Here is a 55,126-nt window from a genome sequence, read left to right as displayed (position 1 = left end):
TCCTGGCCGTGCTGGCCGGGGCGGCGCTGTTCACCTGGCCGCTGGCCGGGCACGCGGCGGCGTCCCCGGCGCCGGCCGTGTCGGTGGTCGTCGACGCGGTGCACCTGGGCAGCATGGCGGTCTGGCTGGGCGGGCTGGTGATGCTCGCGGTCTTCCTGCTGCGCCGCGCCGACGAGCGGGAGTTGGGGGCGATCCTGCCGATCTGGTCCCGCTGGGCGGCGCTGGCGGTGGCGGCGCTGCTGCTCGCCGGCCTCGTGCAGGGGCTGATCGAGGTGGGCGGCGTCCAGCCCCTGCTCGACACCACGTACGGCCGGCTGCTGCTCGCCAAGATCGGGCTGTTCGCGCTGGTGATCGTGGTGGCCGCGTACTCCCGGCAGTTGGTGGGGCGGCCGACCGCCGCGCAGCGTCCGGTGTCGGTGCGGCGGGCCGTCTGGGTCGAGCTGGCGATCACCGCGGTGGTGCTCGGCGTGTCGGCCACCCTGGTGCAGACCACCCCGGCCCGGGTCGCCGCCACCACCGAGGGGTCCGGCGGACCCGCCAGCTACTTCTCCACCACGCTGACCAGCCCGATCTACTCCCTGCAGGTGGAGCTGGACCCGGCCGAGCGGGGCAACAACTCGATGCACCTGTACGCGTACACGCCGGACAACCGGCCGCTGCCGGTGGCCGAGTGGAAGGCGACCGCGGCGTTGCCGTCGGCGGGGATCGAGCCGATCGACATCCCGCTGCTGCCGCTGACCGACAACCACGTGACCGGGGAGATCAGCTTCCCGGCGGCCGGCGAGTGGCAGCTTCGCCTGACCGTCCGCATCACCGACATCGACCAGGCCACGGTGACCGCCACCGTGCCGATCAGGTAACGAGAAAGGCTCTCCCCACATGATCCGTCTCCGGCGTCCCGCCACCGCCGCCGCCCTCGCGCTCGCCGCCGTCACCACCGTGGTGCTCGGCTTCGCCGGGCCCGCCTCGGCGCACGTCACCGTCAACCCGAAGGAGGCGACCCAGGGCTCCTACGGCCGCTTCGCCTTCCGGGTGCCCAACGAGAGCGACACCGCGTCCACCACGAAGGTCGAGGTGGTGCTGCCGGAGAACGCCCCGGTCGGCTCGGTCTCCACCATGCCCGTGCCCGGGTGGACGGTGGCCGTGGAGAAGCGCAAGGTCGACCCGCCGATCGAGGTGCACGGCAGCCAGCTCACCGAGGCCGTGTCGAAGCTGACCTGGACGGCCACCGGCGACGCGGGGGTCAAGCCCGGCCAGTTCCAGGAGTTCCCGGTTTCGATGGGCCCGCTGCCGCAGGTCGACCGGATGGTCTTCAAGACGTTGCAGACGTACTCCGACGGCAACGTCCAGCGGTGGATCGACGAGCCGACGCCGGGCGGCGAGGAGCCGGAGAAGCCGGCGCCGGTGCTCACCCTGACCCCGGCCGCAGCCACGTCGGCCGCGTCGGCCACGCCGGCGGCGTCGCCGGCCGGGCAGGCCCAGGCCGCCGCCGACGAGGACTCCGACGGGCCGGCGACCGGTCTGGCCATCGCCGGTCTGGTGGCCGGGCTGGCCGGCCTGCTCCTCGGTGGACTGGCCTTCGCCCGTACCCGTCGGGGGCCGGCGACCAAGGCCTGACCCGCTCCGCCCGCCGGCCCGTCGGACCCCTCCGGCGGGCCGGCGGCTGTCCGTCCCCGCCGATATCCGCAGATCACGGCGGTCCCGTCGGTAAGGTCTGCCGGGTACCCGGTCACCGAAGGAGACGGAACGAATGCGGTTCGTGCGGACGCTCGTCGGAATGCTGCTGTTGGTGGTCGGGATTCCGGCCATCCTGGTCGGTGGTGGCCTCAGCCTGGTCGCCCGGCACGCGACCACCGACGGCAGCTTCGGCGCCCGCTTCGAGCCGGTGCGCACCGCGGGCCGGGCCATCGTGGTGCAGGACGTCGACGCGCTGCTGCGCGCCGAGGCGCCGTTCACCCGGATCGGGCAGGCGAGGCTGCGGCTCACGGCCCGGACCCCGGACGGGCCGGCCTTCGTCGGCCTGGCGCCCGCCGACGAGGTCCGCCGCTGGCTCGCCCCCGTCCCGCACGCCACCGTCGGGCGGATCGCGCTGGCCCGCGGGCCGCTGCCGGTCCGGCTGACCGACGCCGGCGCCGCGTCCACCGTCGGGCCCGCCGGCGTCGTCCCGGCCGTGCCGCTCGACGCGCCCTCCTGGGTACGCGAGGGGATCGGCGCGATCGAGTGGAACCCCGGGCAGTTGGCCGGCCGCCGGCTGAGCCTGGTGGTGATGCGCCCCGACGGCGGGGCGGACCTCGCCCTGGACCTGCGGGCCGAGGTGCGGTCCGACTGGTTCCGTCCGGTGGCCTGGGGGTCGCTGGCCGGCGGGTTCCTGCTGATCGTGCTGGCGGTGCTGGTGCTGCTGCGCCCGGTGCGCCCGCGCGAGGTGGTCTTCGTGGTCGAGCCGGACCAGGTTCCGGTGCTCGCCGGTCGGCTCGGGGTCAGCTCGCTCAGCGGGCTCGGCGCCACGCCGGAGCCCGAGCGGCAACTGGTGTCGGTCGGGGCGCCCGAACGGTTCCGCGCCGCCATCGGGGCGGTGCCGGCCCGGCGTCCGGCCACCCTCGCCGACCTGCCGCCCTGGCCGCCGGAGCGTCCGGAGGAGACGGCCGACCGGGTCCCCGGAGCCTCCCGGCCCGCCAACGCGGACTGACCTCGGCAGCGGACGGCCCTCCGCGCTGCCGACGCGGAGGGCCGTCCTCACCGGGGGATCGGTGCTACCCGACAGACGTCTGAGGTAGGTGTAGCCAGATTAGCGGCGAAAGTCGCCCGGCGGAACATCTGTCCATTTGGTGCAACTTATCCGTGGGTCGGCTCCGCCCGTTGTCCGTGGGCCGGCTCTGCCCGGCGGCGCACCGGGAGCGCCACCAGCAGCAGCAGGGCCAGCAGCACGTAGGCGTTGCGCAGCAGGAACTCCGCCGGGGTGTCGGTGCGCGCCGGGGCCACGCCCCAGTCGTAGAAGGACACCACCCCGTAGATGATCACGATCGACGTGCCGACCGCGAGCGCGAGCAGCCGGCGGCGGCGCCGGACCCCCGCCACGGTGCCCCGGCCGGCGTCGAGGGCCGCGTCCACCAGCACCACCACGGCGGGGATGAACCAGTAGATGTGGTGGGTCCAGGTGATCGGGCTGACCAGGCCGCCGACCAGCCCGGTGAGGGTCAGCCCGGTGAGCTCGTCCCCGGCCCGGGCGGCGCGGGCCGCCCGCCAGAGGCCGAACCCGGCGACCACCATGACCAGCGCCAACCAGAGCAACTGGTTCGGCTTCGCCGGCGCGTCGATCCGGCTGAGCAGCCCGAACAGCGACTGGTTGCCGGTGTAGTCGGTGCGGCCGACCCGGTTGGTCGCCCACAGCTCGTGGGTCCAGAAGCGCCAGGAGTCCAGGGGCGCGAGCGCCGCGGCCAGCAGCGTCGCCACCGCCGCGGTGACGCCGGCCGCCACCGCCGCCCGCCACCGCCGGGTCACCAGCAGGTAGCCGATGAAGATGCCCGGGAAGAGCTTCAGCGCCGTCGCCAGCCCGACGCCCACCCCGGCCCACCGCCGCCCCCCGGGTACGGCGAAGAGCAGGTCGGCCAGGATCAGCACCACCAGCAGCATGTTGATCTGCCCGAAGGTGATCGTCTCCCGGGTGCTCTCCACCGCGAACACCAGCAGCACCGCCACAGTGAGGGTGAACGCCCGGGGCAGGCCGTGCCGCTCGATCACCGGCCGGACCAACCAGCGGGTGGTCACGATCACGCCGATCCCGGTCAGGACGGTGAAGACGGCGATGGTCAGGCCGAGCGGGAGCACCGCGAACGGCCACAGCAGCAGGGCGCTGAACGGCGGGTAGGTGAAGTAGAGCTCACCCTGGACCCGGTCCGGCTGCACGTAGTCGTAGAGCGGGTGCCCGGACGACCACCAGTCCATCGCCCGCATGTAGATCTTCAGGTCGAAGAAGTCGTGCACCATGCCGGGCAGGTAGAGCGCCGGCAGCACGGCCGCCAGCGCCAGCACCGTGACGACCCGACGGGCCGTACGGCCCCCCTGGTCGTCGGAGGTGACGGCGGGTGGCGCGACGGGTTCGGCTGGCACGGGGAAACCCTAGCGGTCCGCTGCGCCGGCAGTGCCGAGGCGCGACACCTGGGCTGAGGCTACGCTGTCCCGGTGGCTGACCTTCTCGTCTGGATTGACTGTGAGATGACCGGGTTGGATCTCGGCCGGGACGCGCTGATCGAGGTCGCCGCGCTCGTCACCGATCCCGACCTCAACGTGCTGGGCGAGGGGGTCGACGTGGTCATCCACGCCGACGAGGCGGCCCTGGAGGCGATGCCGGAGATCGTCCGCACGATGCACGGCAAGTCCGGGCTGACCGAGGAGGTGCGGCGCTCCACCGTCACCCTCGCCGAGGCCGAGGACATGGTGCTGCAGTACGTCACCAGCCACGTCAAGGACCCGCGCAACGCCCCGCTGTGCGGCAACTCGATCGCCACCGACCGGGGCTTCATCGCCCGGGACATGCCGCGCCTCGACGCCCACCTGCACTACCGCATGATCGACGTCTCCTCGATCAAGGAACTGACCCGGCGCTGGTACCCGCGGGTGTACTTCGGCCAGCCGCAGAAGGGGCTCGCCCACCGGGCGCTGGCCGACATCCGGGAGAGCATCCGCGAGCTGGAGTACTACCGCCGGACAGTCTTCGTACCCCTGCCGGGGCCGGACGTGGAGACGGCCAAGGGAATCGCCGCGCAGCTCTGACCAGGGCCGGGCGGACGGTGCGCAACCCGCTGGACGGGGCCGGCGTGGGTGTGGCTATTATTAGTCCGCACCCGCCCGGGCGACCGGCGCGGAAGGCATGGTGGCTGTAGCTCAGTTGGCAGAGCACCGGGTTGTGGTCCCGGTTGTCGTGGGTTCAATTCCCATCAGTCACCCCAGACACGAAGGCCCCCTCCTCGCGGAGGGGGCCTTCGTCGTTTCCGGTCCCGGTCAGGGGGTGGGATCGACGCTGGGCGTCTCGTCGCCGGGGGTGGCCTCCGGGCTCTGCGCGGCGTCCGGCTCCTCGTACGGCACAGCGCTGCCCTTGACGTAGTCGTCCCAGCTCATGTTCCAGTCGGTCCAGCCGTTGCCGTTCTGGAGCTTGCGTTCGGTGCCCTTGACGGTGATCGGGTCGCCGATGCGGGTGTTGGCGAAGAGCCAGGCGCCGTCGGCCATCGAGACGTTCACACAGCCGTGCGAGACGTTGACGCTGCCCTGCTGCCCCTCCGACCAGGGCGCGGCGTGGATGAACTCGCCGCCCCAGGTGAGCCGCTGGGCGTAGTCGATCTTCGTCCGGTACCCCTCCTCGGGGCCCAGCTCTTCCATGGTGTCGAAGACGGTCTTGCGGAGCTTCTCGATCACCACCATGGTCCCGCTGGACGAGGGGGTGCTCTTCTTGCCGAGGCTGACCAGGATCGTCTTGACGACCTTGCCGTCCTTGGTGACGGTCATCCGCTTGGTCTTGTTGTCCACCCGCATGACCAGCGCCGGGCCGATCTTGATGTCGACGGTCAGGTCGGACCGGCCGTACCAGCCGTCGCCCATCGGCAGCCCGCCGGCCTGCACCCGGTACGACACCGTGGTGCCCGACTTCCAGAACTCCTTCGGACGGAAGCGGACCTCGGTGGGGCTGGACCAGTGCCAGATCCCCTCCTGCGCCGGGGTGGAGGTGACGGTCATCCGGCGCTGGACGTCGTCGCGGTAGTCCTCGGGGACGGCCCGGCCGAACCGGACGATCAGCGGCATGCCCACGCCGACGACCTGGTTGTCACCGAGGAAGCTGGTGATCCGCACCTGCTTGTCGGGCTTGGCCATCACGGTGAAGGCGCTGGTCGCGCTGGCCGGCTTGCCGTCGTCACCGGTAGCCGTGACGGTGGCGGTGTACTTCTCGCCGTACTCCAGGGCGCCCGCGGGAAGCCAGCTCTTGCCGTCGGCGGCGAGTTCGCCCTCGACGGCCTTGCCGCTGGCGTCCTTGAGCTCGACGGTGGTTTCCTGCGCGTCCTTGGTGGTGAAGGTGATGCCGGTGGCGGCCGGGACGTCGGTCGCGTCGGCCCTGGGCTCGGTGATGGTGGCCGCGGCCCTAGGGGGGCTCTCACCGCTGCCCTGCCAGCTCGACGACTTGTCGTCGCCGGAGTCCGTGCAGGCGGAGGTGAGCGCCAGCGTCGCGGCGAGGAGCCCCGCCGCGAGTGCGCGGCGCCGCCCGGCGTGCCGGGTCAGCCGGTGGTGGGTAGCTCGCATGATTCCCTCACAGTTGTGGTCCCCGATGCCCATCCTCTCCCACTGACGCGGGGGAGCGCCGGCCGGTTGCCGGTCGTGAACAGAAACACGCCCACGGGGGTGTGCGAAATTCGATAAAATGCCGGACTTCCGCGGATCCTGCTCGGTTTCGCGCGGTGACGGCTCCTCCGGCGGTGGACCCCGCGTCGCGCCGGGTCGGTGACCCGGGCGCGCCGCGCCCGTGCTCCGGTCGGGCCGGCGGTCACGCCGACCCGACCGGGCGGGTTCTACAGCAGCGGGCCGGAACCGCCATCCGGCACGGGCAGGGCGCTGCCCTTGACGAACTCCGACCAGCTCAGGCTCCAGGCCGTCCAGCCGTTGCCGGGCGCGACCTTGCGTTCGGTGCCCTTGATGGTGATCGGGTCGCCGATCTTCGTCTGGTCGAAGAGCCACCTGCCCATCGCCATCGAGACGTTGACGCAGCCGTGCGAGACGTTCTGCCGACCCTGCACCCCCTCCGACCAGGGCGCCGCATGGATGTACTCGCCGCCCCAGGTCAGCCGCTGGGCGAAGTCGATCTCGGTGCGGTACCGGTCGTCCGGATCGGGCTCGTCCATGGTGTCGAAGACGGTCTTCTCCTTCTTCTCCATCACCACCAGGGTGCCGCTGGAGGAGGGGGTGCTCTTCTTGCCCAGGCTGACCGGCAGGGTACGGATCACCTGGCCGTCCTGGAGCACCGTCATCTTCTTGCTGGCGTTGTCGACCTTCATCACGAAGGATCGGCCGATCTTGGCGGTCGCCGACCGGTCGACATTGCCGTAGCGGCCGTTGCTCAGCGGCATGCCGGCCAGCGCGATCCGGACGTCGAGCGTGGTGCCCGGCTTCCAGTACTCCGGAGCCCGGTAGTAGGCCTGGGTGCCGTTGTAGACCCAGTGCCAGGCACCCGGCTGCGGCGGGTCGGTCTTGACGAACATCCGCTTCTGCACCGCGGCCCGGTCCTTCTTCGGGATACCCGGGTGGAACTCGACGACCACCGGCATGGCCACGCCGTACGTCCGGTCGTCGAAGAGGTAGAGGCCGGAGCTGATCATCGACTTCGGCTTGGCCATGGTGGTGAAAGTGCTGGCGCCCTGCCGGGTCTCGCCGCCGGAGCCGGTGCCCGTCACCGTGGCGGTGTACCGGGTGCCGTACTTCAGCGGCGCCGACGGCACCCAGGAGGAGCCGTCCAACCGCATCTTGCCGGCGACCTGCTTGCCGTCGGCCGAGGCGAGGGTGACCGAGGACACCGTGCCGCCGCCCGGCAACTCGGCGCTGATCTCGGTGCTCACCGGCTTGTTCTTCGCTCCGTCGGCCGGGCTCACCGCCAGGCTCGCGGCCGGCGCCGAGGTCTCGTCCGCCGGCGGCGCCGTGGGGGCGCCCGTACCCGGAGTCGTGCCGCCGCCGACGAACTCGGCGGCCTTCTTCTGGTCGTCACCGCACCCGGTCAGTGCCAACGACGCCACCAGGGCCAGGGCGCCCACCATCGCCCCGGCCCGCGTGAACCTGCCCATTCCCACCTCAGTTCTCGCGTGCCTGGCGACATGGTGCCGCATCACCGCCGCCACCCTGGTCCCACCGAGCGGTCGGCGGAGGGTTTTCGTGGCTTTTGCCCGTTAAGCTCGGCCGAACAGGGGAGCCGGGTATCGGATTGGAAAGCCGCTCAGGGGCCGTGCTAATGTTCTCTCCGTTGCCAGCGAGCGCCGCTAGCTCAACTGGCAGAGCAGCGGACTCTTAATCCGCGGGTTCGGGGTTCGAGTCCCTGGCGGCGCACCAGCAATAAGGGCTCTGGCCTGGTGGTTCTCCACCTGGCCGGAGCCTTTTTCGTGTCCGTGGTGATGGCTGGGTGCTCGATGGGTGCTCGGGGGCGGTGGGACTGTTCCGGCTGTCGGTGGACGTGGTGCCGTGACCGTGGACACGCGATCGGGTCCGACGGGCGGCGGCGAGCGGTTCTCGCCTGGCTTGGTGTTCGGCCGGCCGACGGTACGAGGGCCAGTGGTGTTGCTGTCAGTGACGGTCGCTCCGACGCGGCGGGCCGTCTTCGCCGAGCCGGCGAGGGCTCATGTCAGGCGCTTTGGCGATCGGTACCGCGGCGGCGAGCCGATTCCTGAAGATCAACTAACGGCGGACCGAATTATCCGTATCGCCACTTCTGCCCTCGGCTCTTCGGCTGATTCCCTGAACAGTGATCTCCGGAATCGGCCCCCGAAACCCCGATTCGAGTACGCGGGTGCTCGCACGTCCCGCCGGCGCTTCGCCTAACAGCCCGCCGAGAGCATGTGTCTCCGGTCGCGGTCGTCCCGGCGAAGCCGAGCATGAGCGGCGGACGTCGAGGCTGGGTGGACTGCTGACCGGCTACCGGCGTGCCGACCGACTGGTGCCGGTCGGAGCGGTCCTGATGATCGTGCAGGACGCCGAGCGCGAAGAGCAACTGCTGGCCGACCTGGTCCGCGGCAGCCGGATCACCGGGGGCGATCTCAGCGAGAGCACCTGGGAGGCCGGCAGCCTCTACGCCTGCGAGATCACCCGCACCGACTTCTCCGGCGCCACCCTGACCGGACCTCGCGTGCTGGTGTCCGCCCCGGGCGGCCGTAGGGGACGGGCGGAGGGCCATGGACAACCTCCTCGGGGTACGAGAGATCCCGTTCTTCACCAGGAGTCACATGATCAAATCAATGTTCATCGCTACGTTGATCCATCCCGACCAGATCCTCGCGCCGACAATGATTTTCCATGCATAGACCTCTGGCGAAACTTCCCTCCAGGCGGGACAGTGAACGGCAACGATGCCTCACCCTGGGGAGCTGCCATGGCCACGACACCGCTGCGCGCCGTCGCCCTCGCGGGCGCCACCGCGCTCGCCCTCCTCGGCACCATCGCCCCCGCCGGGGCCACCAGGCCGGCCACCGGAGCCAGCACGGTCACCCACGACGAGCAGGTCACCTGGCAGGGCTGGTCCGGCACCACCCTGTCGGCCGGCGCCACTGCCGGCACAACCGTCACCGCCGCCGGGCTCACCCTCGGCACCCCGGTCGGCACCACCGTCTACAAGGACCCGCACACCAGCATCAGGCGGACCTGGGCGTACGGCACCTGGACCTCGCCGCTGACCGAGGTCGGCTTCGGCGCTACCGAGCTGGTCGCCTCCTGGAACGCCGACACCCCGGCCGGCACCTGGCTCCAGGTCGAACTCCAGGGCACCTACACCACCGGCACCCGCACCCCGTGGTACGTGCTGGGGCGCTGGGCCTCCGGCGACGCCGACATCAAACGGACCAGCGCCGACAGGCAGGGCGACAAGACCTCCAGCATCTGGACCGACACCTTCGCCATCGACAACGCGAGCGCCGGGGTGCTGCTGCGGGCGTACCAGCTCCGGCTGACCCTCTACCGTGACCCGGCGCAGACCGCCTCCCCGGTGGTCCGCTCGGTCGGCGCGATGAGCTCGAACGTGCCGGACCGGTACACCGTCACCCCCAGCGCCGGCCACATCGCCTGGGGCACCGAGCTGGCGGTCCCGCGCTACTCGCAGAACGTCCACGCCGGCCAGTACACGCAGTACGGCGGCGGCGGTGAGGCCTGGTGCTCGCCGACCTCCACGGAAATGGTGGTCGAGTACTGGGGCCGGAAGCCCTCTGCCGCCGACACGTCCTGGGTGGACCCCAGCTACGCGGACCCGACGGTCGACCACGCCGCCCGGATGACCTACGACTACCAGTACAAGGGCACCGGCAACTGGCCGTTCAACACCGCGTACGCGGCCAGCTTCCCCGGGCTGGAGGCGAAGGTGACCCGGCTGCACTCCCTCGACGAGATCGAGCACTTCATCGCCGCCGGCATCCCTGTGGTGACCAGTCAGTCCTTCCTCGCCAGCGAGCTGACCGGGGCGGGCTACGGCACCGCCGGGCACCTGATGGTCGTGGTCGGCTTCACCGCCACCGGTGACGTGATCGCCAACGACCCGGCCTCGCCCAGCAACGACGCGGTACGGCACGTCTACTCCCGGACGCAGTTCGAGCAGATCTGGCTGCGGACCAAGCGGACCACGGCCAGCGGCGGCACCGGCAGTGGCTCCGGCGGCATCGTCTACCTCATCAAGCCGACCGGGGTGGCCTGGCCGCAGGTGACGGACTCCACCAACTGGTAGCGACGGCCGGCACCGTCGCCGTCGGGCACCGGCACCGACCCTCCATCGATCGCCCCCTTCCGAAGCTCCTGCCGCGCCGGACAGCGGCCGGCAGGGATGTCCCACCCGCCTCACTCCGCGGAGTTCGGCGACGACGTGAATTCCATCTGCGGAGTCGGCAGCGAGTTCGTCGCCGAAGACCTGCTCGAGGAGGCGCTCGCCGCCCAGCCGGACGTCGACTCCGTCCACCACTACGACCGGGAGGTCTTCCACGTCCGGATGGCCCGGGTGCACCGGGCCGACGAGATGGCCGCCCGCTGGCTCGACGCGATCGGGTTGAGGGGGCAAGGTGGATGTCATGTCCGACGACCTTCCAGGCGCCACGCTCAACCCGTTCCGGGTGCCGTCCGGGCCGCTGGGGCGGCTAGCGGGTTGGGTGATGGGTCGCGACGACTCCGCCCACCGACAGGTGCTCGGGCTGCTCGCGGCGAAAACGGGCGCCTGCGTCTGCGAGATCGGATTCGGCCCGGGCCAGTTGCTCAAGTTGCTCGTCGCGCGCGACTCGGCTGTTCAGGTGTGCGGGGTGGACCCGTCCCCGGTCATGCTGGCGCAGGCCCACCGCCGATTGAGTCGCCTTGGCGCTGCCGAGCGGGCTGACCTGCGGTTGGGCGTCGCGGGTGCGCTGCCGTTTCCCGACCGGCACGCCGATCACGTAGTCGCGGTCAACACGGCCGCGATGTGGCCCGACCTGCAGGCGGCGCTGGTCGACACCCGGCGGGTCCTGCGCCCCGGCGGCACCCTGCTGATCGCCTGGCACTCCGCCCGCTCACCCCGGCGGATCCAGCGGACCCTTGCCCAACCGGAGGCGTGGTGGGGCGAGACGGCGACAGCGTTGCGGCAGGTGTTCGGCAACGTCGAACGCCATGATCTCACCTACACAACCGCCTGCACCGCTACCGCTTCCTGAATCCGGTCGAAGTAGGTGTCGGCTCACCCGTGCCGTCAGGGTTGCCCCTGGGCCGGCGCGTGGCGCCGAGGTCGCGCACCTTGGTGAGCAGGCCGTGGAGCTGCGCCTGGTCGGACCCGGCTGCCGGTCAGGCGCCGAGGACGCCCGGGCCGGACCGCGAGCGCTGGTTAGGCTGATCCACATGCTCGCCGGATCCTTGCCCCGTCGTGACCGATCGGCCGCCGTCCTCGCGGGCGTGCTCGCGGGGGAGGGGCCTGGCGCGTGGTGATCGGGCCGGTCGTGCCCCTCCAGCGGGGTGCTCCGGCCGACGGCTCGGAGTCGCGCGGCGTCGCTGGCTGGTGTGCCCGGGTCGCCGAGTCACGCCCCTTCGAGATCCTCATCATCGTAGTGATCGGGGCCAACGCGGTGGTGCTCGGCATCGAGACGTATTCCCACCTGGGTGCGGCCGGGCCGGTGCTGCGCTGGCTGGAGTGGAGCTTCCGGGCGGCGTTCGTGGTGGAGATCGCGGTCCGGGTGCTCGCGTACGGCCGTCGGCCGCAGGGCTTCTTCCGGCACGGCTGGAACGTCTTCGACCTGGTGGTGACCGTGGCGATCTTCCTGCCCGGCCTGCACGGCGACTCGGCCCTGCTGCGCGTGGTGCGGGTCGCTCGGGTGCTGCGGCTGGTGCGGTTCTCCCCGGGGTTGCGCACGATCGTGACCGCGCTGCTGCGCAGCCTGCCGGGCGTCGGTGGTTTCCTCGCGTTGGCGGCGGTGACCCTGTACGTCTACGGCATGGCGGGCTGGTTGATCTTCGGCGAGACCTACCCGGAGCAGTACGGTGACATCGGCCGGTCGCTGCTGACGCTGTTCGTGCTGCTGTCGCTGGAGACGCTCCCGGATCTGATCGAGCAGGGCCTGGCACTGTCGCCGTGGACCCTCGTCTACTACGTCAGCTACGTGCTGATCACGGTGAACCTGCTGCTCAACATCCTGATCGCGGTCATCGTGAACTCGATGGAGGAGGCGCGGCGGCTGGAGATGACCGAGCGGCTCGCGCCGGACTACGACGAGGACGGGGACGGCGTACCCGACGAGGTGGACCGCATCGCGATCAGCCAGCGGTTGGACGACCTGCGGGCCGTGGTGGCCGAGTTGGAGCGGGAGTTGCGGATCGACCGGGACGAGGGGCCCGCCCGCGGGCCGCACCGGCGTCGGGTCTCCGAGCCGGGCTGACGTGGCGCGGCCGCGGTGCCCGTGGGCACCGCGGCCGCGCCGGGTGGTGGGTCAGCTGGTGGGCAGGACGGCGCTGCCCTTGCGGAAGTTCTTGGCCGTTCCGTTGGGGGTGTAGTTGTTCTCGACGTTGCCGGCGGCGTCGACGGAGAACCACTGGACGGTGGTGCCGGCCGGTACGGTCAGCGTCTCTCCGCCCTCCCGGATGCCGGCGGAGGCGTAGAGGGTGGACGAGTAGGTGGGTGTGGTGCCGCCGAGGGTGTAGAAGACGGCGGCGGGCTCGGTGGCCTCGAAGGTCACGTTCACCATGCCGGGGGTGGAGCTGGGCTTCACCGCGAGGGTGCTCTCCGGCCGCTGGCGGTCGTTGGCGAAGTCGTGGGCCACCCGCATGAGCTCGACCAGGCCGTTGGAGAACTCCATCGTCTCGGCGTGCGCCTCGTCCCAGGTGGGCTGGAAGGAGGTGCCGACCTCGAAGTTCCAGGCGTAGATGCCGTACTTGTACCAGAGCATGTCACCGGAGTTGCCGGCCGCCGAGTAGAGCACGTCGGAGATCGGTCCGGTGCGGGCCGGGGTGACGGCCATGTTGCGGTGCCGCTTGATCGCGGTGAGGATCCGCGACGAGGCGCCCCAGAAGAACGACTCCTCGGCCAGCGTCGGCCGCGGCGCGGAGACCCGGCCGGCGTCGGTGTACGCCCCGGGCGACCACATGAAGTAGTTGCCGGAGGAGTGCAGGTTCATCGAGAACTTGATGTTCGACCGGGAGGCCAGCCAGTCGAGGTTCTTGTTCTCCGGCTCGGACAGTTCGCTCGGCCCGGCGTAGGTGCCGCTGGTGCAGCTGTCCGAGGCGCCCGAGTAGCCGTCGAAGAGGCTGTACTCGGTGTAGTTGCGGTTGTTGTCCACGCCCCACGAGTTGCGCGACAGCGCGTCGGCCGACCCGGTCAGCGCGCAGTGGTTGGTCATGTTCTTGCGCTGCGAGTTGAAGTCGTAGAAGGAGTAGTGGCCGCCGTCCGGGTTGATCGACGGGGCGATCCAGATGTCGAGGTTGTTGAGCAGCTGCTTGGTGCGGCCGTCGTGGGCGTAGTTGCGCAGCAGCCGTTCGGCGGTCTCGATGGTGACCAGCGGCGGCACCCACTCGCGGGCGTGCTCCTGGGCGTAGGCGAGGACGCCGGGCTTCGACCCGTCGCGCGTCTTGCCGATCCGGATGGCGTACACCGGATGGGGGTCGCGGGAGACGCTGGCCGGCGCCCGCAGGCCGTCGGTGAGGGCGGTGCGTGCGGCGGGCGCGACCACCCCGGTGCCGGTGCTGCCGCGGTAGGTGTAGGCCTGGACCAGCGACCCGGCTTCGGCGTTGAGCGCGGCGACGACCTGGGCGGCGGTGCTGGTGACCGTGCCGGCCGCGTTCGTGGCCAGGTCGACGCGGATCTCCGTCCCGGTCACGGTGACCGCCAGCGGCCGGTTGGCCGCGCCCGGGTCGGCCAGCGTGACGGCGATGTCGTTGCCGCCCTCGTGCCCCCAGGCGTGCGAGTCGACCGCGACGCGGCTGGCGTTGGCGGTGCCGAGCACGGTCTGCGCCTTGCGCCGGTAGCCGTTGGTCTTGTACGGCAGCTCGACGATCTCGGCGAGGCCCGGGTACGCGGCGGCGAGCTGCCGGATCCGGGCGTACAGCTCGGTGGGGGTGAGGTAGCTGGCGACGAAGTCCTTCTGGTAGCCGGCACCCTCGGGGTCGTCGGCGGGGATCGGCAGCCACTCCTTGACGGTGGCGGTGGCGACGTCGCCGGTGGGGCTGGTGATCTGGATCCGGTCGGGCCGGGTGGTCACCGTGGAGGCGCCCCGGTGGTAGAGGTAGACGCCGGCGTCGACGAAGCGGCTGATGGTCTGGGTGCCGCCGGAGCCGATCGCGGTGCCGGGGCCGCTGTCGCGCGCGACGGTGAGCGCGCTGGTCGAGGTCTGCCCCTGCGCCCACTTGGCCTCGACGGAGAGGATCTGGCTGGTGCCGGAGGTGTAGTAGTCGGCCCGGATGATCTTCACGTCGCTGGCGTCGGGGTCGGCGGCGAGGGTGGCGGTGAAGGCGCGGTTCTCGGCGGCGTGTTGGGTGATCGTCGCCTCGCGTTCGGCGACCCGGTTCGCGGAGTCCTCCGGGCGGAACAGGACCTCGCCCAGCCGGTACCCCATGGCCTTGAGGCTGGCGGCCTCGTTCGGGGTGACCACGGCGTGCGCGACGATCCCGGTCTCGGTACGGGAGACCTCGTGGTCCAGGTCGACGCCGGTGGCGACGAGCCGGTCCAGTTCGGCGGTGTCGGCGAGCAGTACCTCCACCACGCTGGTCTCCTCGCCGGCGAGCCGGCCGAGGTCGGCGGCCTGGCCGGCGGGCCCGGCGGGCGCGGCGGCCTGCGGGGTGACGGCGGAGGCGGGACTGACCAGCAGGACGGTGGCGGCGGCGGCGGCGACGGCGGCGGGCACTCGCCGTCGCCAGCGCCGGTTGGGCAGGTGAGGCATTCGCATGGTGGCCCTTTCTCGGCGGTGCGGGAATTGCGGGAAAGGTGCGGGCGGCCCGGACAGGCGAGGGCACCGGAACGGTCGGCTCGGCGGTGTTCCCCGTGGACGGTGACGGAGGTATGATCGGCGGCCCGCGAATATTCCGAAATGGATTTCCGGTACGGCCCGGGCGACCGGGTTGGCCCATCCTGAACTGGGCTCATCCGCTCTGTCAATGATCGACAGGGATGCGGAAACAGGTGACCGAGCGGTTGCGACAGGCGTAGGAGCGGGCCGCGTGCATCTCCCACAGGTGTCCGAAGACCGGCCCCGGTCCGGTTCGTAAGTTCCTTCCAACTGCCGCACCAGTGACGCACGTTCTTCCCGGTCAACGCCGGGGCGTGGCGTCTCAGGGCCGGTGCGGGGAGGAGGAGCCGCAGATGCACGGATCGAGGATGGGCTGGCGAACGGCGGTGGTGGCCGCGGTGACCCTGGTTGCCAGCGTGCCGGCGACCGGCGCGCTGGCGCAGCCCACGAGCAGCGGGGCACCGACCTCGGTGGTCGTGGCGGACGGGGTGACGCAGCCGGTGTTCGGCTACGGCGACGCCGTCCGACAGCGGGTCTTCGTGACCTCCGACGTCGACACCGACGGCGACGGGGAACTCGACAAGGTCGCCATGGACATCATCCGTCCGGCGGCCAGCGACCAGGGGTTGCGGGTGCCGGTGCTGATGGACGCCAGCCCGTACTATTCCACGGTTTGTCGGGGCAACGAGAGCGAGTGCAAGGCGGACCTCGACGGCGACGGCCTGAACGACAAATGGCCGCTTTTCTACGACAACTATTTCGTCCCCCGCGGGTACGCGGTGATTCTGCTCGACATGATCGGTACGAACAATTCGACCGGTTGCCCGGTGACCGGTGGTCGGGCGGACAACACCAGCGCCCCGACCGCGATCGACTGGCTCAACGGCCGTCGGAAGGGCTTCGACGCCGCCGGCCGGGAGGTGGCCGCCGACTGGCACAACGGCCGCACCGGCATGATCGGCAAGTCGTACGACGGCACGCTGGCCAACGCGGCGGCGGCGAGCGGGGTGGACGGGCTGAGCACGATCGTGCCGATCTCGGCGATCTCCAGCTGGTACGACTACTCCCGCAGCAACGGCCTGGTCACCCGGGCGAACAACTACTCGGGCAGCCTGGCGAACACGGTCACCAACCCCGCCCGGCGGGCGTACTGCGCGCCGGTGCGGGCGCAGCTCGGGCAGGGCGGTGACGACACCACCGGCGACTACAACGACTTCTGGGCCGAGCGGGACTACCTGCCGGACGCCGACAAGGTCAAGGCGAGTGTCTTCGTGGTGCACGGCATCAATGACGACAACGTTCGGGCCGACCACTTCAGCAAGTGGTGGGCGGCGCTGGCCGAGCGGGGCGTGCCGCAGAAGCTGTGGCTGACCGGCACCGGGCACATCGACCCGTTCGACTTCCGCCGGGCGGAGTGGGTCGACACGCTGCACCGCTGGCTGGACCACTGGCTGCAGGGCGTCGACAACGGGATCATGAACGAGCCGATGGCCGACATCGAGCGGCTGCCGGACGTGTGGGAGACCGCGCAGACGTGGCCGCTGCCCGGCACCCAGCCGACCCAGGTGTTCCTGCAGCCGGCCGGCGCGGACGCGACCGCCGGTGGGCTCTCGGTGCGCCCGTACGCCGGCAAGGCCGCGGCGACGTTCCAGGACACCCCGACGATGACCCAGGCCAACGCGATCCGGCACCCGTCGGATCCGCTGGCGAACACCGCGAACCGGCTGGTGTTCCTGTCGAAGCCGCTGCAGGCGCCGCTGCACATCTCCGGCACGCCGATCGTGAAGATCAACGCCTCGGTGAACGGTGAGGACACCAGCTTCGCCGGCCTGCTGGTCGACTACGGCACCCGTGAGCGGTTCAGCACCGCCGGCGACGGCGTCCGGACCCTGACCACCGAGGACTGCTGGGGCGAGGAGGCCAACTGGGGCGGGCACGCCGAGGAGGCCTGCTACCGGCAGGTCGCGAAGAACGTCGCCAGCAACCCGCAGGAGCTGGTCACCAAGGGCATCATCGACGGGCTCAACCTCGATTCGCCGCGCGTGTCGACGCCGCTGGTGCCCGGCGCGAAGAACGAGGTCGACGTGACGCTGCTGCCCGAGGACTACGTGTTCGACACCGGCCACCAGATCGGGGTGGTGCTGCTCGGCTCGTACTCCGGCTACAGCAGCCGGGCGAAGCAGAACCGGGCCGACATCACGGTCAACTTCGACCGCAGCCGGATCCAGCTGCCGGTCGTCGGCGGCCGTACCGCGGCCCTGGCCGCGGGGCTGTAAGGCAAGGCACGGGGTGGGGCGCCCGGGATCGGGCGCCCCACCCGCGTGTCCGGGTGGCCGGTCAGCGTCCCGGCCGGTAGCGGCCGGTCAGCCGGCCCAGCTTCAACGCCAGGTGCAGGCAGAGCCGCTCGTTGCCGTCCTTCAGGTCGGTCTCGGCGAGTTGCTCAACCCGTTGCAGTCGGTAGTAGAGGGTGGTGCGGTGCAATCGGAGCCGGCTGGCGGTGGCGTGGGCGTTGCCGGCCAGGTCGAGGTAGGTTTCCAGGGTTTCCAGCAGCACCTGGTTGGTCTCGTCGCGCAGCAGCCGCTCCAGGCCGGGGTGCACCCCGGCCACGCCCAGCTGCTGGGCGTCCATCCGGGAGAGCACCCGGTAGATGCCCAGGTCGGCCCAGGCGACCACCGCACCGAGGGCGGGCAGTTGGGCGCCGACCCGGGCGGCCTGGAGGGCCTCCTCGTACGAGTCGACGGTGTCGTACAGCCGGGGCCGGGGTTCACCGACGCCGACCACGCTCCGGGCCACCGAAGCCAGGCCCTGGCTGGCACTGCGCAACGTCTCGCCGAGGTGGCGGGCGGCGGCGTCGGCGGAGACCCGACCACTGCCGCGCCCGCAGCACAGCAGCAACACGCCGTGGTCATGGCGGACCAGGTGCAGCGCCTCGCGTGTCCCCACCCAGCGGCGGCTGGCGACGAGGGTGTGCTCCAGCGCGATCCGGGCCGGTTCGTCGACCGGCTGCCCGCCGGTGCCGACCAGCTTGGCGACCAGGGCGGTGACCTCGCCGTCGTCGGCGATGACCCCGTCGCTGAGCAGCGACCGGACGGCCTCGCAGCGGGTCTCCGGGGCGTCCGCCAGGAGGGTACGGGCCGCCTCCGCCTCCCGCTGCGAACTCAGCTCGCCGAGCAGGTTCTCCCGGTAGAGAGCCAGGGACAGATCAGGCATGGCCTCGGTGACGGTCGCGATGTCGACGTCGGTCATCCCGCCGCTCGCGTCGATGAACCAGACGAAGCCCAGCAGCAGGTCCTGGTGCCGGATCGGCACGCAGACCCGGGGGAGCAGGTCCAGCTCGGGGCAGGCCGGGGTACGCACCGGCGCCCGCGCCTCCATGATGCCGACGTCGCGGAACCAGGCGATGACCTCGGGCGTGGTGTGCCGGCGCAGGATCGAGCTGCGGCGTACGTCGTCGATCAGCCCGGTGTGTTCGCTGTAGACGACGACGCGCTGCCGCCGGTCCTCGATCAACGCCGGCCGGCCGACCCGGGCCGCCACCGTGTCGACGATGCGCTGCAACTCTGTGTGCACGTGAACTCCCCCGGTCATCCCGATGCCCCCACGGCATCCTTGGAGATCGGGTCCGGCTCGCGGGTACGGCAGGACCGTTGGCCTACCTTCCGATGATGTTGGCCGGGGCGCAACCGGCCGGCCGGGTGGACCTGCCCTCCTGCAGGTGTCGAAAACCGCCGGTGGACGTGCCGACATCTGCACGGTGACCGGCGTCGGGGCCGCTCCTAGATTCGGACCGGGGAGTGATCACGCACGGACGGCAGCCCGCCGACTGCGCTTCCCCACCCCCTCCCCCCACGATGAGAGGTGACTCGATGCACCTTCTGCCCACCAGGCGTGCGGTGCGGCGCTCGGTGCTGGTCGCCGCGTTCGCCACCACACTGGTCGCGTCCACGGCAGCCGGCCCGGCCGTCGCCGCCCCCGACGGAACGAGCGGCGGTAGCGCACCCTTCCAGGTGCTCGACCCGCAGCGCTGGCAGAATCCGGACACGATGACCTGGGACGACTACCGTCCGGTGCCGAACCGTAACTGGGGCGACCCGACCGTCAAGGGTTCGGTCCGCAACTTCAAGATTGCTCTGGTCACACTGGACTACGCGGACCAGCCGTTCGAGATCACCAAGCCGGCCGGGTCGTCGGTCTTCGGCAACCCGCAGGCCAGCGCGGCGAACATCCCCCGGGAGAACGTCGCCGGGTTCTACACCGACTTCCTCAACAAGCCCGTGGACCTCAACCGGGGCCACACCCTGCACGAGTACTGGATGCAGGACTCCAACGGCCGCTACGGCGTCGATCTGACCGGGTTCGGCCCGTACCAGATGCCGTCGAAGTCCTACCAGTACGGCATCGACAACGGCTTCAACCCCGGCGCCTGCCCGACCGGGGAGACCTGCGCCCGCAACATCCGCACCGACGGGCTGGGCGCCTGGCGGGCCGCGGTGGGCGAGGAGGTGGCCAACTCGTACGAACTGGTGTTCATCCTCTCCGCCGGCCAGGACGAGTCGTCGACCTGGCAGGAGTTCGGCCAGATGATGTTCCAGAACAAGGAGGACGTGCCGGACGCCTGGGGTCCGCCGGACCCCAACCTGCCCAACTACGCCCGCACCCGCTACGTCGAATGGACCTCGTGGAAGGCGGCGGCGACGATCTGGCCGAACGCCGGCGGCGGCTCCTCCACCCAGGCGGAGAGCTCCGGCATGGGCGTGTACGCCCACGAGCTCAGCCACCTGCTGAGCATCGGCGACAACTACAACAACCCCTACGGGGTGCCGCTGCGCCGGGCGTACACCGGCATCTGGAGCATGATGTCGCGCGGCTCGTTCAACGGTCCGGGCGGCCCGCACACCCGCTGGCAGATCCCGCCGGTCAACGGCGGTTCGATGGGCTCCCTGCACACCGTGCGGGACAAGCTGAAAATCGGTCTGCTCGGCGAGGAGCACGTGCTGCGGCTGTCCCGGGAGGCGCTGGGCTCCTCCGGCCTGGTGGTCGCCGACGTCACCGCCCGCGCGGTGGACGCCGGCCCCGGCGGCCTGACCGGCATCAACATCGCGATGAACCAGGACCGCGCGCCGGCGTGCAGCACCAGCACCGACCCGCTCTGCGACGGTGGCCGGTTCAACAACTACACCGTCGAGGTGGTGGACCGGCTGGGCGCCGACTCGTTCACCCCGGACAACGGCGTGCTGATCAGCAAGACCAAGAACACCGACAGCGCGCCCTTCCAGTGGGTGGTCGACGCCAACCCGCAGGACATCGACATGGTCGACTTCTACCGGCCGGACGGCACCCCGCAGAAGATCACCATGGGTGACTACCGGCAGCTGTCCGACGCGCTGTTCCACGCCGGCGCCAACTCCGGCAGCGAGTACGAGTACGTCGACGAGGCCAACCGGCTGCACTTCTACGTGCTCAACCTCCGCCGCGACGGCGACCAGGTGCTGTCGTACACGGTGGCGGTGCGCTCCCTGGACGGCGCCGGCCCCAGCAAGCGCGGGGTCGCCCTGTCGAAGGGTTCGCTGATCACCCGCGGCCAGCCCGCCAACGGGGGTGCGACCTGCACCTTCGACCTGACCAACACCGGCGAGTACGCCGCCGCCGAGCAGCAGCACCCGGAGGACGTCACCGACAACCTGAAGTCCGACGTCTACCGCCTCTCCGCCACCGTCGGCGGCGACGGCTGGCGGGTGGAGCTGCCCAACGAGCTGGCCATGGCCCAGTTCGGGAAGTCGACCACCGTCGACGTGTCGGTCGGCGCCACCGCCGACGCGACCGCGACGACCCTGGTGCAGCTCACCGCCACGTCGGAGAGCGACCCGACCAAGACCGTGACCAGCCAGTGCCGGGTCGAGCGGCCCCGCGTACCGCTCGGCTGAGCACGTACACCACACGGCCCGGGGCGGTGCGACGTCACCGCCCCGGGCTTCGGTCGACCCTGGGAGGACGCATGCGGCGGATGCTGGCGGCGCTGTGCATACCGTCGTTGCTGGCCGGTGCGCTGACCGGCTGCGGCGACGCGGAGGAGGCCCGATCGGCGATGACCGTGCGGGTGCTCGTGCGCGACATCAACATCCGGCCGGTGGGCGTCGACTGCGCCGGCACCGGCCCGTACACCCACTTCCACAACCGGGCGCCGTTCCGGGTGGTGGACCCGGACGGCCGCACCCTGGCCGAGGGCGCGTTGACCGGCGGCCGGTCGGTGCCCGCGTTCGAGGAGGACCTGGAGGTGCAGAAGGTGCCGACATACTGCGAGTTCCGCATGCCGGTCGAGGTGGCCCGGCGGGACGCGTACCGGCTCGTCGTCGACGATCGGGCGCCGATCGCGCTCACCCCCAACACCAGCGAGGGGCCCGCGCTGGTCGCGGTGGTGCCGTCGTGAGGACCGGCGTACGGCTGGCCGCCCTGGCCGTGGCCACCGTGCTGACCGTCACCGCCTGCTCCACGCCGGAGGAGGCGTCGCGGCCCGAGCCGGTCGCCGGTGGGGCCGCGGCGCTGCCCGGTCCGGTGCCGGCCGGCCTGACGCTGCGACCAGCCCCGTCCAATGCGCCCGCCGCGCCCGGCGCGAACGGCAGACTCACCGACGGCAGCCCGGTCGACCTCGCCGCGCTGTGGGCGGACCGGCCGGTGGTGCTCGTGTTCTTCAGCTCCTGGTGCAGCCCCTGCGAGCAGCGCCAGGACGCGCTGAGTCAGCTTGCCCGCGACCACCACGACCGGGTGGTCTTCGTCGGGGTCGCCGGCGAGGACAAGCCCGAGGACGTGCAGCGCTACCTGCGGGCGCACCGGGTGGAGCATCCGGTGGTGCTCGACGACGACGGCCGGATCGCCCTGTCGTACGCCGTCCGGGAGCCACCGGCGGTGGTGCTGGTCGCCAAGGGCGGGAGGCTGCTGCGCGGGTGGACCGGCGGGGTGGACGCGGTGACCCTCGACGCCAAGCTCAAGGAGCTGGTGCTGGCTCCGTGACCGGGCCTTCGGGGTCGGGGGCGCCAACCGCGGTAAGCGCTGCAGTCCTTCGGGTGCGTCGGTGCTGGGCACCTAATCGGTTGGCACCACACCGCCTAACCGCATTACCGTGCCAGCCGTGCCCATCCATGATGACGAGATCCGAGCCACCGTCGGGCAGGTGCGCCGCCTGGTGGCGGCCCAGTGCCCGCAGTGGGCCGGCCTTCCCGTGACACCCCTACCTGACGAGTTGGAGGGCACCGACCACGTACTCTTTCGGATCGGCAACGAACTCGTCGCCCGTATGCCCAAGATTGCCTGGGCGGTCGACCAGGCCGATTCTGATTCGCGGTGGCTGCCCTTGCTGGCGTCCCACCTGCCTGTGCGGATTCCAGTTCCGCTTCATGTGGGCGAGCCGGGCGCGGGGTACCCGTGGCGATGGACCGTGGTGCCGTGGGTCGTGGGGAGCACGCCTCCCAGGCTTGGCTGCGACGACGTACTCCTGGCCCGCGATGTGGCAGCCTTCGTTCGTGCCCTGCACCGGGTGGATCCGGCAGGAGGTCCGCTCAAGCCACCGGGTTCCCGCGGGTCCGCCCTGCTCCACGCCGATGAAGGCGTCCGCCGTGTGCTGCCCCGGCTCGCCGAGCATGACGACGGCTTCGATGTGACCGCGGCCGAGGCGGCCTGGGACGCCTGCCTGGCTGCTCCTGACTGGGACCGGGACCCCGTATGGATCCACGGTGATCTGCAGCCGGGCAACCTGATCACCGACGGCGGCCGACTGGCCGCGGTCATCGACTTCGGCGCACTCGGTGTCGGCGATCCGGCGCCGGACGTGGCTCCGGCGCTATGGACCTTCACCGGCGCGGCCCGGGAAACCTACCGGGAGGCAATCGAGTACGACGACGCCACCTGGCGGCGCGCCTGCGGCTGGGCCCTCGCACCGTCGCTGACCGGCATCGACTACTACCGGCATACCTTCCCGCGAATGGCCGAGCACGGCCGCCGAATGGTCCGCGCAGTGATCGCCGAACTGGCGTGAGTGGCACTGCCAGCCGAGCCACGCGCCGTCGACAGCGGACCCGCGCACGCACTTCGAGACCTGGGAAGCCGGGCACCCAACTCAACATCCCTGCACCACGATCGAGACGTGCGGATCTGCCGCGACCCGTGCGTACGAGAGGAACCGGTGGGAGAGCAGGCTGAGCAGCATGAACCTCATGGAGTTCGACGCGTTGGTCGAGCCGCTGCGTCAGAAATCGGCGGCCAGCGTGACTCGACGCCGGTGGGCCGCCGCTCGAAACTGCCGATGAGCGTGCATCGCCGTGGCGGCCGTGAGCGTTGCCTTGTTAATCGCTTGTCGGTTGCCCTGCGCGTCGCCGATGATGGCGGCCATGACCGCGACCCGACGGGCCGATATGTTCGTCGATCTTAACGATGACCTGCGTGAGACCGTACCAACGGTGGTCGAGGAGCGCACGACACCGGTCGAAGCGCCCGCCGTCAACGCCTGTGAATAGCCACCGGACGGGGAAGCGACCATGGATATCACCCATCGCCATGAGCTTGCTCGCAGGGCGCTCGATGGCTATGTGAGTGGCCCTGCGGCTCCGATCCGGGCAACGGCCCGCGCCCTCGCGAAGGTCGACAACGCCGTGGCTGTAGTGCTTGTCGAGGGCATCAGCGACCAGATCGCCCTGGAAACGGCTGCGGTGGGCCGTGGCCGGGATCTCGAGGCTGAGCGGGTCGTGATCGTGCCGATCGGCGGGGCGCATGCGATCGGCCGCTTCCTGACCATGTTGGGTCCGCTGCGCACCGGGGTGCGACTTGCCGGTCTGTGCGATCTGCATGAGGCGGAGATATTCCGGCGGGGACTGATCACCACCGACGTCGGCTCACCCCGGACGAACACCGACTTGGAGGACCTCGGGTTCTACGTCTGCATTGACGATCTGGAGGATGAACTGATCCGCGCCGTCGGCACGGTAGGAGTCGAAGCACTCTTCGACTCGCAGGGCGACCTCGGGTCGTTCCGCTCGTTGCAGAGCCAGCCTGCCTGGCGCGGCCGGGAGCCCGAAGCGCAGATGCGTCGGTTCCTGGGCAGCGGCTCGCGCCGCAAGCTGCGCTACGCGCGGCTGCTCGTCGAGGCGGCAGTCGGCCGGGATGTCTTGCCGCGGCCGCTCGACGCGCTGCTCACCGCCGTTTGCCCGACCGAGCCGCGCAACCAGCGGGCGTTCGCCCCGGCAGCTCACGATGCCGGCGCTGTCGAGTAGTTCCGCGCGGATGCACAGCAGCCGGCAGCCGCTCCGGGCGGCCAGGTCGAACACCGCGCAGGCTCGACCATGGCCGGCCAGCCGCCGGTAAGCAGCGACGCGACGCGCGGGCCGACCCCTGCGGAATAACGCCGCGTGAGTGTCGGCCGGTGCACCTTGGTACGCGCTCATGCCGAGAACAGTGCACTCGATCATGTTGATGAGCGTGCGCCGCAGCTCTACCACTGTGTCCGTGCCTCCGCTTGGCTGGTCGAGGCCGGTGTTGTTTGTCTTGCGGGCTGAGCTTCGGTCGTGCGGCGGACTACGCGGATGTCGAGGATGCGCCGCAGGTGAGGCAATGACCCGGTCCGGGCGGACGGCGGCCCGCGGACAGCCGGCCCCGTGCCACAAGGGCCAGCGGCAGCAGCATCGGTCCGATCATGGCCACCAGCACGGACGCGACGACCATGGATGACCACGCCGGAATCATGGCCCGGCCGGGGCCGGAATCGTCAAGCACCGCGCCGAGCGGGTTCACCGCGAGCATCCCGATCGGCGTGAGCAGGATCAGCATCGCCCATGTGCCGCGGTAGTCGCGCCGGGCGGCTAGGCCGAGCGCGATCAGCAGCGCGCCGACCAGCAGCGTCACCGCAGCGGCGGGCAGGGCCGTTGCGGCGAGATCGTAGTAGCCGCTGATGAAATCCAAGGTGGGCGCGGTGCGGATGGCGATCGGCAGGATCGCCGCCGCAGCGGCGACCGGCATGAGCCGCACCCACCAGAGGCGCTGGCCCGCCGCACCGAGCGCGACGACACCGAGCACAATCTGGGGCAGCAGCACCGACAGCGGCGGGCGGGGCAATCCGGTCAGCGCCGCGACCGGCACGATGAAGGCAGTCACCAGTACGGCCAGGCCGGCCGCCCAACGAAACCATCGGCCGCTCGCCGCGACATATACCACGGCGGCGAGCAACCAGGCCGCCCACGCCGCGACGGCGAGCGACAGAAACGGCCCGACGTGCGAAGACCAGGACGGTGTGGGGGCAAGCGCCTCGAGAATCGCCCACCCGGTCGCGCACGTGGTCGCCGTCGTCAGTGCGAGCAGGCCGGCGAGCCGGAAGCCGGGACCGAGGCCCCGTGCGGTCCGCAGGTGCTGGCGCAGCCCACCGGCCGCGATGTCCGCGATGTCGGCCGGCGAGGGTCTCCTACTGTCGGGCGCGGCCAGGGACAGGTAGGTGTCCACCAGCTCCGAGCCACGCGTGCGCCGATAGTCGGCCGGATAGGACAGCGCCGTCCAGCGTGCGTAGCGCCGTTCGAGATCGGTCATCGCAGGGCGTCCTCGGTCATGCCCTTCCGGGCGGTCCGGCTGGCTTTCCGGCAAGCTCATGCGAATCCTCGGCTCGGGCGGGGCGCGGCCTTGGCGGCGCGCAGCCGGGTGGTTGCCGCCTTGACGTTGCGGCGCATGCGTTCGGTCTCGGCGGCCAGCAGCTCGCCGCCCGGCTCGGTGAGCCGGTAGTAGCGGCGCAGCCGGCCATCGACGATCTCCTCGTGGTCGACAGCCACCAGGCCCGCGTCGACCAGCCGGTCCAGCGCGCCGTAGAGCGTGCCGGGCCGCAGCGAGATGCGGCCGTCGGACAGCCGGGCCACCTCGGCGATCAGGCCGTAGCCGTGCATCGGCTCGCCGGCGAGGGCTGTGAGGATCAGGAAAGTGGGTTCACGCAATGGGGTTTCCACGCGGCACAATATATCGGCTACGAAGGTATAAGGGAACATCGCCACCGGCTGCGACCGAACAATCCTCGATCTGCGATCTGGCACACGCTTCTGCCGCTGACAGCGCGAGCGTCACACGGCGCCGCTGTCGGTGGGGGCCAAGGTTGTCTGCGCCTAGACGTGGCGGCCGTAGGTGACGGCTTCCCGGACGAGCCGAGGCGCCTTCTCGGCAAGCTGCGGATCTGGCCGTGCTCCCAGCGCGTCGTTGATGGTGGAGAACGCCAGCCGAAACGCGATCCAGGTCGTCGCCTCGAAGATCTCCTGGTCATTGAGACCCGCGTCGCGTAAGCGCTCCACGTGGGCCTCGGTCGTGGCGTTCGGATCCTGGACGACCTGACGAGACCAACCGGCCAGTGCGGCCTCCCGCTCAGACAGGTCACTATCAACGCCTTGGAGCACTCTTGCTGCGGTCGCCTCGTCACTGAGTTCGGCCAGCCTGGAACCCCACGCCAGCGCACAGTAAGCGTCGCTGCGGGCAGCGGCGGTGGCGGCGACCATCACAGCCACTTCCCTTGGCGACAGGCCTGAATCGGCCAGGAGATCAGCACGCAGGGCCTGGAAGGACGCCAGCACATCAGGGCGCCAGGACCAGACACGAGTGAGGTTGTTGACGTAGCCGTCGGAGGTGAGATCGCCCTCGTACGCGGCAGTCACTGCCGGGCTTTGCGGCGGATCGGCGAGGAACGCAACCGGACGGTTCATAGGGCCAGTGTGCTGCACCCAGCGACCACCCAAAGACCGATCAACGACAGCTCGGAAGTCACATTCTTCTCCCGCGAGTCATGGAGCTCTGCCCAACGCGCCCAGACGGCTCTGGTCACGGCGTGCGATCGGCACACCAGGATGGTCGCCCTCCCCGCCGGCATCCTCAACTGCCGCCGACCGGGCGTTACGGTACGTGACGGGACGTGGCGCTCGATGCGCGGTCTTGCCGATGAGAGCGCATCCGGTATCGCCGAGCTCTGCGTCGACGTGGTCTGCCCCGAAGACGTTGCGGGGGTCGGAACGAGGTTCCCTAGTCGGCCACGCATGCGTGCTTCTACGCGCCGGGTGCGGCCTGGATGGTGACCGGCTGTCGGAGGATGGTGCGCTGCTTGTCGGGTGCGACCCTGCGGAAGTCGCTGAGATAGATCTCGTGGTGAGTGCCGACCATGCGAAACCCTTGGTCGGGGATGACCTCGTGATGCAGTTGCGAGAGCATGTCTGCTTCGTCGTCGAAGGAACCGACGTGCAGCGTCTGCACGCACCGCCCCTCGGACAGCGCCTCCAGACGGATGTCATCCAGACGCGCCGGCTGGTTCTTCGCCCGGGCTTGCTCGACAGCGGTGATGAACATGGCCTGGTTGATCCAATCCGGGACCATGAGCATCAGCGTCCAGTCCCACCGCGACTTGTCCCGTACCACTGTGAAGGAGGCCATGTCCTCGGCCCACCACAGGCCTTCCAGAGGCGGGACGACGTAGTCGCGCACGAGGTCTCGCTTGCTGGCGAACTTCAGTTTGTACGCCACGGGATAGAGCGCTTCGACCGCCTCGGTGAAGGCGGGCGAGGTGTTGGGGTCGCCGTGGCCGTCGATCATGAGATATTGCATGTCGGGCACGTCCACAACCCGGAACCGGCCCCGTTGTGCCTGGTAGGCGTCGAGGGTTTTCTTGAAGTCAGTTTTGTTCGTCATCGGGCACCTGGACTCGGGCGGCGAGCCACTGCCTTTCCGCCTCGAAGAGGCTCAGTGAGTATGAGAACACCTCACGCGCCGCCGGCGGGAGGGGAGCCTGTGCCTGTCGCGCCGCCTGGATTGCGGCGATCCGGGCTTCGATCTGCGCCAGTCGGGTGCGCAGCGCCTGCGTGTATTCCCGCTCCGAGAGCAGGGGCAGGTTGGCGAGGCCGACCAGCAGCGGGTGCGAGATCGGCCGTGGCTCGGCGACGAGGGCCAGCGCGTTGCGTGCCGCAACCTCGCGGCCTTTGGTTGTGGCGTGGAAGACGCGGCGGGACTTCGCGGCAGCAGGCGCCTCCGGGACGTGGAGCAGGCCGCGCTTTTCCAGCTTGGTGAGCAGGTAGTAGATCGAGGAGAACCCGATGTCGGTCCACTGCCGTATGCCGCGTTGCTCGATCACCTGCTCCAGGTCGTAGCCGTGCTGTGGGCGTTCGGTGATCAAGCCCAATACGGTCAGCTCGGCGGGAGTCAGCTCCACGGTCTTATTCTAGCACTAGAATGATCGGCTGTCATCGATGACGAGATGCTCGCCGTCTGGTCGGTCAATGCGCAGATGCGGCGCTCGGCGTCCACACATGGCGGCCGCGGAGGCCTCTGATCGGGTGCACGCTCATGCCGCCGAGCGGGCGTCCGGGTCCGCACCTGCGAGACCGCCAAGTCAGCCGACCGCTCGTGCCGATGTCCGCTACAGAGGTTGAAAGGCTGAGGTTTGGTGTGGAGTGTGCTCGGCGTATCGTGCTGACGTGACTGGGTTGAGCCTCACGGTGGGACGGCGCTTTCCCGCGGCGTCCGCCCTGCGTACAACATGATCAACTCTTTGGATGCTGGCGCAATGGACGTCTACGGTGCGGTGCGGACGAGGCAGTCGATCCGCAAGTTCACCGATCGGCCCGTGGCGCGAAAGCATCTGCAGCGCGTGCTGGCAGCGGCTGCTAACGCTCCGTCGGGCAGCAACCTGCAGCCATGGCATGTCTACGTCGTGTCTGGCGAACCGTTGGCAGAGCTGAAGAGGCGAGTGGCCGAGCGGGTGGCTGCCGGTGATCCCGGCGACGATCGCGAGTTCGCGATCTACCCGCCCGAGTTGCGCTCGCCCTATCTCGAACGAATGGCGGCTCTGGGGGAAGGTCGCTACGGTTCGCTCGGCATTGCGCGCGATGATGTCGCGACGCGGGCCCGGGTTCGAGCCGAGAACTGGAACTGCTTCGGAGCTGGCACGGCCTTGTTCTGCTATTTGGACCGGGACATGCCAGCGCCGCGGTGGTCCGACGCGGGCATGTACTTGCAGACCGTGATGCTTCTGCTGCGGGCCGAGGGACTGCACAGTTGTACGCAGGAGGCCTGGGCGGAGTACCACCGCAGTGTCGCCGAGGTGATCGCGCCACCTCCCGAACGAATGCTGTTCTGCGGCATGTCGATCGGCTTCGCCGACCCGACGGTGGTGCATCCGCGTATCCGCCGCGCCCCCCTGTCGGAGACCGTGGCGTTCCTCGGCTGAGTGGCAGCGCGCCTTTACCTCACCACGCCCACGGTTTCCTAATACGGCAGCCGCCGTTTGAGATGCCGCTGGTAGAGCGGGGTGGACGCGAGGCGGCCACCGCGTGAACATGCGGTCATGCCGCCGACCGGGCGCCACTGTGTGTGACGGGTAAACAGCGGTGGTCGACGCGCGGGTTACACGACCGGAACTTCGGGATTCCTTGGATGGGTCAGACATTGGGCGGCCGGAAAGCCGTGGTCCGACGCGAATTGAGGATGTTCTGGCTCGCGGCTCAAGCGACTGGGAAGAGCTGTGGCCCGTCCCCGGTAAGACGGGTAGGGACGGGCCACAGCCGTGCGCAAAGGGTGGGCAAACGGCGGTGGGTTGATGATCAGATGGTGAAGCCGCCGTCGACGTTGACCGTCGCCCCGGTGATGTAACGCCCGTCCGGGCCGGCGAGGAACGCCACCGCGGCGGCCACGTCGGCTGGCTCCGCGTAGTGGCCGAGGGCGGTGAACCCGTTGATCGTGTCGGCATTAGGGCCGTCGGCTGGGTTCAGTTCGGTGTCCGTGGCCCCTGGATTTACCAGATTCACGGTGATCGCCCTGCCGCCGAGTTCGCGTCCGAGCGCCTTGGTCAGGCCGATCAGCGCGGTCTTGCTCATCGCGTACAGCGAGAAGCCCGGGAAGACCGCCCGCTCGGCCACGTTGCTGCCGATGTTGATGATCCGCCCACCGGCCGACATGCGGCGCACCGCGGCCTGCGAGGCGACGAACGGTGCCCGGACGTTGACTGCGACGGTCTGTTCGAACTCTTCCAGGGTCAATTGCTCCAGCGGTCCGAGCAGGAACGCGCCGGCGTTGTTGACCAGGATGTCCAACCGACCCAGCTCACCGGCGACCCGGTCAACGGCGGCGACCACCGCCGCCGGGTCGGAACTGTCCGCCTGCACGGCGATCGCCCGCCGTCCCGCGGCCTTGATCTGGTCCACCACGTCGTCGGCGCGTTGCTGATTCTGCTGGAACGTCAGCGCCACATCGGCGCCCTCCTCGGCAAGGCGCAACGCCACCGCAGCGCCAATGCCACGACCACCACCGGTAACCAGAGCTACCTTGCCGTCAAGTGCGTTGTTCATGACGCAAAGCCTGGTCGACAAAATCCCAGCCGTCCGGCGGTGATCGGACGTTGCGTTCGCGTCACCGGTACCAACGGCCCACCTGCCCGGTGGCAACCACCCCCGACCGCACCGCCGACAACATCCTCTTCCGATGAGCGGACGGCGACGGCCGATGACCCGGCAGGTCGTCGCCCATTCCGCTCTGCCCGACTCATTTCGAATAGGCCGAATAGGTGTCCAGCGTCGACATCGCCTGTCAGGCGAGCGGGTCTGGCCATTCGTTGAAGGGCAGCAGTTCCCTCAGCCTGGCCGACCTGCCTTGGCCGAGGATCACTTCGGTGTCGATGTTGGCACCGTCGATCTGACGGATGAACTCCCGGCAGCGCCCACAGGGCGGCAGTACATGCAGAACACCTTGCTCATCTCGCCAAACGGCGACGATTCTCTGGATATGGTACTCACCTGCGGTGACCATGGCGGCGATGGCACTGTGCTCCGCGCAGAAGCCTGTACCCGAACCGGTATCGATGCAGACCCCCGAGTACCGGTTGCCCTTGCTGGTGACCAGCGCCGATCCCACGTCTCCGAACAGACGACCACCCACAACGTGAGGATTGAGCACGGCCCGCGCCGCCTGGATCAGATCTTCGTGCGAGGTGGTGGTCATGGTCGAAAGCTACCGAGTCCGTGCTCTGCGCAACATCCGAATTTGCCGCCGACCAGGTGTCACGGTCCGTGACGGAACGTGCGGTGGCACTCGTTGTGCAGTATTGCCGGCGACCTTGCTTACCGCGCCGGTGGGCGGGACCGGCTGGCCACCCTCCCGCGCAGATGCCGTCGTCGGTGACGGCCATGACGGCCACGCCACCGGCGTCCTGCAGGCGCCGGAGCCGAGCTGCGTCAGCCTCGGAGGCCACCAGGTCGCCGCCGAAGGCGTTGTTCTGCGCGCTGATCGGCGCGGTGCGGTGAGCTTCGGTACCCGAGATGCCGGGTGGGGTGGGAGTCTCCGGCCCACCCTCGAAAGCCAGATGGTCGAGGTGCAGCCGGTGCGGGCTGGCCCGCACGTCTTGACGAGCGGACCAGCCCACCATCGGCCAACGGCCGGGTTCGGGGCCCGGGTCAGGCCGGAGCCGGCATGTCGTCGAACTCGGCGACCTGGCGCACTTCGACCTCAACCTCCTCGAACAGATCCGCATACCGCTTGGCGTACTCGACTGCCTCCGCCCGGTCCTTGGCGTTGATCAGCCCGAAGCCGCCGATGACCTCCTTGGCCTCGGTGAACGGCCCATCCGCCGCGGTGCTCGCCCCGCCGCGGGCCTTGCGGACCAGCGCGCCCGTCTCGGACGGGAGGACGCCCTCAGCCGTGATGAGGATGCCCTTGTCGACCGAGTCCTGGATGAACGCGCCCATCTTCTCGATGAACTCCTGGCTCGGGTTCCACGCCTCCGGCGCACGCTCGTCGAGCCGGTGCATCATCAGAAACCGCATTGCTGCTCCCTTTTGTCTCGGGCTGGGTCCGATCGGTCCCGGACGCGATGACCAGCCCTCACCTGTGCGTCGAACGACGGCAGGCTGTTTCGACACGCTCCACCTGGCAGATTTCTCGGCGGCGCGCTCGACCGCAAGCACCAGGGGTGTCGTACGCCGAGCCGCCGGTTGGTCGTCAACCAGTGGTTGACGACGGGGTTGCGTCAACCACTGGTTGACGCATGGCGGATCCCATCCAGATGACGAACCCGGTACGCCTCGACGACCTGATCCAGGCCATCAAGAAGGCCCGCCCCGACGCCCTCGACCAGCTCACCGACGCGGTCATCGCGGCCGACCACCTGGGTGACCTGGCCGACCACCTGATCGGCCACTTCGTCGACCAGGCACGCCGCTCCGGCGCCTCGTGGACCGAGATCGGCAGGAGCATGGGGGTGAGCAAGCAGGCCGCGCAGAAGCGCTCCGCCGCCAAGGCCGACGCGGCCGCCGCCCTCGACCCGAACGCCGGCTTCAGCCGGTTCACCCTGCGGGCCCGCAACGTGGTGATGGCCTCACAGAACGAGGCCCGGGCCACCGGCCACGCGGAGATCCGCCCCGAGCACCTGGTGCTGGGGCTGCTGGCCGAGCCGGAGGCGCTGGCCGCCCGGGCGATCGTCGCCGAGGGCGTGCAGCTGGACGAGGTGCGGCGGGCGGCGACGGCGGCCCTCCCGCCGCCGGCCGACCGGGTGCCCGACCTGATCCCGTACGACGCGCAGGGCAAGAAGGCCCTCGAACTGACCTTCCGGGAGGCGCTGCGCCTCGGGCACAACCACGTCGGCACCGAGCACCTCCTGCTCGCCCTGCTGGAGTTGGAGGACGGCTCCGGCGTGCTCTCCGGGCTGGGCCTGGACAAGGAGGGTGTCGAGGAGCGGATCACCAGCTTCCTGGCGCAGCAGGCGTGACCCTCGCGGGGGACCGAGGTCCCCCGCACGGGGGAGCCCGCGGCCTCCGGATGCCGGCAGAGTCCCGGGTGGACCGTCCCACCGCCGCACGCGGCCCGGCACGGACGCTCGGCCCGGGCGGTGACGGTCCGTCGGTGGCCGGGGCGCGGCACGGGGGACGCCCCGGCCACCGACGGGTACGACTCAGGAGGCGTCGGCCGGGAAACCGTAGCGGGCGGCGTGCTCCGGGTCGGCCGGGTCGACCTGCCGGATGCCGGCGTCGGCGAGGCGCTTGTTCACCTCGTCCAACTGCTCGCGGACCAGCCGGGCCTCATCCTCGGTCACCCGGCCGCGGTGCGGCCGGCCGGCGTACTCGATGGTGCCGTATTCGACCTTCTCCGCGCTCTTGCGCGCCTTCGGCGGGCGCACCCGCTCGGCGGTCTTGAGTAGTTGGGCCATCGGCACGTCGGTGGCCATCGCGTCGAACTCGCTGGCGGTCAGCACGACCCGGCGCGGCTCGCCGCCGCCGTGCCGGTCGTGGATCTCCACCACCGCCACGTCCAGCGCCGCGTCGTCGATGTTCTCCACCTCGACCGGGGTGGCGTCCAGCTGCACGGGCCCGGCGACCAGGTCAGGGTGCTCCAGCACGACGACCTTGACCACCTCGCCGTCGGGCTGCAGCACGGTGCCACTGAAGTCGGAGACGTGGATCGTCTTCTTGCCCATGCGCGGAGCTTCTCCTGTCGTAGGCCCAGTTTCGGACCAGAAGACGCTACCCGACAGGTGTGCGAAAGACCCGGCTGGACGCTTCGGGTGTGTCGCCGCTTTCCCGCGTACCGATCAGAGACCGCCCTTGGGCGCCACTCATTCCATCGGCCGGTCGGTGAGTGCGGCGATCCGGTCGGGTAGCCGGAAGTTCATCACCCCACCATGGCGGGCGTGATCCTGGTGCCTCAGCGGGCGGTGAGGCCGCGCCGGGAGGAGACGCCGGCGGGCAGGCTGTTGAGGTCGCCCCAGGATAGCCCGGCGTTCACCCCGCGCCCGGTCCGCGCCTTCCGGTACGGCGGTTGGGCCGGAAGTCGCCCGGCGGCCTCGGCCGCCCGCCAGATCCTCGCGATGTCCTGCTGGTACCGGTCCTTCGGCTGATTCGGCATGACCATTACCGTCCCAAAGAAAGTTGTCCAGGTATGGAAGTGAAATATGACGCTCGATCGATGCCTCGGGTTCCCGTCGTATCGGTGTACTTCGGGACGTCTACCCGGCCGACCGGATCTTCAACCGGGCCGTGCCCGGCAGAACGGGACGCCGCGTCGGCCGGACCGGCGTACGGTGATCACGACGAGGTGGTCGTACCCGAGCGGGCGAGGGGAGGTGTCCGGTGCTCGACCGCCGGCTCTACCTGCACCTGGTCACCTGGCTGGGCCAGTGGCCGGCCGGCCCCGGCCTGCACGTCGTCGGCTCCCGCCGACGCGGGCGGCCGGCCTGGGACGGGCGGCTGCGCCCGGGGATCGCCGTGCAGGCCGCCGGCAGCACCGTGCTCTCGGTGCCGCCGGAGCGGGTCGAGGCGATCCGCGCGCTGGCCCGCGGGCCGGAGGCCGAACTGTTCGCGGCGCTGCCCGCCGCGGTCGGCCAGCCGGACTGGGTGCTGGCCGACGACACCTTCCGGTGGTGCCTCGCCCCGGCCCCGCTGCCCGAGGTGGGGGAGTGGGTCGCGCCGACCGACCCGGCGTTCCCCTCCTGGCTGCGCCTGTTCGACCGGGAGGTGCTGGTGGTCCGGGACGCCGACGGCGGCTACCTGGCCGGGGTGGGGATCAAGCGGCACGACGCGTACGGGCACGAACTCGCGGTGGGGACGGCACCGGCCGCGCGCGGACGGGGGCTGGCCCGGCGGCTGATCGCCCGGGCCGCCCGCCGGGTGCTCGACGAGGGGGCCGTCCCGACCTACCGGCACGACCCGGCCAACGTCGCCTCCGCCCGGGTCGCCGAGGCGGCCGGCTTCCCGGACCGGGGCTGGCGGTCGTACGGCGTCTATCCCCGCTGACCGCTGCCCGCGTGTGATCCGCGACGCGCCGGGGTGGGGGCGGTGCATCCTCGACGAGAACGACGCCCACGGGCCGGCCGTGTCGCCCCCGGACGGCACCGAGGCGGACGCCCGGGCTGCCGACCCGGGGTGCCGGCGCAGCGCCGAGACCGCTGGGCGTCGTGGCGGCAGGGCGCGGACCGTGGATTCCGGGCCGAATCCACGGTCCGCAGCCTTCCCCCAGGCCCCCCGTGAGGCCGGCGCATCCCGCCGGCCGGTCCCGCTGATGGTGACGCTACGTACAGATCGGTCTCTGAGCAAGGGGCAATCGATCGTTCCTGCCTGTCCGGTAGCGGACTTGAGCTGCGACAAGAGTCGACGGCCCGGCGAGCGGGGATGGTAACGGAGCGTACCCGTAAGCCTGGCGGTCGACGGGAACGTGACCGCCGCGCCACCCACCGGGCGCCGTCGGGTGCCGCGACACCGGCGTGGGGACCCCGGCGCTCGGGCGCCTCCTGGCCGGAGATCGGCCGCAGCATGAGGGTCAGCAAGCAGGCCGCCCAGAAGCGGTCCGCCGCGAAGGCCGAGACGGCAGCCGCCGCGCTCGACCCCAATGCCGGCTTCGGCCGCTTCACCCTGCAGGCGCGCAACGTGGTGATGGCCTCGCAGGAGGAGGCACTCACCGCCGGCAACGCCGAGATCGGTCCGGAACCCGGTGGGGGGAGCGGGATCCCCCGCGCCGGGGATCAGCGGGGCGGCTCCGGTCGGCAGAGTCCCAGGTGGACCTACCCGGACAGGAGCGCACGATGATCCTCAGGACCCTTCCGATCAGCATCCGCCAGGCCTCGGCCGCCCTCACCGCGGGCCTGGTCGCCCTCGGCGTCATGGCCGCCGCGCCAGCGGCCGCGCGGTCCCCTGACCCTGGCCCCGCCGTCCACGGCGAGCTGAGCGGGCCGCTGACCACGCCGGGGTACGAGGGGCAGCGCGCCGTGCTTCGGCTGGACGCCACCAGCCGGGGCAACGGCGTGCCGCTGGCCGCCCACGGCACCTTCCGGTACGCGCACGTCCTGCCCGGCGATGCGCCCTTCGTCGCCTTCGCGGGTGACGTGGACTGCCTCATGGTGGCCGGCGACGTGGCGGTGGTGACCGGGCGGATCACCACCGCGGAGGTGCCCGCCGGCGGATCCGCCGACGAGTGGCTCGGCACCCGGGTCGGCTTCATGGTGACCGACCACGGTGCGCGGGACCGCTTCGGGTGGAGCTGGTGGACCGGCACCGTCGGCACCGACGTGCCGTACTGCGTCAGCACGCCGCCCTTCCTGGCGGCCGACGACGGCGGCATGGTCGTCCGGGCCGGGGTGGCGTCGTGACCACCGTGACGATGAGCGCTCCGGCGCCCCGCTGGGCCGTGTGGGCGGCCCGCGCCGTGCCGCTGCTGGCGCTTCCTTCCGGGCTGTGGCGGATCGCGCTGGGCGTCGGCATCCCCGTCGGCTTCACCGGGGAACTGGCCCGGCTCTACCACGCCCCCGGGTGGATCACCCCGTACGTCTTCGCCCTTACCCTCGCCGTCGAGGCGGTCGCGCTGCTCACCCTCGGGCTGGTCCGCCCCTGGGGCGAGGTGGTGCCCCGCTGGGTGCCCCGGTCCGATGGGCGGCCGGTCCCCACCGCGTTCGCGGTCACCGTGGCCCTGCTCGGCGTGGTCGCCCTGACCCTGATCGCCATTCCGACAGTGGCGCTGTGGAACGGTCCGGAGAACATGGGTGACCCGGAGGCACCCCAGGGCGTGGCCGGCTGGGTGATGACCGCCTGCTACGCCCCGCAGCTGGCCTGGCCGCCGCTGCTCGCCGCCGTGACCGTGGCCTACTGGCGTCGCCGCCGCAGGAACGAGGTCCGATCCTGAACGTCCGTCGCGGCCGGCTGGGTGCGTCAGGGGGCGAGCACCCGGCCGGCCGGCGGCACTGTCAGTCGGCGTTGGGCCGCTCGGCGATGGGGAAGCCGTAGTGGGCGGCGTGCTCCGGGTCGGCCGGGTCGATCTGGCGGATGCCGACGTCGGCGAGGCGCTTGTTCACCTCGCGCCGACGGCGGAGCCGTAAGCCGGGCCGGCGCGGACCGGTCCGCCGGCCGCGCCCGGAGGCGGCGGCCGGCGGAGCACGGGCGGCTCAGCCGGCCAGGCCGAGCACCTGCGCCGCCGCGCGGCCGTTGGCGTGGCTGGCGCCGTACGTGGTGACGAAGGCGCGGGCGCCGGTGGGACGCCAGGCCCCCGGCCAACCCATCTCCACCACGGTCACCGGGTGCGCGGCGGCCAGCGCCTCGACCAGTTCCCGCGCCCCGGGCAGTCGGTGCAGGTGGCGGCCGACCAGCACGATGGGCCGGTCCCCGGCCCGCCGGCGCAGCTCGTCCGGGTCGGTCTCGCCCGCGACCGCGCGGACTTCCTCGGCCCGGGCGAGGTGCGGCCCGAGTCCCCACGGCACCCGCCCCTCGGCGATGGTCGAGGTGGCGTGCACCTGCACCACCAGCGGCGCGACCAGGCCGATGACGTCGCCCTCGACGCATACCGCGCGCAGGGCGGCGGCGTAGCCGAGGCCGTCGGGGCCCGGGGTCGCGGTGCCGGCGGCCCCGGTCCAGGCGGCGAGCGCGGCGGCGCGGCCGGCCGCCTCCTCCACCCGGGCGCGGTCCAGCCGGCCGTCGCCGATCGCCGCGACGATCTCGCCGGCCACGTGCTCGACCAGCGCGGCGTCGACCTTCGCGCCGACGCAGAGCAGGTCGGCGCCGGCGGCCAGCGCGCGCACGGCGGCCGGCCCGACCCCGCCGGCGGCCAGCGCGGCGCCCTGCATCTCCAGCGCGTCGGTGATCACCGTGCCGGTGAAGCCGTACTCGCCGCGGAGCAGGTCGACCAGGACGGCCCGGCTGAACGTGGCCGGCCCGTCTCCGGTGAGCGCCGGCACCCGGATGTGCGCGGTCATGATCGCCCGGGTGCCCGCCTTGACGACCGCCGCGAAGGGCGGCAGGTCGCGCTCGCGCAGCAGGGCCGGCGACACGTCGACGGTGGGCAGTTCGTGATGCGAGTCGGCGACGGTGGCGCCGTGGCCGGGGAAGTGCTTGGCGCAGGCGGCGACACCGACCGACTGGAGGCCCTCGACGGCGGCGGCGGAGTGCGCGGCGACCCGGGCCGGGTCGGCGCCGAACGAGCGGGTGCCGATCACCGGGTTCTCGTCGGCGGTGTTGACGTCGACGGTGGGGGCCAGGTTCACGGTGACGCCGAGGGTGGCCAGTTCGGCGCCGATGGCCGCGTAGACCCGGCGGGTGAGCGCGGGGTCGTCGACCGCGCCGAGCGCGGCGTTGCCCGGGTACGGGCTGCCGGTGGCGTGTGCCAGCCGGGTGACGTCCCCGCCCTCCTCGTCGATGGCGATCAGCACGTCGGACCGGCCGGCGCGCAGCCCCGCGGTGCTCGCGGCCACCTGCGCCGGGTTGTGGATGTTGGTGCCGAACAACGTGTGCCCGGCCAGCCCCTCGCCGACCAGGTCGACGGCCCAGTCCGGCGGCACCGGCCCCGGGTACGCGGCGAGCAGCGTGCCCAGCGCGAGCCGGCGCAGTCCTGGATCCAGCCCCACGTGACTTCCCCCTTCGGTGCCGGACGGCACGAGTGTCGCACCGGGAGCGGTCGGTCGTCCGAGTACTCCGGTACGGGGTGGCCGATACGCTACGGGCACCCGTCTGCAGGTCGATTCGGTTAGCAAAGTTTACGGAAACTAGAGGACGTGGCATGAGTGCGACCAGGCTGCCCGGCACCCCCCGCCTGTTGCGGGCGCTCAACGATCGTGCGGCACTGGAACTGCTGCTCGAACGCGGCCCGCTGACCCGGGCCCGGCTCGGCGAACTGACCGGCCTGTCCAAGGTCACCGCCTCGCAGCTGGTGGAGCGGCTGGAGGAACGCGGGCTGGTCACCCGGGTCGGTGAGCAGGCCGGCGGGCGGGGCCCGAACGCCCAGCTCTACGCGGTGCGCCCCGGCAGTGCGCACGTGGTCGGCGTGGACGTCGGGGCGGAACGGGTGGTGGCGGCCTGCGCCGACATCACCGGAGCGGTCATCGGCCGGGTCGAGCAGTCCACCCGGGACACCGACGACCCGGTCGGCGTGGTGCACAACGCGGTGGTGCGGGCGGCGAGCAGCGCCGGCGCGGAGCTGTCCAGCGTACGGCGGGTGGTGCTGGGCACCCCCGGCCTGGTGGACCCGGGCACCGGCGACATCACCTTCGCCTTCAACCTGCCGCGCTGGCACCGCGGCCTGCTCGCCGCGCTCCGCGAGGACCTGCACACCCCGGTGGTCTTCGAGAACGACGTCAACCTCGCGGCCGTCGCCGAGGCGCAGTCCGGCGCGGCCCAGGGGCTGGCGGACTTCGTGCTGGTCTGGGTGGGCGCCGGCGTCGGCCTGGCGATCATGATCGGCGGGCGGCTGCACCACGGCAGCAGCGGCGCCGCCGGCGAGATCGGCTACCTGCCGGTGCCCGGGGTGCCGATCCCGCGGGACGTCTCCCGCCGCGCCAAGCCGGCGTTCCAGCAGCTCGCCGGGGCGGACGCGGTCCGGGCGGTGGCCCGCGAGCACGGGTTCGACTCCGGCGACGCGGCCGACGCGGTGCGCGCCGCCATCGCCGCCGGCACGACCGGCGGCCCGATGCTCGACGAGCTGGCCCGGCGCCTGGCCCTGGGCGTGGCCAGCACCTGCGTGGTGCTGGACCCGCCGCTGGTGGTGCTCGCCGGCGAGGTCGGGCAGGCCGGCGGGGCGGCGCTGGCGGAGCGGGTGCAGCACGAGGTCGCCGCGATCACGCTGGTCCGGCCCCGGGTGGTGTCGACCGGGCTGACCGAGGAGCCGATCCTGCGGGGCGCGCTGCGTACGGCGCTGGACGCCGTCCGGGACGAGGTCTTCGGGTCGACCGTCGGCTGACGCCTGTCGCCGTACGCCACCCGCCATGTGAAGGAATTCTTCACCACCGGTCCGGCTCCGGCAAGATCCTGCCAAGGTCGGCCCGATGGCGGGCGTGCCGTACCGGGGCCGCCGAGCGCCCCGGCACGGCGGCCGGTCAGATCAGGTCACGCCGGCGGAACACCGCGAACGCCGCCGCCGTCACCGCGCCGGCGAGGGCCAGCAGCACCACCAGCGCCGGAGCCCAGGTGATCGTGTACGTGCCGTCGCAGAAGCCGAAGCCCGTCGAGTTCCGGCAGGCCTGATCGTCATAGAGCGTGATCCGGCCGGTCAGCCAGGCCCCCACGTAGGTGGAGAGCATCAGCTGGTCCGGGCGGGCCACGTCGAGGATCTCGAACACCAACCGGGCGCCCAGCTCCCAGACCACCCCGTACGCGGCGACCGCGCCGAGCGCCGCCGAGGTGTGCCGGCCCAGCGCGGCGATGCCGAAGCCGAGCGCGGAGGCGAGCAGCACCAGCACCAGACCGCGCCCGTAGACGCCGCCCAGGCTCTGCCAGAACGCCCCGTCCAGCCGGCCCGGCAGCCCGGCGGTCTGCGCGATCGTCCAGAACGTGCCGAGGTAGACCACCGTGGCCGCCACCGACAGCAGCGTCACCACCCCGAGCAGCGTGGCCAGCTTCGCGCCGAGCACGGTGAGCCGGCGCGGCCGCCACAGCAGCAGGTTGACCACCCCGCCGGAGTTCAGGTCGGCGCCGATGTAGGAGGCCCCGACCAGGAAACCGAAGAGCACCAGGAACGCGATCAGGAAGTAGAGCAGCGGACCCGCCTGCTGGCCGAAGACGAAGACGCCGCTGAGGTAGTCGGCGACCACCGGCAGGCGGTCCCGCAGCATCGGGTCCAGCTCGCTGCAGTCCGCCGGGAGGTAGCCGTTCTCGTCGATCGGCAGCTCGCCCGCCTTGACCTTCAGGCAGCGCTGGTGATCGGCCTCCATGCTGCTGATCGCCTGGGAGACCTGGGCCTGGGCCTCGGCCACCTCACTCGCCGACGGCTGGTGCGACCCGACCAGGGTGGTGCCCGTGGTGATGGCGAAGGCCAGCGCCAGCAGCACCACCATCAGCTGGACGAAACGGCGGGCGGCGAGCCGCTCCAGCTCGGCGCGGACGAGGTTCACGCGTCCACCCCCCGGCCGGCGGTCACGTCGAGGTCGATCATCGGTTCGGCGGGTCCCTCCCCGGGCAGGGCGGCCTCGCCCACCTGCCGCGGCAGTGTCGGATGCGGTGCGGTGCCGGTCAGTTCCAGGAAGACGCTCTCCAGGTCGGGGCGGATCGGGGTCAGCTCGCGCACCCACAGCCCCTGCTCACCCAGCGTGCGGGCGATCAGCTCGGGGTCGTCCGTGCCGGCGACCACCAGCAGCCCGTCGTGGTCGCTGACCGACAGGCCCGCCGCCCCCAGCAGCTCGGCGGCGCGGTCCGGCTCGGCCACCCGTACCTGCCACTCGTGCTGGTCGTAACCGGCCAGCACCTCGGCCACCGGACCCGCCGCCACCCGGCGACCCTGGGAGATGATCGTCACGTGGTCGCAGATCAGCTGGATCTCGGCCAGGATGTGGCTGGAGACCAGCACCGTCACCCCCGCCTCGGCCAGCGACCGCATCAGGTCCCGCATCTCCCGGATGCCCGCCGGATCCAGCCCGTTCGCCGGCTCGTCCAGGATCAGCAGCTCGGGATCCTTGAGCAGGGCGGAGGCGACCGCCAGGCGCTGCTTCATACCCAGCGAGTAGCCCTTGACCCGGTCCTCGCCCCGGTCGCGCAGCCCGACCTGCTCCAGCACCTCGTCGACCCGGACGGTCGGTACCCCGCCGGCCAGCGCGAGCAGCCGCAGCGTGCGGTGACCGGTGAAGTTGCCGAAGAACTGTGGGCTCTCCACGATCGCGCCGACCCGCCCGGCCACCCGGGCCAACTGGTCCGGCGTGGGGGCGCCGAGCACGCTCATCCGGCCGCTGTCGGCGCTGACCAGGCCGAGCAGCGCGCGCAGGGTGGTGGTCTTGCCGGAGCCGTTCGGGCCGAGGAACCCGTGCACCTGCCCGGCCTCGACCAGCATGTCGAAACCGTCCACCGCGACCCGGCGCCCCTGCCGGAGGGTGTGGAACGTCTTGCGCAGCCCCTCGATCTCGATGACCGCGCTCATCCGCGGTGCTCCTGACCTCGATCGGGCATGGCACGTCCTCCGGCTGTGGTGACCAACGACACGGCGCCCCACCCTATGGCCGCGGCGTCGCCCGTGGGGGGCACCCTGCGGGCTGCGTGGTTGGATGGAGCGGTGACTGGTGACCTGATCCCCGGCGCCGCCGCCGCCCCCGCCGCCCCCGCACCCGTGGACGCGGATCTGGTGGTCAGCCTCGACGGCGTCGGCGTCAGGCGCGCCGGCACCGCGCTGCTGCACGACGTGGACTGGCGGGTCGAGCTCGACGAGCGGTGGGTCGTCCTCGGCCCCAACGGCGCGGGCAAGACCACCCTGCTCAACCTCGCCGCCGGCCGGCTGCACCCGACCAGCGGGACGGCGCACGTGCTCGGCGAGCGGATCGGCCGCACCGACGTCAACGAGCTGCGGATGCGGATCGGGCTCTCCACCGCCGCCCTGGCCGAGCGGGTCCCCGCCGAGGAGCGGGTCAGCGACGTGGTGGTCACCGCCGCCTGGTCGGTGGTCGGCCGGTGGCGGGAGAGCTACGACCGCACCGACGAGTCCCGGGCCCGCGCCCTGCTCGGGCAGCTGGGCGTCGGCCACCTCGCCGACCGGGCGTACGGGACCCTCTCCGAGGGCGAGCGCAAGCGGGTGCAGATCGCCCGCGCCCTGATGACCGACCCCGAGCTGCTGCTGCTCGACGAGCCGGCCGCCGGGCTCGACCTCGGCGGACGTGAGGACCTGGTGGCCCGGCTGGCCGAGCTGGCGTACGACCCGGACGCCCCCGCCCTCGTCCTGGTCACCCACCACGTCGAGGAGATCCCGCCGGGCTTCACCCACGCGCTGCTGCTGCGTGAGGGCGGGGTGGTCGCGCAGGGGCTGCTCGCCGAGACGCTCACCGGTGACAACCTCTCCAAGACCTTCGGCCTGCCGCTGGTGGTCGAGCGGCGCGGCGAGCGGTACACCGCCCGGGCCGCCTGAGTCGGCGCTCCGCCCCCGCCGGTCCCAGCGGGCGGCTGGTCCTAGACTCGCCGCAGCGTGCAGGTCGGCAGGAGGTCGTGGTGCGGCAGACCCGGGTCGTCGTGGTGGGCAGCGCGAACATGGACCTCGTCGGCATCGGCCCGGCGCTGCCCCGGCCCGGGGAGACCGTGCTCGGCAGCGACTTCGTGACGGTGCCCGGCGGCAAGGGCGCCAACCAGGCGATCGCCGTGGTCCGCGCCGGTGCGTCCTGCGCCTTCCTCGGCGCGATCGGCTCGGACGCGTTCGGCGTCACCCTGCGCGCCCGGATCACCGCCGCGGGCGTGGACACCGGGCAGTTGCGGGTGGTCTACGGCGCGTCCGGGGTGGCGCTGGTCATGGTCAACGCGGCCGGGGACAACGCGATCCTGGTGACCCCCGGCGCCAACGCCTCCTTCGCCGGCCTCACCGACGGCGAGCTGCACGCCGTACGCGAGGCGGACGTGCTGGTCGCGCAGCTGGAGATCCCGGTCGAGACGGTGACCGCGGCGGCGGTGGCGGCCCGGGAGGCCGGCACCCGGGTCATCCTCAACGCGGCGCCGGCCCGGCAGGTACCGGCCGAGCTGCTGGCCGCGGTGGACCTGCTGGTGGTCAACGAGCCGGAGGCGCAGGCGCTCACCGGCCGCGGCCGGGAGGACCCGCGGGCGCTGCTGGAACTGGTGCCCCGCGCGGTGCTGACCATGGGTGGCGAGGGTGCCTGGTACGGCGACCGGGACGGCACGGTCGGGCACGTGCCGGCGGTCGAGGTGGACGTGGTCGACACCACCGCCGCGGGCGACGCCTTCACCGCCGCACTCGCGGTGGCCTGGGGGGAGGGCCGGGAGGTGCTGGACGCGGTGCGCTGGGCGGCGGCGGCCGGTGCGGCCTGCGTACGCCGGCTCGGCGCCTCGGTGGCGCTGCCCCGCCGCGACGAGATCGACGCGCTCTACGCCCCGTCGGTTGCCTGACCCCGCGATGCGCGCCTGCCCGCGCTCGGGCCGGGCCCGAGCGGCCGACTCGGGTGCGGTGCGCGGCCGGGTCACGCGGCGTGGCGCTGGAAGGCCCGGCGGTACGCCGACGGCGAGGTCCGCATCGCCCGGCCGAAGTGGTGCCGGTAGGTGACCACGCTGTCGAAGCCGACCGAGCGGGCCACCTCCGCGACCGGGAGCCCGGTCGACTCCAGCAGCGCCAGGCTGGCCCGCACCCGCTGGTCGATCAGCCAGCGGATCGGGCTGGTCCCGGCGGCGCGGGCGAACTGCCGCAGGTAGGTGCGGGGGGACATGTGCGCCTGCCGGGCCAGGCGCTGCACGGTCAGCGGCTCGGCGAGGTGGGCCAGCGCCCAGTCGATGCTGCGGGCGATCCGGTCGTCGTCCGGGTCGGCCGGCACCGGCGCCTCGATGAACTGCGCCTGCCCGCCGTCGCGGTGCGGCGGGATCACCAGCCGCCGGGCCACCGCGTTCGCGATCGCCGCGCCGAAGTCCCGCCGGACGACGTGCACGCAGAGGTCCAGGCCGGCGGCGCTGCCCGCGCTGGTCAGCACGTCGCCGTCGTCGAAGTAGAGCGCGTCCGGGTCGACCTCCACCCGGGGATGCCGCCGGGCCAGCAGGTCGGCGTACCGCCAGTGGGTGGTGGCGCGGCGACCAGCTCCGGTGACGGGTCGACGGTCACGTCCGGCACGCCGGGGACGATCACCGTCGCGGCCCGGGCCAGCACGTCCAGGCCGTACGGGGTGTGCAGGGCGGCGCCGCCGACCACCGGCACCGGGCCGGGGCGTTCCGCGCAGACGGTCAGCGCGTACCAGTCGACGTCGAACTCGGGCCGGGGCAGCCCGAACACCTCGGTGACGATGCCGGTCTCGAAGACCGACATCCACGGGTACGCCAGCACCGCCACCGTACGGGTCATGGCGGGATGTTAGCGGAGAACGTCGTTCCCGCCACTGCCGCCGGAGCGGCGGCCGGCTGAGGATCGGAGGCATGTCGTACACCCGCTCCGTGCCGCCGGCCGACCCGGCGGTCGCCGCCGCCCACTTCCTCGACCGGCTGACCTTCGCCACCGACGTCAGCGACGTGCACGCCGACCTCACCGCCCGGGTGCCCGGCCTGGTGGTGGTCGACTCCCGGGGCTCGGACGCCTGGCGGCAGGGGCACCTGCCCGGCGCGGTGCACCTGCCGACGGCGGAGATCGCCGCCCGCGCCGCCGAGCTGGTGCCAACCGGTTCGACGGTGGTCACCTACTGCTGGGGGCCGGGCTGCAACGGCGCCACCCGGGCCGCGCTGGAGTTCGCCCGCCTCGGCTACCGGGTCAAGGAGATGCTGGGCGGCTACGAGTACTGGGTCCGGGAGGGGCTGCCGGTGCGTACCGCGACCGGCGAGACCCGACGGCCGGTCGACGAGCTGACGGCCCCGCGCGCCGCCGTCCGCTGCGACTGCTGAGCCGGTCAGTCGGCGGGCTCGTCGCTGAGCCGCTCGCCCCGGCGGCGCAGCATGCCGAGGCCGGGAATGCCGGCCACGGCGAGCTTGAGGTCCCGCGTGACGTCGAGCAGGTCGTGCAGGTCCGGACCGACCCGGTCCAGAGTGGCCAGGATCGGCAGGATGTCCGCCGTCAGGTGCTCCTTGAGCTTGGGCAGCTCGTCCACCAGCCGGATCGCCGCGGTCACCTCCTCGTGGCTGAGCTGCTCGACGAAGCGGGTCGCCATCGGCGCGGCCCGGCGCAGCGCCGGCTCGTACGCCGCCAGCAGCTCGGCCGCGGTGGCGCTGGCCTTCTCCGCCGCGATCACCGTGCCGGCGGCCCGGCCGGCCACCGCGTCCGCCTCGGCGACGACCACGGCCGCCGCGGCGGACACCTGCTCGGCCTCGCCGACCACCACGGCGGCGGCCGCGGCGACCTCGGTGGCCGTCTCGATCGCGCTGGTCGCCGCCGCGCTGATCACCGCGACCTCCCGGACCGCCGCCTCGCCGTCGGTGAGCATTCGGTCGGTCCGGTCCAGGGTGCCCTCGATCCGGTCCACCACCCCGTTGATCCGGTCCAGCAGCGCCTCCACGCCGTCGAGCACCGCGAACGCGCGGGCCGGCACGGCGGCGAACGAGGCGGCCGAGCCGAACGCCTGGTCGAGAGCGGAGCGGGTGAGGCCGACGACGGCGGACGGCCGGGGGAGGGGGATAGCCATGTGACCAGTGTGCGGCGGCCCGGCCACCCGCGCGCGACGGGCGGTCACCGGTGTTCTGTCTGCTGCTCGACGGCGCGCTGCACGGCCCGGTAGATCTGCCCGAACCGCAACGCGTCCGGAGTGCGCACCAGCATCACCTCCTGCCCGTGGTGCTGCACCCACAGCTCGTGCACCCGGTTGCCGCGCTCGTAGGAGCGGTCCAGCCAGCTCAGCGGCAGCTCCAGGAACGGGGTCAGGGCCAGCGCGCCGACCGCACAGCCGGCCAGGATGACCAGCGCCAGTTTCCAGTTGCCCCGGTCCTGCGCGGACCAGGCCAGCGAGACCACGCAGACCAGCGCCACCAGCGGCGGCAGGGAGAGCAGCAGCACCAGCACGCCCCGGCCCAGCACCCGGCCCCGGACGGCCAGCGTCGTCGCCCCCCGCGCGTGCCAGACGTACGTCACGTCGGCGATCCGGATCGCGTGCCCACCGGCTCGGATCGACTCCGAGGTCACCTGGACCGTGTCGTCCCGGTAATAGAGGGTCATCACCAACCCTAACCATCCGTGGGCAACCCGCGCCCCGCCGTGCCGGTGGGTCGCCGGTGGGGCGCCGGTGGTTCCGCGGGCGCTGTGGAGCTGATGTCGTCGACGGATCACCGACCGATCGACGGGTCAGGTCGGGGCTGATTCGTTCACGTCATCAGCTCCACAGTGAGCTGTGGAGGCACCCCCGGCACCAGGCTGAGTCGTTCCCGTCATCAGCTCCAGAGGCGGTGGCGGAGGGGCCCGTCGGCGGAGGCGCGCGCACGACGAGGCCGGACCGACCCGGGCGCGGCGTTCGGGTAGGGCTGACCGTGCTCGACCAGGAGATCCAGGAGCTCTTCGCGTGCGGGGACCGGCTGGCCGGCGGCCGGATCGTCCAGTTCTGGGGCGAGCAGGATCTCTACGGCCTGTTGCGCGGGTTGGAGATGCTGCCCGACGGGCCGATCGAGTTCTGAGGGCCGGGCGCGGGCCGGGCGGCCTCCATCGCCCGCTGCACCGCCCGGTAGATCTGCCCGAAGCGCAGCGCGTTGCCGGTGCGCAGCAGCAGCACCGGCCCACCTCCCCAGCGGGCCCACATCTCCCACTGCCGGCTGCCCCGGGCGTACGACCGGTCGAGGTGCTCGAAGAGGAAGTCGGCGAGCGGGCCGACGGCGAGCCCGACCAGCACCGAGGCGCCCACGATGGCGATGGTCACGGTCAGCGAGCGGTGCAGCCAGACGGCCAGCGCCACGCCCAGCACGGCGGCGACCAGGGGGCCGGCCAGGGCCGCGCCGAGGGCGCCCCGCCCGGCGAGCACCCGCCACGAGCGGCTGCCCCGGCGGTGCCAGACCATGCCGATCTCGGCGAGCGGGAAGGTCCGCCCGTCGACCCGGATCGCGGCGGAGGTGACCTGCACCGACCTGTCGTCGTAGTACGTGATCATCGCGGCACTCCCGGCGGCGGGGCTGACACCAGACTACGTACCCCAACGACCGGGCCGTAAGGTTGGCACGCGACTTCGACGAGGAAGTGAGGGCAGCGTGAGCGAGTTCGTGCGGCTGGAGACCAGGGACGGCATCGGCACCATCCGGCTGGAGCGGCCGCCGATGAACGCGCTCAACACCCAGGTGCAGGAGGAGTTGCGCGCCGCCGCCGCAGCGGCCACCGCCGACGCGAGCGTCCGCGCCGTCATCGTGTACGGCGGGGAGAAGGTCTTCGCCGCCGGCGCGGACATCAAGGAGATGGCCGACATGTCCTACGTGGACATGGCGGAGCGGGCCGCGGACCTGTCCAGCGCGCTCGGCGCGATCGCCCGGATCCCCAAGCCGGTGGTCGCCGCGATCACCGGGTACGCCCTCGGCGGCGGCTGCGAGCTGGCCCTGGCCTGCGACTGGCGGGTGGTGGCCGAGGACGCCAAGCTCGGCCAGCCGGAGATCAGGCTCGGCATCATCCCCGGCGCCGGCGGCACCCAGCGGCTGGCCCGCCTGGTCGGCCCGGCCCGCGCCAAGGACCTGATCATGTCCGGCCGGATGGTGGACGCCCAGGAGGCGCTGCGGATCGGCCTGGCCGACCGGGTCGCCCCGGCCGCGCAGGTCTACGACACGGCCGTCGAGCTGGTGACCCCGTACCTGACCGGCCCGGTGCAGGCGCTGCGCGCGGCGAAGCTCGCCGTCGACGGCGGCCTCGACATGGATCTGAACTCCGGTCTGGCCTGGGAGAGCCAGCTCTTCGCGGCGCTCTTCGCCACCGACGACCGGCGTGAGGGCATGGCGGCGTTCGTGGCGAAGCGCAAGCCGGACTTCACCGGCCGCTGAGCCTCGGTCGGGCCGGCGACCCGTGCGGTCGCCGGCTCCCGAACCGAGAAGTGTTCACATCCTTCGTACCGGCCAGTAACGTGTGACACCGGTCAGCAGACGAGGGGAGCGGCGATGACGGAACGGGTCGAGGGCCACGGCGGAGAGTTGGCGCTGGCGGCGCTGCGCGCCAACGGCGTACGGGAGATGTTCACCCTCTCCGGCGGGCACGTCTTCCCGCTCTACGACGCCGCGCACCGGCACGGGTTCCCGATCTACGACGTCCGGCACGAGCAGTCCGCCGTCTTCGCCGCCGAGGCGGTGGCCAAGCTCCAGCGCCGCCCCGGCCTGGCCGTGCTCACCGCCGGTCCCGGCGTCACCAACGGCGTCTCCGGCTTGACCAGCGCGTACTTCAACGCCTCCCCGGTGCTGGTGCTGGGCGGGCGGGCGCCCCAGTTCCGCTGGGGCTCGGGCAGCCTCCAGGAAATGGACCACCTGCCGCTGGTCGCCCCGGTCACCAAGCACGCCGAGACGGTGTTCAGCGCCGGCGACATCCCGCGCGCCGTCACCGCCGCCCTGACCGCCGCCCTCACCCCGCACCGCGGCCCGGTCTTCCTCGACTTCCCGCTGGAGGCGGTCTTCTCCGTCGGTGACGCCGAGCTGCCCGCGCCGGCCGCCGTCGCGCCGGTCGAACCGGACCCGGACGAGGTCGCCGCCGCCGGCCGCCTGATCATGGGCGCGCAGCGCCCGGTCGTCATCGCCGGCTCCGAGGTGTACGCCGGGGACGCCGTCGCCGCCCTCCGCGAGGCCGCCGAGGCGCTCGGGGTGCCGGTCTTCACCAACGGCATGGGCCGGGGCGCGCTGCCGCCGGAGCACCCGCTCGCCTTCGCCAAGGCCCGCCGGGTCGCCCTCTCCGGTGCCGACGTGGTCGTGGTGATCGGCACCCCGCTGGACTTCCGGCTCAGCTTCGGCGACTTCGGCGACGCGGCCGTGGTGCACATCGTCGACGCCTCCAGCCAGCGGGCCGGGCACGTCCAGCCCGCCGCCAGCCCCGCCGGCGACCTGCGGCTGATCCTCTCCGCGCTGGCCGGGCAGCCCGGCGACCGGGTCGACCACGCCGACTGGATCGCCCAGCTGCGCACCGCCGAGGACGCCGCGAAGGCCCGCGACGCCGAGGAGATGGCCGCCGACACCGACCCGATCCGGCCGGCCCGGGTCTACGGCGAGCTGCGCCGGGTACTTGCCCTCGACGCGATCACCATCGGCGACGGCGGCGACTTTGTCTCGTACGCCGGCCGCTACCTGGAGCCGGCGCAGCCCGGCACCTGGCTCGACCCCGGCCCGTACGGGTGCCTCGGCACCGGCATGGGCTACGCGATGGGGGCCCGGGTCAGCCACCCGGACCGGCAGATCTGCGTGCTGATGGGCGACGGCGCCGCCGGTTTCTCGCTGATGGACGTGGAGTCCCTGGTCCGGCAGCAGCTGCCGGTGGTCATCGTGGTCGGCAACAACGGCATCTGGGGGCTGGAGAAGCACCCGATGCGGGCCATGTACGGCTACGACGTCGCCGCCGACCTCCAGCCGGAGCTGCGCTACGACAAGGTGGTCGAGGCGCTCGGCGGGGCCGGCGAGACGGTGGCCAGGGCCGCCGACCTCGGGCCGGCCCTGGCCCGCGCCTTCGACGCCGGGGTGCCGTACCTGGTCAACGTGCTCACCGACCCGGCCGACGCGTACCCCCGCTCGTCGAACCTGGCCTGACCACGACGCCGTGACCGCCGTCGCCGGGTGACCGGTGGCGGCGGTCACGTTTCTGTCAGCAGCAAAATCGGCGGTATGTCAGCGGCCGTCGCCGTAACGTCAGACCCCTCGCTCATCGTTGGGTGACCAGCGATAACGATCGGAGTGCTTGATGACATACGCGATCCGCGCCGAGGGGCTGGTGCGCCGCTTCGGCGCCACCACCGCCCTCGCCGGGGTCGACCTGGAGGTTCCCACGGGGACGGTCTTCGGGTTGCTCGGCCCCAACGGCGCCGGCAAGACCACCGCGGTACGGGTGCTCGCCACCCTGCTCGCCGCCGACGAGGGGCACGCCACCGTCGGCGGGTACGACGTCCGCCACGACGCCCACCGGGTGCGCCAGCTGATCGGTCTCACCGGCCAGTACGCCTCGGTCGACGAGACCCTCACCGGCACCGAGAACCTGCTCCTCATCGGCCGGCTGCTCGGGCTCGGCCGGGCCGCGGCGCGGACCCGCGCCGCCGAGCTGCTCGCCGACTTCCAGCTCACCGACGCCGCCGGCCGGGCGGCCAAGACCTACTCCGGTGGCATGCGTCGCCGCCTGGATCTGGCGGCCAGCCTGGTCGGGCGGCCGCAGGTGCTCTTCCTCGACGAGCCGACCACCGGGCTGGACCCGCGCAGCCGCAACGAGCTGTGGGACATCGTGCGCACCCTGGTCGCCGACGGGGTGACCGTGCTGCTCACCACGCAGTACCTGGAGGAGGCCGACCAGCTCGCCGGCCAGATCGCGGTGGTCGACCACGGGCGGGTGATCGCCCAGGGCACCCCCGAGGAGCTGAAGGCGAAGACCGGCGGGCAGGTGCTCGCCGTGCGGCCGGTCGACCCGGCCGACCTGCCGACCGTGCGGGCCATCGCCGGCGAGGTGGCCGGGGCGACCCCGGAGGTCGCCCAGACCACCGTCACCGTGCCGGTGAACGACCCGGGCGTGTTGCCCTCGGTGGTCCGCCGCCTCGACGCCGCCGAGGTCCAGGTGGCTGAGCTGGCCCTGCGCGGTTCCAGCCTGGACGAGGTCTTCCTCTCCCTCACCGGCCACCGGGCCGAGCAGGACGCGAACCCCGACGTACTCGAAGGGACCCCGGCATGACCGCCGCCACCGCGACCGCGACCGCGACCCCGCTCGCTCCGGCCCGCCGGCTCGGCGTCGGCGCCGGCCTGCGGCACACCCTCACCCTGGCCTGGCGCAGCCTGGTGCAGATCAAGCACAACCCGATGGAACTGCTCGACCTGAGCATCCAGCCGGTGATGTTCGTGCTGCTCTTCACGTACGTCTTCGGCACCGCCATCGCCGGCTCCTCCGGCGAGTACCTGACCTTCATGCTGCCCGGCATCATGGTGCAGAACGCGCTCTTCGCCACCATGACCACCGGGTTCGGGTTGAACAACGACCTGACCAAGGGGGTCTTCGACCGGCTCCGGGCGCTGCCGATCGCCCGTTGGGCACCGCTGGCCGGCCGGATCCTCGCCGACACGGTCAAGCAGGCCTGGTCGATCGCGCTGCTGCTCGGCGTCGGGATGATCCTCGGCTTCCGGGTCGGCAACGGCGTGCTCGGCGCGCTGGCGGCGTTCGGCCTGCTGCTGGCGTTCACCCTGGCCGCGTCGTGGATCTCGGTGCTGGTCGGGGTGCTGGTCAGCGAGCCGGAGAAGGTGCAGATCTTCGGCTTCATGGTGATCTTCCCGCTCACCTTCACCAGCAACATCTTCGTGCCGACGGACCGGATGCCCGGCTGGTTGCAGCACTGGGTCGTGGTCAACCCGGTCACCGTCGTCGCCGATGCGCTGCGGGGGCTGCTGGTCAGCGGCCCGGTCGCCGGCCCGACGCTGCAGACCCTGCTGTGGGGCGCCGGCATCGCGGTGATCTTCGCCCCGCTGGCGGTGCGGGCGCTCAAGCGTCGAGTGTGACCCGGACGGTCTGCGCGGCGGCCTCCGTCCGGGCCGTCGCCCGCCGTTCGCGGGCCTAGACCTCGGGGCGGTCCTCCTCGCGCGGCGGGTCGCTCTCCCGGTGGCGCAGGTCGTCCTCCCGGCGGCGCAGATCCTCCTCCCAGCGACGGAACAGCTCCTCGTCGTCGCGTCGGGAGCGTTCGGCGATGGATTCGAGGAACTGCGGGTCGTCGTCGGGGGCGACGGGTCGGCGCTGGTTCGGTTTGGCCGGGGCGGGAGCCGCGGTGCCGGGCCGGGGCGGGGTCGCCGTGCGGCCGGCGAGGAACCAGGCGATCGAGCCGACCAGCGGGAAGAGCAGGATGATCAGCACCCACGCGATGCGCGGCAACGCGCGGATGTCCCCCTCGTCGGCGGAGAGGCAGCTGATCAGCGCGCAGACGGCGAGGACGATCTGGATCGCGAAGAGCAGGAGGGACAACCGGGCCATGCCCCCATGATGGCCTACCGCCGCCCCTCACCACATCCCGCGCAGGACGAGCGGCACGGCCAGCAGCGCCAGCGCGGCGGTGGCCAGGGCGACCGTGGGCAGGGCCGGCGAGCCGACCCGGATCGGTCCGGTGCCCGCGGCCCGGCCCCAGCAGGCCGCCAGCGCCCCGACCCAGACCAGCACGACGGCCGCCGCGAGCAGCGCGTCCGCGGCGTTCCCGGTGAGGGCGAGCCGGACCGCCAGCACGGTCACCACGGTGAGCGCCAGGGTGGTGCGCCGCCAGGCCAGCCGGGTGCGCTCCGGTTGCAGCCCGGGGTCGCCGGTCACCAGCCGCCGACCCCCTTGACCAGCATCGCGACCACCAGCAGCAGCGCGCTCAGCCCGACGATCAGGGCGAGTATGGCGGGGAACCGGGAGACGGGCAGCTCCTCGCCGAGCCGGATGGCCCGCTCGGTCCGCGCCCAGTGGTCCACCGCCCGCACCGCCACCGCGCCGCCGAGCAGCAGCAGCCCGAGGGCGATCGCTTCCCGCAGGTGTCGCAGCGGCAGCGGCGGCAGGAACTGGGCGGCGGCCAGTCCGCCGGCGACCAGCGCCAGCCCGGTCCGCAGCCAGGCCAGGAAGGTGCGTTCGTTGGCCAGGGAGAAGCGGTAGTCGGGGGTGGTGCCGACCGATCTGAGCTCCGACGGGTCGAACCACCGCCTGATCGCGTGCCACACGGAGCCGATTATCCGCTTTGCGCCCGGCATAGCCTGGACGGATGACCGATCTTGAAGCTGGCGCGCTGCGCGCCGCGTACGACAGCCAGATCCGCCCCGAGATCCCCGATCCGGTGCCGGCCGGGGTGACCGTCGAACGGGACGGCCCGCTGGTCCGGATCCTCGGCTTCGACCACGGCGGTTTCCTCACGTACCGGACGCTGGACGGGTTGGCCGGCGCGGAGCTGGACGCGCTGATCGCCCGGCAGGTCGAGCTGTTCCGGCAGCGGGGTGAGTCGGTGGAGTGGAAGCTGAACGCGCACGACGAGCCCGCCGACCTGCCCGACCGGCTGCGGGCCGCCGGGTTCGTGCCGGAGGACCGGGAGACCGTCCTGATCGGGCCGGTCGCGCCGCTGGCCGCCGCCGTCCCGGTCCTGCCGGAGGGGGTACGCCTGCGCGAGGTCACCTCCCGGCAGGACCTGGAGCGGATCGTCGCGATGGAGCAGGAGGTGTGGCAGGCCGACCGCAGTCATCTGGTGACCGGGCTGGAGAAGGAGATCGCCGCCGACCCGCAGTCGATCACCGTGGTGGTGGCCGAGGCGGGGGAGAGGGTGGTCAGCGCCGGCTGGGTGCGGTACCTGGCGAACACCGGTTTCGCCAGCCTGTGGGGCGGCTCGACGCTGGAGCAGTGGCGGCACCGGGGCATCTACCGGGCGCTGGTGGCGTACCGGGCGCGCCTGGCCGACCAGCGGGGCAAGGCGCTGCTCCAGGTGGACGCCTCGGAGGACAGCCGGCCGATCCTGGAGCGGCTGGGCTTCGTACCGGTCACCACGACCACCCCGTACGTCTACACTCCGTGATGATGGAGCAGCGGCTGACGGACGACGAGCGGCTCACCCTCAAGACCGGCGCCTTCGGCGCGGTCTTTCTGGTGTCGAACGCCGATCCGGGCATGTTCGCCATGATCCGGGAGAGCATCGCCGCGTCCGGGGCGCTCAACGCCGCCAGCGGGGTGGTGAAGGACGCGCTCACCACCGGTCCGCTGCCCCGGCTGCCCCGGGACTCGGCGCTGGAGATCGAGTCCGTGGTGCTGCCCGCGCTCGGTCGGGCGGTCGACATCCTTCGGAAGAAGTCGCCGGAGGACCTGGCCGTGTACCGGGACGTGGTGCTGGCCGCCGCCGACCGGGTGGCCGAGGCGCACCGGGGGGTCGGACCGGCCGAGGCGGCCGTGATCGACCGGATCAGGGAAGCGCTCGCCGAGCCGGCGTGACGCCGTTACGCGCGGACCGGGGGCGGCCCGCCGGCCGGGTCGCCCCCGGGCGCGGCCCAGAGGGTGTGCACGGTGTCGCGGACGCAGACGTCCCGGACCCGGCCGCAGGCGCACCGGTACGCCTCCGCCGCCGGGCGCCGCCCGCAGCGCTCCGGTGCGTCGTCGTCCCCGGAGGCCGCCCCGACCGCACGGCCCGCATCCTGCCCCGACATGTCACGACACCTCCCGGTTCATGAGTTTAGCTGGACGCGCGGGTCCGGTGAGCTGTGTCACTCTGGGCGCCCGGGAAGCAGATGCTACTGGCAGGTAACATTGCGTCGTGGGCAACTGCACAGCGCCCGCGGTTGACCGGGCGTCAACGGACGCGCGAGGCTGCGCCCGTGACCGGGCGAGCGATCGCCACACCAACAGGAGGGTCGTCGAAGCGCGATGAATATCGTCGTACTCGTCAAGCAGGTGCCCGATTCGGGCGCGGACCGCAACCTGCGTCCTGACGACAACACCGTCGACCGCGGTTCGGCGAACAACGT

Annotated in this window: 55 protein-coding genes, 2 tRNA genes and 5 pseudogenes (1 of these 62 cut by a window edge); 35 read left to right on the top strand and 27 right to left on the bottom strand. The window is 71.9% G+C overall.

Annotated features, from left to right (window positions below; genetic code table 11):
• The 3 genes and pseudogenes from AB0I41_RS09555 to AB0I41_RS09545 form a co-directional block, all read left to right on the top strand.
• Positions 1-860: the 3' portion of a copper resistance protein CopC gene (locus AB0I41_RS09555; protein WP_357104086.1), read on the top strand. The gene continues 808 nt to the left of window position 1, outside the view; the window shows 860 of its 1,668 coding nt (coding positions 809-1,668); the start codon falls outside the window, past its left edge; its stop codon occupies positions 858-860.
• Between the two features lie 19 nt (positions 861-879).
• Complete coding sequence (locus tag AB0I41_RS09550; RefSeq protein ID WP_357104083.1) at positions 880-1,617, top strand: YcnI family protein; 738 nt, start codon at positions 880-882, stop codon at positions 1,615-1,617.
• A gap of 664 nt (positions 1,618-2,281) precedes the next feature.
• Positions 2,282-2,557, top strand: a pseudogene (locus tag AB0I41_RS09545) (hypothetical protein); the annotation flags it as partial.
• Between the two features lie 275 nt (positions 2,558-2,832).
• Here AB0I41_RS09545 and AB0I41_RS09540 read toward each other — a convergent pair.
• Positions 2,833-4,107, bottom strand: coding sequence for a glycosyltransferase family 87 protein (locus AB0I41_RS09540; protein ID WP_357104081.1), 1,275 nt, complete (start codon positions 4,105-4,107; stop codon positions 2,833-2,835).
• 72 nt (positions 4,108-4,179) lie between these two features.
• Between AB0I41_RS09540 and orn the strand changes: the two genes are divergently transcribed.
• Positions 4,180-4,770, top strand: coding sequence for an oligoribonuclease (gene orn, locus AB0I41_RS09535; protein ID WP_357104078.1), 591 nt, complete (start codon positions 4,180-4,182; stop codon positions 4,768-4,770).
• 100 nt (positions 4,771-4,870) lie between these two features.
• A tRNA-His gene (locus AB0I41_RS09530) sits at positions 4,871-4,946 on the top strand.
• Between the two features lie 52 nt (positions 4,947-4,998).
• Here the strand turns inward: AB0I41_RS09530 and AB0I41_RS09525 are convergent.
• Both AB0I41_RS09525 and AB0I41_RS09520 read right to left on the bottom strand, forming a co-directional pair.
• The gene (locus AB0I41_RS09525; protein WP_357104076.1) at positions 4,999-6,285 is read right to left on the bottom strand and encodes an Ig-like domain-containing protein; all 1,287 of its coding nucleotides are present in this window, start codon (positions 6,283-6,285) and stop codon (positions 4,999-5,001) included.
• A gap of 266 nt (positions 6,286-6,551) precedes the next feature.
• Positions 6,552-7,814 (bottom strand): Ig-like domain-containing protein, encoded by a 1,263-nt coding sequence (locus AB0I41_RS09520; RefSeq protein ID WP_357104073.1) that lies wholly within the window; start codon positions 7,812-7,814, stop codon positions 6,552-6,554.
• A gap of 186 nt (positions 7,815-8,000) precedes the next feature.
• Between AB0I41_RS09520 and AB0I41_RS09515 the strand changes: the two genes are divergently transcribed.
• From AB0I41_RS09515 to AB0I41_RS09495, 5 genes and pseudogenes are all read left to right on the top strand, one after another.
• Positions 8,001-8,076 (top strand) — tRNA-Lys (locus tag AB0I41_RS09515).
• A 622-nt stretch (positions 8,077-8,698) separates the two neighbouring features.
• Positions 8,699-8,860, top strand: a pseudogene (locus AB0I41_RS09510) (pentapeptide repeat-containing protein); the annotation flags it as partial.
• Positions 8,861-9,109: 249 nt separating this feature from the next.
• Positions 9,110-10,447, top strand: a complete 1,338-nt coding sequence (locus tag AB0I41_RS09505) for a C39 family peptidase (protein WP_357104287.1) — start codon at positions 9,110-9,112, stop codon at positions 10,445-10,447.
• Between the two features lie 337 nt (positions 10,448-10,784).
• Positions 10,785-11,393, top strand: a complete 609-nt coding sequence (locus AB0I41_RS09500) for a class I SAM-dependent methyltransferase (RefSeq protein WP_357104071.1) — start codon at positions 10,785-10,787, stop codon at positions 11,391-11,393.
• A 261-nt stretch (positions 11,394-11,654) separates the two neighbouring features.
• Positions 11,655-12,605 carry an ion transporter gene (locus AB0I41_RS09495; RefSeq protein ID WP_357104067.1) on the top strand — a complete coding sequence of 317 codons (951 nt, stop codon included), beginning with the start codon at positions 11,655-11,657 and terminating at the stop codon, positions 12,603-12,605.
• 51 nt (positions 12,606-12,656) lie between these two features.
• Here AB0I41_RS09495 and AB0I41_RS09490 read toward each other — a convergent pair whose 3' ends face one another.
• Positions 12,657-15,098, bottom strand: coding sequence for a M14 family metallopeptidase (locus AB0I41_RS09490; RefSeq protein ID WP_357104064.1), 2,442 nt, complete (start codon positions 15,096-15,098; stop codon positions 12,657-12,659).
• A gap of 419 nt (positions 15,099-15,517) precedes the next feature.
• On the opposite strand from AB0I41_RS09490, the gene AB0I41_RS09485 reads away from it, so the two are divergent.
• Positions 15,518-17,440 (top strand): Xaa-Pro dipeptidyl-peptidase, encoded by a 1,923-nt coding sequence (locus AB0I41_RS09485; protein ID WP_357104061.1) that lies wholly within the window; start codon positions 15,518-15,520, stop codon positions 17,438-17,440.
• Between the two features lie 61 nt (positions 17,441-17,501).
• Here the strand turns inward: AB0I41_RS09485 and AB0I41_RS09480 are convergent, their stop codons facing one another.
• Positions 17,502-18,734: a helix-turn-helix domain-containing protein gene (locus AB0I41_RS09480; RefSeq protein WP_357104058.1), complete on the bottom strand. Its 1,233-nt coding sequence runs from the start codon at positions 18,732-18,734 to the stop codon at positions 17,502-17,504.
• Between the two features lie 296 nt (positions 18,735-19,030).
• Here AB0I41_RS09480 and AB0I41_RS09475 point away from each other — a divergent pair, with 296 nt between their 5' ends.
• From AB0I41_RS09475 to AB0I41_RS09460, 4 genes are all read left to right on the top strand, one after another.
• Positions 19,031-21,088 (top strand): M6 family metalloprotease domain-containing protein, encoded by a 2,058-nt coding sequence (locus AB0I41_RS09475; protein WP_357104055.1) that lies wholly within the window; start codon positions 19,031-19,033, stop codon positions 21,086-21,088.
• Between the two features lie 71 nt (positions 21,089-21,159).
• Positions 21,160-21,591 (top strand): hypothetical protein, encoded by a 432-nt coding sequence (locus tag AB0I41_RS09470; RefSeq protein WP_357104052.1) that lies wholly within the window; start codon positions 21,160-21,162, stop codon positions 21,589-21,591.
• Positions 21,588-22,172, top strand: a complete 585-nt coding sequence (locus AB0I41_RS09465; protein ID WP_357104049.1) for a TlpA disulfide reductase family protein — start codon at positions 21,588-21,590, stop codon at positions 22,170-22,172. Before AB0I41_RS09470 ends, AB0I41_RS09465 begins: the two co-directional genes overlap by 4 nt.
• Before the next feature lie 160 nt (positions 22,173-22,332).
• The gene (locus tag AB0I41_RS09460) at positions 22,333-23,193 is read left to right on the top strand and encodes an aminoglycoside phosphotransferase family protein (protein WP_357104046.1); all 861 of its coding nucleotides are present in this window, start codon (positions 22,333-22,335) and stop codon (positions 23,191-23,193) included.
• 210 nt (positions 23,194-23,403) lie between these two features.
• Here AB0I41_RS09460 and AB0I41_RS09455 read toward each other — a convergent pair whose 3' ends face one another.
• A complete protein-coding gene (locus AB0I41_RS09455) occupies positions 23,404-23,547 on the bottom strand; it encodes a hypothetical protein (protein ID WP_357104043.1) in 144 nt (47 codons plus the stop codon).
• Here AB0I41_RS09455 and AB0I41_RS09450 point away from each other — a divergent pair.
• Positions 23,546-23,671: a hypothetical protein gene (locus AB0I41_RS09450; protein WP_357104041.1), complete on the top strand. Its 126-nt coding sequence runs from the start codon at positions 23,546-23,548 to the stop codon at positions 23,669-23,671. The two genes, AB0I41_RS09455 and AB0I41_RS09450, sit on opposite strands and share 2 nt — an antisense overlap.
• A gap of 21 nt (positions 23,672-23,692) precedes the next feature.
• Entirely contained in the window at positions 23,693-24,424 is a 732-nt protein-coding gene (locus tag AB0I41_RS09445; RefSeq protein WP_357104038.1) for a TOPRIM nucleotidyl transferase/hydrolase domain-containing protein, read from the top strand.
• A gap of 301 nt (positions 24,425-24,725) precedes the next feature.
• Here the strand turns inward: AB0I41_RS09445 and AB0I41_RS09440 are convergent, their stop codons facing one another.
• From AB0I41_RS09440 to AB0I41_RS09420, 5 genes are all read right to left on the bottom strand, one after another.
• Positions 24,726-25,727 carry a hypothetical protein gene (locus tag AB0I41_RS09440; protein ID WP_357104036.1) on the bottom strand — a complete coding sequence of 334 codons (1,002 nt, stop codon included), beginning with the start codon at positions 25,725-25,727 and terminating at the stop codon, positions 24,726-24,728.
• Between the two features lie 56 nt (positions 25,728-25,783).
• Complete coding sequence (locus AB0I41_RS09435) at positions 25,784-26,134, bottom strand: helix-turn-helix transcriptional regulator (protein WP_357104033.1); 351 nt, start codon at positions 26,132-26,134, stop codon at positions 25,784-25,786.
• A 153-nt stretch (positions 26,135-26,287) separates the two neighbouring features.
• Positions 26,288-26,875: a hypothetical protein gene (locus tag AB0I41_RS09430; RefSeq protein WP_357104030.1), complete on the bottom strand. Its 588-nt coding sequence runs from the start codon at positions 26,873-26,875 to the stop codon at positions 26,288-26,290.
• Between the two features lie 337 nt (positions 26,876-27,212).
• Positions 27,213-27,848 (bottom strand): GyrI-like domain-containing protein, encoded by a 636-nt coding sequence (locus AB0I41_RS09425; RefSeq protein WP_357104028.1) that lies wholly within the window; start codon positions 27,846-27,848, stop codon positions 27,213-27,215.
• Positions 27,832-28,365: a PadR family transcriptional regulator gene (locus AB0I41_RS09420; protein ID WP_357104025.1), complete on the bottom strand. Its 534-nt coding sequence runs from the start codon at positions 28,363-28,365 to the stop codon at positions 27,832-27,834. Before AB0I41_RS09420 ends, AB0I41_RS09425 begins: the two co-directional genes overlap by 17 nt.
• Positions 28,366-28,719: 354 nt before the next feature.
• On the opposite strand from AB0I41_RS09420, the gene AB0I41_RS09415 reads away from it, so the two are divergent.
• Positions 28,720-29,382, top strand: a complete 663-nt coding sequence (locus AB0I41_RS09415; protein WP_357104022.1) for a nitroreductase — start codon at positions 28,720-28,722, stop codon at positions 29,380-29,382.
• A 373-nt stretch (positions 29,383-29,755) separates the two neighbouring features.
• Here AB0I41_RS09415 and AB0I41_RS09410 read toward each other — a convergent pair whose 3' ends face one another.
• The 3 genes from AB0I41_RS09410 to AB0I41_RS09400 form a co-directional block, all read right to left on the bottom strand.
• Positions 29,756-30,499, bottom strand: a complete 744-nt coding sequence (locus tag AB0I41_RS09410) for an SDR family oxidoreductase (RefSeq protein WP_357104019.1) — start codon at positions 30,497-30,499, stop codon at positions 29,756-29,758.
• A 238-nt stretch (positions 30,500-30,737) separates the two neighbouring features.
• On the bottom strand, positions 30,738-31,148 hold the full coding sequence (locus AB0I41_RS09405; protein WP_357104016.1) for a cytidine deaminase: 411 nt from the start codon (positions 31,146-31,148) through the stop codon (positions 30,738-30,740).
• A 452-nt stretch (positions 31,149-31,600) separates the two neighbouring features.
• The gene (locus tag AB0I41_RS09400; RefSeq protein ID WP_357104014.1) at positions 31,601-31,969 is read right to left on the bottom strand and encodes a YciI family protein; all 369 of its coding nucleotides are present in this window, start codon (positions 31,967-31,969) and stop codon (positions 31,601-31,603) included.
• Between the two features lie 221 nt (positions 31,970-32,190).
• On the opposite strand from AB0I41_RS09400, the gene AB0I41_RS09395 reads away from it, so the two are divergent.
• Complete coding sequence (locus AB0I41_RS09395; protein WP_357104011.1) at positions 32,191-32,910, top strand: Clp protease N-terminal domain-containing protein; 720 nt, start codon at positions 32,191-32,193, stop codon at positions 32,908-32,910.
• 183 nt (positions 32,911-33,093) lie between these two features.
• Here the strand turns inward: AB0I41_RS09395 and AB0I41_RS09390 are convergent, their stop codons facing one another.
• Both AB0I41_RS09390 and AB0I41_RS09385 read right to left on the bottom strand, forming a co-directional pair.
• Positions 33,094-33,615, bottom strand: coding sequence for a hypothetical protein (locus AB0I41_RS09390; protein WP_357104009.1), 522 nt, complete (start codon positions 33,613-33,615; stop codon positions 33,094-33,096).
• Positions 33,616-33,842: 227 nt separating this feature from the next.
• The gene (locus AB0I41_RS09385) at positions 33,843-34,043 is read right to left on the bottom strand and encodes a DNA repair protein (protein ID WP_357104007.1); all 201 of its coding nucleotides are present in this window, start codon (positions 34,041-34,043) and stop codon (positions 33,843-33,845) included.
• A 224-nt stretch (positions 34,044-34,267) separates the two neighbouring features.
• Here AB0I41_RS09385 and AB0I41_RS09380 point away from each other — a divergent pair, with 224 nt between their 5' ends.
• From AB0I41_RS09380 to AB0I41_RS09365, 4 genes and pseudogenes are all read left to right on the top strand, one after another.
• Positions 34,268-34,930 (top strand): GNAT family N-acetyltransferase, encoded by a 663-nt coding sequence (locus tag AB0I41_RS09380; RefSeq protein WP_357104004.1) that lies wholly within the window; start codon positions 34,268-34,270, stop codon positions 34,928-34,930.
• A 477-nt stretch (positions 34,931-35,407) separates the two neighbouring features.
• A pseudogene (locus AB0I41_RS09375) lies at positions 35,408-35,617 on the top strand (ATP-dependent Clp protease ATP-binding subunit); the annotation flags it as partial.
• Positions 35,618-35,715: 98 nt separating this feature from the next.
• A complete protein-coding gene (locus AB0I41_RS09370; RefSeq protein WP_357104002.1) occupies positions 35,716-36,279 on the top strand; it encodes a hypothetical protein in 564 nt (187 codons plus the stop codon).
• Complete coding sequence (locus AB0I41_RS09365) at positions 36,276-36,809, top strand: hypothetical protein (RefSeq protein ID WP_357103999.1); 534 nt, start codon at positions 36,276-36,278, stop codon at positions 36,807-36,809. Before AB0I41_RS09370 ends, AB0I41_RS09365 begins: the two co-directional genes overlap by 4 nt.
• 259 nt (positions 36,810-37,068) lie before the next feature.
• Here the strand turns inward: AB0I41_RS09365 and AB0I41_RS09360 are convergent, their stop codons facing one another.
• The gene (locus AB0I41_RS09360) at positions 37,069-38,520 is read right to left on the bottom strand and encodes a glycoside hydrolase family 3 N-terminal domain-containing protein (protein ID WP_357103996.1); all 1,452 of its coding nucleotides are present in this window, start codon (positions 38,518-38,520) and stop codon (positions 37,069-37,071) included.
• 152 nt (positions 38,521-38,672) lie between these two features.
• Here AB0I41_RS09360 and AB0I41_RS09355 point away from each other — a divergent pair, with 152 nt between their 5' ends.
• A complete protein-coding gene (locus AB0I41_RS09355) occupies positions 38,673-39,848 on the top strand; it encodes an ROK family transcriptional regulator (protein ID WP_357103993.1) in 1,176 nt (391 codons plus the stop codon).
• Between the two features lie 136 nt (positions 39,849-39,984).
• Here the strand turns inward: AB0I41_RS09355 and AB0I41_RS09350 are convergent, their stop codons facing one another.
• Both AB0I41_RS09350 and AB0I41_RS09345 read right to left on the bottom strand, forming a co-directional pair.
• Positions 39,985-40,998 carry an ABC transporter permease gene (locus AB0I41_RS09350; protein WP_357103990.1) on the bottom strand — a complete coding sequence of 338 codons (1,014 nt, stop codon included), beginning with the start codon at positions 40,996-40,998 and terminating at the stop codon, positions 39,985-39,987.
• On the bottom strand, positions 40,995-42,014 hold the full coding sequence (locus AB0I41_RS09345) for an ABC transporter ATP-binding protein (protein WP_357103987.1): 1,020 nt from the start codon (positions 42,012-42,014) through the stop codon (positions 40,995-40,997). The genes AB0I41_RS09350 and AB0I41_RS09345 overlap by 4 nt, the downstream gene beginning before the upstream one ends.
• A gap of 75 nt (positions 42,015-42,089) precedes the next feature.
• On the opposite strand from AB0I41_RS09345, the gene AB0I41_RS09340 reads away from it, so the two are divergent.
• Entirely contained in the window at positions 42,090-42,989 is a 900-nt protein-coding gene (locus AB0I41_RS09340) for an ABC transporter ATP-binding protein (protein WP_357103984.1), read from the top strand.
• Between the two features lie 80 nt (positions 42,990-43,069).
• Entirely contained in the window at positions 43,070-43,972 is a 903-nt protein-coding gene (locus tag AB0I41_RS09335; RefSeq protein ID WP_357103981.1) for a ribokinase, read from the top strand.
• Positions 43,973-44,043: 71 nt separating this feature from the next.
• On the opposite strand, the pseudogene AB0I41_RS09330 reads toward AB0I41_RS09335, so the two are convergent.
• Positions 44,044-44,909 (bottom strand): annotated as a pseudogene (locus AB0I41_RS09330) (helix-turn-helix domain-containing protein).
• Between the two features lie 71 nt (positions 44,910-44,980).
• On the opposite strand from AB0I41_RS09330, the gene AB0I41_RS09325 reads away from it, so the two are divergent.
• Positions 44,981-45,439, top strand: a complete 459-nt coding sequence (locus tag AB0I41_RS09325; RefSeq protein ID WP_357103979.1) for a rhodanese-like domain-containing protein — start codon at positions 44,981-44,983, stop codon at positions 45,437-45,439.
• Positions 45,440-45,444: 5 nt separating this feature from the next.
• Here the strand turns inward: AB0I41_RS09325 and AB0I41_RS09320 are convergent, their stop codons facing one another.
• Together AB0I41_RS09320 and AB0I41_RS09315 are read right to left on the bottom strand one after the other, a co-directional pair.
• Positions 45,445-46,173 (bottom strand): hypothetical protein, encoded by a 729-nt coding sequence (locus tag AB0I41_RS09320; protein ID WP_357103977.1) that lies wholly within the window; start codon positions 46,171-46,173, stop codon positions 45,445-45,447.
• Between the two features lie 44 nt (positions 46,174-46,217).
• Positions 46,218-46,700 (bottom strand): DUF6232 family protein, encoded by a 483-nt coding sequence (locus AB0I41_RS09315; protein ID WP_357103974.1) that lies wholly within the window; start codon positions 46,698-46,700, stop codon positions 46,218-46,220.
• A gap of 308 nt (positions 46,701-47,008) precedes the next feature.
• Here AB0I41_RS09315 and AB0I41_RS09310 point away from each other — a divergent pair, with 308 nt between their 5' ends.
• Positions 47,009-47,152, top strand: a complete 144-nt coding sequence (locus AB0I41_RS09310; RefSeq protein WP_357103972.1) for a hypothetical protein — start codon at positions 47,009-47,011, stop codon at positions 47,150-47,152.
• On the opposite strand, the gene AB0I41_RS09305 is transcribed toward AB0I41_RS09310, so the two are convergent.
• Positions 47,098-47,619 (bottom strand): DUF6232 family protein, encoded by a 522-nt coding sequence (locus tag AB0I41_RS09305; protein WP_357103970.1) that lies wholly within the window; start codon positions 47,617-47,619, stop codon positions 47,098-47,100. The genes AB0I41_RS09310 and AB0I41_RS09305 overlap by 55 nt on opposite strands.
• Positions 47,620-47,716: 97 nt before the next feature.
• Between AB0I41_RS09305 and AB0I41_RS09300 the strand changes: the two genes are divergently transcribed.
• From AB0I41_RS09300 to AB0I41_RS09285, 4 genes are all read left to right on the top strand, one after another.
• Complete coding sequence (locus tag AB0I41_RS09300) at positions 47,717-48,490, top strand: enoyl-CoA hydratase-related protein (protein ID WP_357103967.1); 774 nt, start codon at positions 47,717-47,719, stop codon at positions 48,488-48,490.
• A 114-nt stretch (positions 48,491-48,604) separates the two neighbouring features.
• Positions 48,605-50,227 carry an acetolactate synthase gene (locus AB0I41_RS09295; RefSeq protein WP_357103964.1) on the top strand — a complete coding sequence of 541 codons (1,623 nt, stop codon included), beginning with the start codon at positions 48,605-48,607 and terminating at the stop codon, positions 50,225-50,227.
• Between the two features lie 151 nt (positions 50,228-50,378).
• The gene (locus AB0I41_RS09290) at positions 50,379-51,350 is read left to right on the top strand and encodes an ATP-binding cassette domain-containing protein (RefSeq protein ID WP_357103961.1); all 972 of its coding nucleotides are present in this window, start codon (positions 50,379-50,381) and stop codon (positions 51,348-51,350) included.
• Positions 51,347-52,165, top strand: a complete 819-nt coding sequence (locus AB0I41_RS09285; RefSeq protein WP_357103958.1) for an ABC transporter permease — start codon at positions 51,347-51,349, stop codon at positions 52,163-52,165. The genes AB0I41_RS09290 and AB0I41_RS09285 overlap by 4 nt, the downstream gene beginning before the upstream one ends.
• Positions 52,166-52,220: 55 nt before the next feature.
• On the opposite strand, the gene AB0I41_RS09280 is transcribed toward AB0I41_RS09285, so the two are convergent.
• Genes AB0I41_RS09280 through AB0I41_RS09270 form a run of 3 tightly spaced genes read right to left on the bottom strand, consistent with a single transcriptional unit; the run spans position 52,221 to position 53,347 of the window.
• A complete protein-coding gene (locus tag AB0I41_RS09280; protein WP_357103955.1) occupies positions 52,221-52,631 on the bottom strand; it encodes a PLD nuclease N-terminal domain-containing protein in 411 nt (136 codons plus the stop codon).
• A 27-nt stretch (positions 52,632-52,658) separates the two neighbouring features.
• Positions 52,659-52,958 carry a DUF202 domain-containing protein gene (locus AB0I41_RS09275; protein WP_357103952.1) on the bottom strand — a complete coding sequence of 100 codons (300 nt, stop codon included), beginning with the start codon at positions 52,956-52,958 and terminating at the stop codon, positions 52,659-52,661.
• Positions 52,955-53,347, bottom strand: coding sequence for a DUF202 domain-containing protein (locus AB0I41_RS09270; protein ID WP_357103949.1), 393 nt, complete (start codon positions 53,345-53,347; stop codon positions 52,955-52,957). Before AB0I41_RS09270 ends, AB0I41_RS09275 begins: the two co-directional genes overlap by 4 nt.
• Positions 53,348-53,388: 41 nt before the next feature.
• Here AB0I41_RS09270 and AB0I41_RS09265 point away from each other — a divergent pair, with 41 nt between their 5' ends.
• Positions 53,389-54,186: a GNAT family N-acetyltransferase gene (locus AB0I41_RS09265; RefSeq protein WP_357103946.1), complete on the top strand. Its 798-nt coding sequence runs from the start codon at positions 53,389-53,391 to the stop codon at positions 54,184-54,186.
• 2 nt (positions 54,187-54,188) lie between these two features.
• Positions 54,189-54,596 (top strand): hypothetical protein, encoded by a 408-nt coding sequence (locus AB0I41_RS09260; protein WP_357103942.1) that lies wholly within the window; start codon positions 54,189-54,191, stop codon positions 54,594-54,596.
• Between the two features lie 5 nt (positions 54,597-54,601).
• Here the strand turns inward: AB0I41_RS09260 and AB0I41_RS09255 are convergent, their stop codons facing one another.
• Positions 54,602-54,808 carry a hypothetical protein gene (locus AB0I41_RS09255; protein ID WP_357103939.1) on the bottom strand — a complete coding sequence of 69 codons (207 nt, stop codon included), beginning with the start codon at positions 54,806-54,808 and terminating at the stop codon, positions 54,602-54,604.
• Positions 54,809-55,025: 217 nt separating this feature from the next.
• On the opposite strand from AB0I41_RS09255, the pseudogene AB0I41_RS09250 reads away from it, so the two are divergent.
• Positions 55,026-55,126 (top strand): annotated as a pseudogene (locus AB0I41_RS09250) (electron transfer flavoprotein subunit beta); the annotation flags it as partial.

It is taken from the genome of Micromonospora sp. NPDC050200 (assembly GCF_040656135.1).
Lineage (GTDB): Bacteria > Actinomycetota > Actinomycetes > Mycobacteriales > Micromonosporaceae > Micromonospora.
This window is presented reverse-complemented; position numbering and strand designations above follow the sequence as displayed.

Coding starts and splice junctions, on each gene's coding strand:
- AB0I41_RS09550 (WP_357104083.1), top strand. CDS start 880: ATGATCCGTCTCCGGCGTCCCGCCACCGCCGCCGCCCTCGCGCTCGCC.
- AB0I41_RS09525 (WP_357104076.1), bottom strand. CDS start 6,285: ATGCGAGCTACCCACCACCGGCTGACCCGGCACGCCGGGCGGCGCCGC.
- AB0I41_RS09520 (WP_357104073.1), bottom strand. CDS start 7,814: ATGGGCAGGTTCACGCGGGCCGGGGCGATGGTGGGCGCCCTGGCCCTG.
- AB0I41_RS09505 (WP_357104287.1), top strand. CDS start 9,110: ATGGCCACGACACCGCTGCGCGCCGTCGCCCTCGCGGGCGCCACCGCG.
- AB0I41_RS09500 (WP_357104071.1), top strand. CDS start 10,785: ATGTCCGACGACCTTCCAGGCGCCACGCTCAACCCGTTCCGGGTGCCG.
- AB0I41_RS09490 (WP_357104064.1), bottom strand. CDS start 15,098: ATGCCTCACCTGCCCAACCGGCGCTGGCGACGGCGAGTGCCCGCCGCC.
- AB0I41_RS09485 (WP_357104061.1), top strand. CDS start 15,518: ATGCACGGATCGAGGATGGGCTGGCGAACGGCGGTGGTGGCCGCGGTG.
- AB0I41_RS09475 (WP_357104055.1), top strand. CDS start 19,031: ATGCACCTTCTGCCCACCAGGCGTGCGGTGCGGCGCTCGGTGCTGGTC.
- AB0I41_RS09470 (WP_357104052.1), top strand. CDS start 21,160: ATGCGGCGGATGCTGGCGGCGCTGTGCATACCGTCGTTGCTGGCCGGT.
- AB0I41_RS09450 (WP_357104041.1), top strand. CDS start 23,546: ATGACCGCGACCCGACGGGCCGATATGTTCGTCGATCTTAACGATGAC.
- AB0I41_RS09455 (WP_357104043.1), bottom strand. CDS start 23,547: ATGGCCGCCATCATCGGCGACGCGCAGGGCAACCGACAAGCGATTAAC.
- AB0I41_RS09445 (WP_357104038.1), top strand. CDS start 23,693: ATGGATATCACCCATCGCCATGAGCTTGCTCGCAGGGCGCTCGATGGC.
- AB0I41_RS09440 (WP_357104036.1), bottom strand. CDS start 25,727: ATGACCGATCTCGAACGGCGCTACGCACGCTGGACGGCGCTGTCCTAT.
- AB0I41_RS09430 (WP_357104030.1), bottom strand. CDS start 26,875: ATGAACCGTCCGGTTGCGTTCCTCGCCGATCCGCCGCAAAGCCCGGCA.
- AB0I41_RS09425 (WP_357104028.1), bottom strand. CDS start 27,848: ATGACGAACAAAACTGACTTCAAGAAAACCCTCGACGCCTACCAGGCA.
- AB0I41_RS09415 (WP_357104022.1), top strand. CDS start 28,720: ATGGACGTCTACGGTGCGGTGCGGACGAGGCAGTCGATCCGCAAGTTC.
- AB0I41_RS09410 (WP_357104019.1), bottom strand. CDS start 30,499: ATGAACAACGCACTTGACGGCAAGGTAGCTCTGGTTACCGGTGGTGGT.
- AB0I41_RS09405 (WP_357104016.1), bottom strand. CDS start 31,148: ATGACCACCACCTCGCACGAAGATCTGATCCAGGCGGCGCGGGCCGTG.
- AB0I41_RS09400 (WP_357104014.1), bottom strand. CDS start 31,969: ATGCGGTTTCTGATGATGCACCGGCTCGACGAGCGTGCGCCGGAGGCG.
- AB0I41_RS09395 (WP_357104011.1), top strand. CDS start 32,191: ATGGCGGATCCCATCCAGATGACGAACCCGGTACGCCTCGACGACCTG.
- AB0I41_RS09390 (WP_357104009.1), bottom strand. CDS start 33,615: ATGGGCAAGAAGACGATCCACGTCTCCGACTTCAGTGGCACCGTGCTG.
- AB0I41_RS09385 (WP_357104007.1), bottom strand. CDS start 34,043: ATGCCGAATCAGCCGAAGGACCGGTACCAGCAGGACATCGCGAGGATC.
- AB0I41_RS09370 (WP_357104002.1), top strand. CDS start 35,716: ATGATCCTCAGGACCCTTCCGATCAGCATCCGCCAGGCCTCGGCCGCC.
- AB0I41_RS09355 (WP_357103993.1), top strand. CDS start 38,673: ATGAGTGCGACCAGGCTGCCCGGCACCCCCCGCCTGTTGCGGGCGCTC.
- AB0I41_RS09345 (WP_357103987.1), bottom strand. CDS start 42,014: ATGAGCGCGGTCATCGAGATCGAGGGGCTGCGCAAGACGTTCCACACC.
- AB0I41_RS09340 (WP_357103984.1), top strand. CDS start 42,090: ATGGCCGCGGCGTCGCCCGTGGGGGGCACCCTGCGGGCTGCGTGGTTG.
- AB0I41_RS09325 (WP_357103979.1), top strand. CDS start 44,981: ATGTCGTACACCCGCTCCGTGCCGCCGGCCGACCCGGCGGTCGCCGCC.
- AB0I41_RS09320 (WP_357103977.1), bottom strand. CDS start 46,173: ATGGCTATCCCCCTCCCCCGGCCGTCCGCCGTCGTCGGCCTCACCCGC.
- AB0I41_RS09315 (WP_357103974.1), bottom strand. CDS start 46,700: ATGACCCTCTATTACCGGGACGACACGGTCCAGGTGACCTCGGAGTCG.
- AB0I41_RS09305 (WP_357103970.1), bottom strand. CDS start 47,619: ATGATCACGTACTACGACGACAGGTCGGTGCAGGTCACCTCCGCCGCG.
- AB0I41_RS09295 (WP_357103964.1), top strand. CDS start 48,605: ATGACGGAACGGGTCGAGGGCCACGGCGGAGAGTTGGCGCTGGCGGCG.
- AB0I41_RS09290 (WP_357103961.1), top strand. CDS start 50,379: ATGACATACGCGATCCGCGCCGAGGGGCTGGTGCGCCGCTTCGGCGCC.
- AB0I41_RS09285 (WP_357103958.1), top strand. CDS start 51,347: ATGACCGCCGCCACCGCGACCGCGACCGCGACCCCGCTCGCTCCGGCC.
- AB0I41_RS09280 (WP_357103955.1), bottom strand. CDS start 52,631: ATGGCCCGGTTGTCCCTCCTGCTCTTCGCGATCCAGATCGTCCTCGCC.
- AB0I41_RS09265 (WP_357103946.1), top strand. CDS start 53,389: ATGACCGATCTTGAAGCTGGCGCGCTGCGCGCCGCGTACGACAGCCAG.
- AB0I41_RS09260 (WP_357103942.1), top strand. CDS start 54,189: ATGGAGCAGCGGCTGACGGACGACGAGCGGCTCACCCTCAAGACCGGC.
- AB0I41_RS09255 (WP_357103939.1), bottom strand. CDS start 54,808: ATGTCGGGGCAGGATGCGGGCCGTGCGGTCGGGGCGGCCTCCGGGGAC.